Annotated in this window: 47 protein-coding genes and 1 pseudogene (2 of these 48 running past the window's edge); 22 read left to right on the top strand and 26 right to left on the bottom strand. The window is 70.6% G+C overall.

The features are described from left to right. Positions 1 to 173, bottom strand: the beginning of a protein-coding gene (locus BKA14_RS42985) for a CAP domain-containing protein (RefSeq protein ID WP_184956446.1). Its footprint begins 574 nt before the window's first position; the window shows 173 of its 747 coding nt (coding positions 1-173); it begins with the start codon at positions 171 to 173; its stop codon lies beyond the left edge, outside the window. Positions 174 to 355: 182 nt separating this feature from the next. Between BKA14_RS42985 and BKA14_RS42980 the strand changes: the two genes are divergently transcribed. Then, positions 356 to 1147: an SAM-dependent methyltransferase gene (locus BKA14_RS42980; RefSeq protein ID WP_184956445.1), complete on the top strand. Its 792-nt coding sequence runs from the start codon at positions 356 to 358 to the stop codon at positions 1145 to 1147. A 10-nt stretch (positions 1148 to 1157) separates the two neighbouring features. Here BKA14_RS42980 and BKA14_RS42975 read toward each other — a convergent pair whose 3' ends face one another. Continuing rightward, the gene (locus tag BKA14_RS42975; RefSeq protein ID WP_239092612.1) at positions 1158 to 2063 is read right to left on the bottom strand and encodes a MerR family transcriptional regulator; all 906 of its coding nucleotides are present in this window, start codon (positions 2061 to 2063) and stop codon (positions 1158 to 1160) included. Positions 2064 to 2132: 69 nt separating this feature from the next. Between BKA14_RS42975 and BKA14_RS44825 the strand changes: the two genes are divergently transcribed. Both BKA14_RS44825 and BKA14_RS42965 read left to right on the top strand, forming a co-directional pair. Continuing rightward, positions 2133 to 2747, top strand: coding sequence for a DNA-3-methyladenine glycosylase (locus BKA14_RS44825; RefSeq protein ID WP_239092613.1), 615 nt, complete (start codon positions 2133 to 2135; stop codon positions 2745 to 2747). A 28-nt stretch (positions 2748 to 2775) separates the two neighbouring features. Then, positions 2776 to 3306 (top strand): hypothetical protein, encoded by a 531-nt coding sequence (locus BKA14_RS42965; protein ID WP_184956442.1) that lies wholly within the window; start codon positions 2776 to 2778, stop codon positions 3304 to 3306. A 4-nt stretch (positions 3307 to 3310) separates the two neighbouring features. On the opposite strand, the gene BKA14_RS42960 is transcribed toward BKA14_RS42965, so the two are convergent. The 6 genes from BKA14_RS42960 to BKA14_RS42935 form a co-directional block, all read right to left on the bottom strand. Further along, positions 3311 to 4273, bottom strand: a complete 963-nt coding sequence (locus BKA14_RS42960; protein ID WP_221477444.1) for a hypothetical protein — start codon at positions 4271 to 4273, stop codon at positions 3311 to 3313. A gap of 5 nt (positions 4274 to 4278) precedes the next feature. Further along, positions 4279 to 4869: a GNAT family N-acetyltransferase gene (locus BKA14_RS42955; protein ID WP_184956440.1), complete on the bottom strand. Its 591-nt coding sequence runs from the start codon at positions 4867 to 4869 to the stop codon at positions 4279 to 4281. Positions 4870 to 5124: 255 nt separating this feature from the next. Continuing rightward, positions 5125 to 6105 carry a permease prefix domain 1-containing protein gene (locus BKA14_RS42950; protein ID WP_184956439.1) on the bottom strand — a complete coding sequence of 327 codons (981 nt, stop codon included), beginning with the start codon at positions 6103 to 6105 and terminating at the stop codon, positions 5125 to 5127. A 5-nt stretch (positions 6106 to 6110) separates the two neighbouring features. Further along, entirely contained in the window at positions 6111 to 6455 is a 345-nt protein-coding gene (locus BKA14_RS42945) for a PadR family transcriptional regulator (protein WP_184956438.1), read from the bottom strand. A 126-nt stretch (positions 6456 to 6581) separates the two neighbouring features. Continuing rightward, the gene (locus BKA14_RS42940) at positions 6582 to 8735 is read right to left on the bottom strand and encodes an elongation factor G (protein WP_184956437.1); all 2154 of its coding nucleotides are present in this window, start codon (positions 8733 to 8735) and stop codon (positions 6582 to 6584) included. A gap of 743 nt (positions 8736 to 9478) precedes the next feature. Further along, positions 9479 to 11002, bottom strand: coding sequence for an MDR family MFS transporter (locus BKA14_RS42935; protein ID WP_239092614.1), 1524 nt, complete (start codon positions 11000 to 11002; stop codon positions 9479 to 9481). Between the two features lie 240 nt (positions 11003 to 11242). Between BKA14_RS42935 and BKA14_RS42930 the strand changes: the two genes are divergently transcribed. Further along, positions 11243 to 13228, top strand: a complete 1986-nt coding sequence (locus tag BKA14_RS42930; RefSeq protein ID WP_184956436.1) for an ATP-binding protein — start codon at positions 11243 to 11245, stop codon at positions 13226 to 13228. A gap of 47 nt (positions 13229 to 13275) precedes the next feature. On the opposite strand, the gene BKA14_RS42925 is transcribed toward BKA14_RS42930, so the two are convergent. The 4 genes from BKA14_RS42925 to BKA14_RS42910 all read right to left on the bottom strand — a co-directional run bounded on the left by BKA14_RS42925 (position 13276) and on the right by BKA14_RS42910 (position 17289). Then, positions 13276 to 14781: an MFS transporter gene (locus tag BKA14_RS42925; protein WP_184956435.1), complete on the bottom strand. Its 1506-nt coding sequence runs from the start codon at positions 14779 to 14781 to the stop codon at positions 13276 to 13278. 73 nt (positions 14782 to 14854) lie between these two features. Further along, positions 14855 to 15454, bottom strand: a complete 600-nt coding sequence (locus BKA14_RS42920; protein WP_184956434.1) for a TetR/AcrR family transcriptional regulator — start codon at positions 15452 to 15454, stop codon at positions 14855 to 14857. A 256-nt stretch (positions 15455 to 15710) separates the two neighbouring features. Then, on the bottom strand, positions 15711 to 16544 hold the full coding sequence (locus tag BKA14_RS42915) for an NAD(P)H-hydrate dehydratase (protein WP_184956433.1): 834 nt from the start codon (positions 16542 to 16544) through the stop codon (positions 15711 to 15713). After that, a complete protein-coding gene (locus BKA14_RS42910; protein ID WP_239092615.1) occupies positions 16528 to 17289 on the bottom strand; it encodes a histidine phosphatase family protein in 762 nt (253 codons plus the stop codon). The genes BKA14_RS42915 and BKA14_RS42910 overlap by 17 nt, the downstream gene beginning before the upstream one ends. 92 nt (positions 17290 to 17381) lie before the next feature. Here BKA14_RS42910 and BKA14_RS42905 point away from each other — a divergent pair, with 92 nt between their 5' ends. Further along, positions 17382 to 19778 (top strand): putative bifunctional diguanylate cyclase/phosphodiesterase, encoded by a 2397-nt coding sequence (locus tag BKA14_RS42905; RefSeq protein WP_184956432.1) that lies wholly within the window; start codon positions 17382 to 17384, stop codon positions 19776 to 19778. Here the strand turns inward: BKA14_RS42905 and pulA are convergent. Genes pulA through BKA14_RS42880 form a run of 5 tightly spaced genes read right to left on the bottom strand, consistent with a single transcriptional unit; the run spans position 19775 to position 30559 of the window. Then, positions 19775 to 25099, bottom strand: coding sequence for a pullulanase-type alpha-1,6-glucosidase (pulA, locus tag BKA14_RS42900; RefSeq protein WP_184956431.1), 5325 nt, complete (start codon positions 25097 to 25099; stop codon positions 19775 to 19777). The two genes, BKA14_RS42905 and pulA, sit on opposite strands and share 4 nt — an antisense overlap. Positions 25100 to 25110: 11 nt before the next feature. Beyond that, entirely contained in the window at positions 25111 to 26871 is a 1761-nt protein-coding gene (locus tag BKA14_RS42895; protein WP_184956430.1) for a glycoside hydrolase family 13 protein, read from the bottom strand. Continuing rightward, positions 26868 to 27710, bottom strand: a complete 843-nt coding sequence (locus BKA14_RS42890) for a sugar ABC transporter permease (protein WP_184956429.1) — start codon at positions 27708 to 27710, stop codon at positions 26868 to 26870. Before BKA14_RS42890 ends, BKA14_RS42895 begins: the two co-directional genes overlap by 4 nt. Next, a complete protein-coding gene (locus BKA14_RS42885; protein ID WP_184956428.1) occupies positions 27707 to 29290 on the bottom strand; it encodes an ABC transporter permease subunit in 1584 nt (527 codons plus the stop codon). The genes BKA14_RS42890 and BKA14_RS42885 overlap by 4 nt, the downstream gene beginning before the upstream one ends. Beyond that, complete coding sequence (locus BKA14_RS42880) at positions 29291 to 30559, bottom strand: sugar ABC transporter substrate-binding protein (RefSeq protein WP_184956427.1); 1269 nt, start codon at positions 30557 to 30559, stop codon at positions 29291 to 29293. Positions 30560 to 30820: 261 nt separating this feature from the next. Here BKA14_RS42880 and BKA14_RS42875 point away from each other — a divergent pair, with 261 nt between their 5' ends. Continuing rightward, positions 30821 to 31870, top strand: a complete 1050-nt coding sequence (locus BKA14_RS42875) for a LacI family DNA-binding transcriptional regulator (RefSeq protein ID WP_184956426.1) — start codon at positions 30821 to 30823, stop codon at positions 31868 to 31870. A gap of 354 nt (positions 31871 to 32224) precedes the next feature. Here the strand turns inward: BKA14_RS42875 and BKA14_RS42870 are convergent, their stop codons facing one another. Then, the gene (locus BKA14_RS42870; RefSeq protein WP_239092616.1) at positions 32225 to 33214 is read right to left on the bottom strand and encodes a GNAT family N-acetyltransferase; all 990 of its coding nucleotides are present in this window, start codon (positions 33212 to 33214) and stop codon (positions 32225 to 32227) included. Between the two features lie 224 nt (positions 33215 to 33438). On the opposite strand from BKA14_RS42870, the gene BKA14_RS42865 reads away from it, so the two are divergent. The 10 genes from BKA14_RS42865 to BKA14_RS42820 are packed head-to-tail and all read left to right on the top strand — an operon-like array spanning position 33439 to position 45395. Continuing rightward, a complete protein-coding gene (locus BKA14_RS42865; RefSeq protein WP_184956424.1) occupies positions 33439 to 34209 on the top strand; it encodes a polysaccharide deacetylase family protein in 771 nt (256 codons plus the stop codon). Beyond that, entirely contained in the window at positions 34202 to 35344 is a 1143-nt protein-coding gene (locus BKA14_RS42860; RefSeq protein WP_184956423.1) for an aminotransferase class I/II-fold pyridoxal phosphate-dependent enzyme, read from the top strand. The genes BKA14_RS42865 and BKA14_RS42860 overlap by 8 nt, the downstream gene beginning before the upstream one ends. 14 nt (positions 35345 to 35358) lie before the next feature. After that, on the top strand, positions 35359 to 36585 hold the full coding sequence (locus BKA14_RS42855; protein WP_184956422.1) for a glycosyltransferase family 4 protein: 1227 nt from the start codon (positions 35359 to 35361) through the stop codon (positions 36583 to 36585). A 3-nt stretch (positions 36586 to 36588) separates the two neighbouring features. Beyond that, positions 36589 to 38541: a polysaccharide biosynthesis tyrosine autokinase gene (locus BKA14_RS42850; RefSeq protein ID WP_239092617.1), complete on the top strand. Its 1953-nt coding sequence runs from the start codon at positions 36589 to 36591 to the stop codon at positions 38539 to 38541. Then, entirely contained in the window at positions 38534 to 39811 is a 1278-nt protein-coding gene (locus BKA14_RS42845; RefSeq protein WP_239092618.1) for a lipopolysaccharide biosynthesis protein, read from the top strand. Before BKA14_RS42850 ends, BKA14_RS42845 begins: the two co-directional genes overlap by 8 nt. Beyond that, positions 39808 to 41019, top strand: a complete 1212-nt coding sequence (locus BKA14_RS42840; protein WP_184956421.1) for an O-antigen ligase family protein — start codon at positions 39808 to 39810, stop codon at positions 41017 to 41019. The genes BKA14_RS42845 and BKA14_RS42840 overlap by 4 nt, the downstream gene beginning before the upstream one ends. After that, positions 41016 to 42158: a hypothetical protein gene (locus BKA14_RS42835; RefSeq protein WP_239092619.1), complete on the top strand. Its 1143-nt coding sequence runs from the start codon at positions 41016 to 41018 to the stop codon at positions 42156 to 42158. The genes BKA14_RS42840 and BKA14_RS42835 overlap by 4 nt, the downstream gene beginning before the upstream one ends. After that, complete coding sequence (locus BKA14_RS42830) at positions 42155 to 43168, top strand: GNAT family N-acetyltransferase (protein WP_184956420.1); 1014 nt, start codon at positions 42155 to 42157, stop codon at positions 43166 to 43168. Before BKA14_RS42835 ends, BKA14_RS42830 begins: the two co-directional genes overlap by 4 nt. An 8-nt stretch (positions 43169 to 43176) precedes the next feature. Continuing rightward, complete coding sequence (locus tag BKA14_RS42825) at positions 43177 to 44388, top strand: FAD-dependent monooxygenase (RefSeq protein ID WP_184956419.1); 1212 nt, start codon at positions 43177 to 43179, stop codon at positions 44386 to 44388. Between the two features lie 2 nt (positions 44389 to 44390). Beyond that, a complete protein-coding gene (locus BKA14_RS42820; protein ID WP_184956418.1) occupies positions 44391 to 45395 on the top strand; it encodes a GNAT family N-acetyltransferase in 1005 nt (334 codons plus the stop codon). A gap of 54 nt (positions 45396 to 45449) precedes the next feature. Here the strand turns inward: BKA14_RS42820 and BKA14_RS42815 are convergent, their stop codons facing one another. After that, positions 45450 to 46031 carry a hypothetical protein gene (locus BKA14_RS42815; RefSeq protein ID WP_184956417.1) on the bottom strand — a complete coding sequence of 194 codons (582 nt, stop codon included), beginning with the start codon at positions 46029 to 46031 and terminating at the stop codon, positions 45450 to 45452. A gap of 117 nt (positions 46032 to 46148) precedes the next feature. Here BKA14_RS42815 and BKA14_RS42810 point away from each other — a divergent pair, with 117 nt between their 5' ends. Next, positions 46149 to 46418: a hypothetical protein gene (locus BKA14_RS42810; protein ID WP_184956416.1), complete on the top strand. Its 270-nt coding sequence runs from the start codon at positions 46149 to 46151 to the stop codon at positions 46416 to 46418. Positions 46419 to 46535: 117 nt separating this feature from the next. Here BKA14_RS42810 and BKA14_RS45785 read toward each other — a convergent pair. Beyond that, positions 46536 to 46626 (bottom strand): annotated as a pseudogene (locus BKA14_RS45785) (IS5/IS1182 family transposase); the annotation flags it as partial. A 394-nt stretch (positions 46627 to 47020) separates the two neighbouring features. Between BKA14_RS45785 and BKA14_RS42800 the strand changes: the two are divergent. The 4 genes from BKA14_RS42800 to BKA14_RS42785 all read left to right on the top strand — a co-directional run bounded on the left by BKA14_RS42800 (position 47021) and on the right by BKA14_RS42785 (position 50421). Further along, positions 47021 to 47623 (top strand): DUF5317 family protein, encoded by a 603-nt coding sequence (locus tag BKA14_RS42800; RefSeq protein ID WP_184956415.1) that lies wholly within the window; start codon positions 47021 to 47023, stop codon positions 47621 to 47623. A 1339-nt stretch (positions 47624 to 48962) separates the two neighbouring features. Further along, entirely contained in the window at positions 48963 to 49295 is a 333-nt protein-coding gene (locus BKA14_RS42795; RefSeq protein ID WP_184956414.1) for an ArsR/SmtB family transcription factor, read from the top strand. Further along, complete coding sequence (locus BKA14_RS42790; protein WP_184956413.1) at positions 49292 to 49756, top strand: SRPBCC family protein; 465 nt, start codon at positions 49292 to 49294, stop codon at positions 49754 to 49756. The genes BKA14_RS42795 and BKA14_RS42790 overlap by 4 nt, the downstream gene beginning before the upstream one ends. After that, positions 49756 to 50421 (top strand): dihydrofolate reductase family protein, encoded by a 666-nt coding sequence (locus BKA14_RS42785; RefSeq protein WP_184956412.1) that lies wholly within the window; start codon positions 49756 to 49758, stop codon positions 50419 to 50421. Before BKA14_RS42790 ends, BKA14_RS42785 begins: the two co-directional genes overlap by 1 nt. Here the strand turns inward: BKA14_RS42785 and BKA14_RS42780 are convergent. Genes BKA14_RS42780 through BKA14_RS42765 form a run of 4 tightly spaced genes read right to left on the bottom strand, consistent with a single transcriptional unit; the run spans position 50418 to position 55271 of the window. Next, the gene (locus tag BKA14_RS42780; RefSeq protein WP_239092620.1) at positions 50418 to 51467 is read right to left on the bottom strand and encodes a hypothetical protein; all 1050 of its coding nucleotides are present in this window, start codon (positions 51465 to 51467) and stop codon (positions 50418 to 50420) included. The genes BKA14_RS42785 and BKA14_RS42780 overlap by 4 nt on opposite strands. Beyond that, entirely contained in the window at positions 51457 to 52116 is a 660-nt protein-coding gene (locus BKA14_RS42775; protein ID WP_239092621.1) for a sugar transferase, read from the bottom strand. The genes BKA14_RS42780 and BKA14_RS42775 overlap by 11 nt, the downstream gene beginning before the upstream one ends. Beyond that, positions 52113 to 53369, bottom strand: coding sequence for a nucleotide sugar dehydrogenase (locus BKA14_RS42770; RefSeq protein WP_184956411.1), 1257 nt, complete (start codon positions 53367 to 53369; stop codon positions 52113 to 52115). The genes BKA14_RS42775 and BKA14_RS42770 overlap by 4 nt, the downstream gene beginning before the upstream one ends. A gap of 9 nt (positions 53370 to 53378) precedes the next feature. Then, positions 53379 to 55271: a nucleoside-diphosphate sugar epimerase/dehydratase gene (locus tag BKA14_RS42765; RefSeq protein WP_184956410.1), complete on the bottom strand. Its 1893-nt coding sequence runs from the start codon at positions 55269 to 55271 to the stop codon at positions 53379 to 53381. Between the two features lie 374 nt (positions 55272 to 55645). Between BKA14_RS42765 and BKA14_RS42760 the strand changes: the two genes are divergently transcribed. After that, positions 55646 to 56710: a glycosyltransferase gene (locus tag BKA14_RS42760; RefSeq protein WP_184956409.1), complete on the top strand. Its 1065-nt coding sequence runs from the start codon at positions 55646 to 55648 to the stop codon at positions 56708 to 56710. Here the strand turns inward: BKA14_RS42760 and BKA14_RS42755 are convergent. Further along, on the bottom strand, positions 56683 to 57246 hold the full coding sequence (locus BKA14_RS42755) for a VanZ family protein (RefSeq protein ID WP_184956408.1): 564 nt from the start codon (positions 57244 to 57246) through the stop codon (positions 56683 to 56685). The genes BKA14_RS42760 and BKA14_RS42755 overlap by 28 nt on opposite strands. 17 nt (positions 57247 to 57263) lie before the next feature. After that, positions 57264 to 57275: the final stretch of a response regulator transcription factor gene (locus BKA14_RS42750; protein WP_184956407.1), read on the bottom strand. 594 nt of this gene lie beyond the right edge of the window; 12 of the gene's 606 nt are visible here — the last part of the coding sequence; the start codon falls outside the window, past its right edge — the gene reads right to left on this strand; the stop codon is at positions 57264 to 57266.

Raw genomic sequence — 57275 nt, 5'->3', positions numbered from 1 at the left:
GGAGCGGGGTCCGCCGCCGGCAGGGTCCGCTGCTCGGAAGCGGCCTGGCTGACCGCGGTGCCGGCCCCGGCGTCGCGGGTGAGCCCGACGAACGTGAAGCCGCTCCCGATCACGACGGCGGTGGCGCCGGCCACCACGGTGTAACGGAAACGAGCGGCGGCGGACAGCGGCACGGGACAGGTCACCTCGGGTTCAGGGGGACAACGCGGCCTCACTATGGGTCACACATCCACCCTGAGCGGCCGCCCTAAGCATTCCTTAAAGTTCGGATCAGCAAGATCTAAAGATCGAGGTCGAACTCGCCGTCACGGACGGGCGATTCCCCTCTTGACAAGATCCAATTAGGATCGTCGGCATGACTGAGGGGTTCGACACGGGCGTGGCGCATCCGGCTCGCCGCTACAACTACTGGCTCGGCGGCAAGGACAACTTCGCCGCCGACCGCGAGTCCGGTGACCTGCTGGCCAAGTCCTACCCCGCAGCCCGCATCGCGGCCCGGGCCAACCGTGACTTCCTGCGGCGGGCGGTGCGGTACGTGGCCGCCGAGGCCGGCGTGCGCCAGTTCCTCGACATCGGCACCGGGCTGCCCACCGCCGACAACACGCACGAGGTCGCGCAGCGGGTCGCGCCCGAGTCGCGGATCGTCTACGTCGACAACGACCCGATGGTGATGGCCCACGCACGGGCCCTGCTGACCAGCACCCCCGAGGGCGAGACGACGTACCTGGAGGAGGACCTGCGCCACCCGGAACGGATCCTCGCCGCGGCCGGGATCCTCGACTTCACCCGGCCGATCGGGCTCATCCTGGTCGCCGTCGTGCACTTCCTGCCCGACCAGCAGGAGTCCCGGCGGATCGTGCGCACCCTGGTCGACGCCCTGCCATCGGGCAGCCACCTGGTGATGTCGCTGGCGACCACCGACCTGCTGACCCCCGAGCTGAAGGCGGCGTGGGACGAGTCCCTGCGTACGGGCCGATCCGACGTGCACCCCCGGACGAAGGAGGAAGTCGGCTCGTTCCTCGACGGGCTCGAGCCGGTGCCGCCGGGGATCACCCCGGTCGGTGACTGGCGGCCCGACCCCGGCGCCACCGAGCACCCGACGCCGGTCGAGGCCTCGATCTTCGGCGTGGTGGCCCGCAAGCCCTGAGGCACCGGCCCTACCGGCGGGCGCGCACCCGGGTGACGATGTCGCGTGCGGTGGCGACGAGCAGGGTCGACTGGGCACAGACGGCCTCGGCCCGGTCGAGCATCGCCTGATAGGGGTGCGGCGGCCGCTGGGGCGGGACCACCGGGCGCGGAACGTCCGCCTCCACCAGGGCGGCTCGCAGGCGGCGCACGGCCGGGTTGCCCGCCGGGGTGACGTAACCGAGCCGCACGGCCAGCTGCTCCAGCGTGACCAGGCCCAGCTTGTATTCGTTCACCGCGGCCGGGTCGAGCGGTGGGCGGCTGCGGCTCCCGCTCGGTCGCCGATCGATGCCGTATTCCACGAGCAGTTCCCGGACGGCCTCGGCGCTCACCCCGGCCTCGCGGGCGATCTGCGGGCAGCTCAGCGCCTGCTCCTCATAGAGCTCGACCAGCTTCTCGCGGGTCAGCCGGCGGCGCAGGCGGGGTGCCGGGCCGGGGCGGCCGGTCGACAGCCGGTAGCGGTCGAGCCGATAGCGCACCTGGCGGGGCGTGGTGCCGGTCAGTGTGGCGACCTGAGTCGCGGTGAACCCCTCGCGCACCACCCAGTCGCGCAGCAGATGCTCGGGCAGCGGGTCCTCCGGCGAGCCGACCACGTAGTAGCTGCGATCGGGGACCAGCACGGCCGCGGTCACCAGGCGCTCACGGACGGCGTCGGGCGCGATGCCGGTCTCAGTGGCGATCCGCGAGGCCAGCATGCCCGCGCGCCACAACCCGATCAGGCGATCCTGCGGCAAGTAAGTCCCGCCGGGGGCCACGCCGTAGCGGCGCAGCCAGCCGTAGACCGCGGCCCGGCTGAGACCCAGCCGGTTGCCGATCTCGGCCGCCGGCATGCGGTCGTGCAACACCCACTGCTGGAGCTGGTCCGGATCGGGACGCATCCCCCATCACCCCCACCTGTTCATCATCGCGGAGAACGGTGTGAATTCCGGGTGTGCTTGGCTGTCCGGGTGGAGGAAAATTGGCTCGACCTGCCCGCCGGTGAGGTCGACTTGGCTGCCCGGCGGCTGCTCGGGTGGCGGCTCACGGCGAATCAGGTCACCGTTCGGCTCACCGAGGTGGAGGCGTACAGCGGGCTCGGGGAGGATCCGGCCTCGCACGCGCACCGCGGGATGACCAACCGCAACGCGGTGATGTTCGGGCCGGCCGGGCACCTGTACGTCTACCAGATCTACGGCATGCACTTCTGCGCCAACATCGTCTGCGGTGAGGTGGGGCGAGCCGCGGCGGTGCTCCTGCGCGCGGGCGAGGTCGTCGAGGGTCTCCCGTACGCCCGGGAACGCCGCGCGGCCGCGCGCAACGACGCGGACCTGGCCGCCGGACCGGCCAAGCTCATGCAGGTGCTGGCGCTCGACCGCGGCGCCAACGGGTCGTCGGTGATCGACGGCACCGGCCCGCTGACCCTGTCGCCGCCCACGGCCGCCGTGGCGGAGTCGTTGATCGAGGCCGGGCCGCGGGTCGGGGTGACCGCGGCCCACGACATGGCCTGGCGTTTCTGGATCAAGGGGGACCCGACGGTGAGCGCGTACCGCCGGGCCCCGCTGCGTCCGAAACGGCCACGCTGAGCCGTACGGGCCGCTAGCGTTTACCCTGATGATTCCGCAGCGGTGGTTGGTCGTGTCCAGCGCGATGTGCTCCGCCGGCCTGATCTGGTCGGCCGTGCTCGTCGCCGCTCTGCTGGCCGGGGTGCGGCTCGTGCCGACCGCCGTGGCCGTGGCGGTGGCGGCCGTGCTGTCCGTGCCCGGTGTGATCGCCGGGGTCATCGGCAACCGCTGGCTCTATCGGACCACCCGGCCCCGGATGCGCTGGAACCTGACCTCCTGGGTGCCGCCGCACGTGCCGCACTGGGCCGGGATGCTGGCCGGGGTTCTGTTCTTCGGCTTCTGGCTGACCGTGGTGGTGGCCTTCGCCGGCCTGGACAGCGACGTCGACAAGCGTGACGGCCGTCCGAGCACCGTCTCCCCGGCCGACGCCGACCGGCAGCGGAACCTCGAGCAGCAGATCTCACTGGGTGTCCTGGGCGCGGTGGCCGTGGGCGGGGTGTTCCTGACCGGCGCGATCCTGACCCACCACGCGGCCCCGCAGCCCACCGAGACCCAGTCGGCGGGCCAAGCTCTGGCCTGACGGGTCAGACCGTGCCGCAGTACTTCAGCGCCCAGCCGATGGGGGTGTCGCCGGTCGGCACGGTGATCTGGTAGATCGTGAAGTAGATCCAGCGCTCGCGCAGCCCGGGCAGGTCGAGGGTCCGCGGGAGCGGCGTGCCGTACCGGTAGAACAGCCCGTCGGTGCCGAACCCGCCGTTGGTCACGGTGCAGTCGCGCGGCGGCGGAAGCTGGTTGCCGTCGTTGAGCGTCTTGCCCGTGCACGCCGTCTTGATGCGTTGATGCGGGTCGACGGTGATCGAGCACCCGGACTCGAAGGTGCTGCGCTGCCCCCCGTTGTAGGCGTACTCGTCGGACGTGGGGAAGCCGACCGGGCCGTTCTCCCAGTCCCGCATCGCCCAGCGGCTGCGGATCCACCCGCGCACCGAGTGCGCGCCGGTCGCCGGCGAGTAGTAGACCGAGCCGTGCTGGAAATGCATGCCGCGGCCCCGGCCCCCACCCGCCGCGAAGTCGCCCGAGATCGGCAGCCCGAGCAGGGCGGACTGCTCCCGGTACTTGGCCAGGATGGGTCCGCACAGCAGCGACCCGTTGACCGTGGCGCAGGCGTTGGTGGCCCAGACCGCCACGTTGCCGGGCGCGTAGACCACGAGGTTGCCGTCGTCCTGCAGCCGCAGCACGGAGCCGTTACGGCCGGCCGTGCCGGTGGACCAGAGCGCGACGTGCCCGGGCCCGTAGACGACCAGGTTGCCGTCACCCTGCATCTCCAGCGTCGAGCCGGCCGCCATCCGCAGGTTGACGGCCTGCCAGACGGGCTCGACACCGGCCCGGACCTCCTTGAGGGCGCCGTCGCCCTGCATCGTCAGGCGGAACTGCCCGTTCGGGGAGATCAGGCTCTGGCCGGGGTTCAGGCGTTCACCCCCGGTGAGCAGCGACTGCCCGGCGGCGGCCCGGGCCGGCGCGGCCACGGTCAGGAGTGAAACGATCAGCATCAGACTTATGAGGATTCTCCGCATACCTGGTGCTGGCGGACGGCTGAGGCTCGGTCGGCAACCTGACGCCGAGGCTCTTCCCGCAGGTCGATCCAGTAGCGCCGGACCGGGCCGTTCTCGGTCGGCCAGATCTCTTCGAGGACCCCACCCCGGCTCTCGATGGTGCGCGCCGAGGCGACGTTGTCATCGAGGCACGGGATGAGCACCCGGTCGGCCCCGAGCGCCGCCCGCGCCTCCTGCAGCATCTCCCCCAGCGCCCAGCCGGCGATCCCGCGCCGCCGGGCCGAGGCACGGACCCCGTACCCGATGTGGCCGAGCTGGTTGTCGAACTTGTGCCGCAACGCGATCCCGCCGAGCACCTTTCCGTCCTCGACGATCCAGCGCATTGTTGCGTGTTTCCCCGGCGGGCAGGGCGTGCCGGTCGGGTGCGCCCCGCGCAGGATCCGTGCCACCCAGGTCGCGAAACCCTGCGGCGAGCGGACGTCGTCGTCCTCCCCCAGCCCGAAGCCGTCCTCGTGCAGACCCGGCCCCCACTCGTCGTAACAGTCGAGGAAGGCCGCATGCATCCGGGTGGTCGGTTCGATCAGCTCAGGCATGCCCACAACGTAGGCCGTTCCGCCCCGCTCGCCTCCGGCCGCGACCCGCGCAGAGCCGCTCGCACCTCGACCGGAACCGCTCCCCTGCAGGGGAGCACACCGCCTCGCGCAAACGGCGTCCTGCTTACGTTCATCCGCTTTACCGGCCCCCTGTTCACCAGTGGTGCGACCGCCGCGGTGTTGCCTTGCCCACAGGTGTCCGCCCGCTCACGGAGAAGCGCCCCCCGGCGGACCGAGGGGCGCTTCCGTACGGGATCAGCTGGCGGTGTAGGTGTTGCCGGTGCCCGGGATCCTGATGCCGAGGCCCTTGCGAGCCTGCTCGGCTTTGCGGGCCACGTCGAAGATGTCGTACAGGATGCTCAGACCGGTCGTGATCATCACTACCACCGAGATCCAGCCTTCGAGGTCGACGTCCGCGCCGGCGAAACCGGTGAACGCCGGGTTGAAGAAGTTGTCACTGGCGAGCAGGTAGAGGATCACGCCGCCGATCGCCAGGCCGTGCACGGCGTTGACCACCGCGACCGCCCGGGTCCAGGTGCCGAGGCGGTAGACCCAGAACACCCACATCCCCTTGAGCACGATCAGGGCGATCAGCACGGGCCACCAGGTGTTCCAGTTCGCCGGGTCGAGCAGCGGCTCGTCCGTGAACGTGAACTGCTGCAGCACCAGCGCCACGATGAGCGCGGCCGGCCAGACCAGGTTCGCGGCGAATTGCACGCGGGTGAGCGCTCCCGGCTCGTACCGGGGAAGGTCCTTGGGTGTCCACGGCCGGTTGATGTCGTCCTTGCCCGCGCCGGTGCGCTCGACGATCCAGAAGCCGAGCGTGGTCCAGAAGAACATGTGCGCACCGACGGTGATGATCGTGCCGACCGACGAGCCGATCACGTCACCGAAGCCGGCGTCGTTCGCCAGCACCTGCACGATCGCGTTGACCACGACGATGATCGGCAGAACGATCGTGATCAGCATCGTCATCGAGCGCCGCCAGACCGGAAACAGCTCCGGGCCGATCAGGTAGTTGGGTCTGTCGGCGTAACTGTCGGCCAATCGATCAGGGTCGCCCAGCTCTTGCAGCGTGGTCTCGACCGCGGCCTCGCGTTCCTCACCGGCCTCGACGCGGGCGTCCACCGCGTCCTCGATGGAAGCGCGCAACTCGCGGTCGATGTCGGCGCGCTGCTGCTCGGGCACGCGGCGCAGGGCGGTGAAAACGTAACGGTCGACGAGGTTCGCAGACATGATGATCATTCCTTAACGGGGGTGGTGGAGAGGTCGGTGATGGCCTCGTCGAGGCGGGCCCATTCGGTGCGCAGGGCGTCGGCGATCGCGTTGCCCTGCGGGGTCGTTGTGTAGAACTTGCGCGGCCGGGCCTCGTCCGTGTTCCACGAACTGGTGAGCAGCCCCTGGGTCTCGAGCCGGCGCAGCAGGGGGTAGAGCGTGTTGGCCTCGACCTCGAAGCCGGACTCGCTCAACGTCTCGAGCAGTGAATAGCCGTAGCCCGGCGTCCGCAGCACGGTGAGGCTGGCGACGACCACCGTGCCGCGGCGCAACTCCTGCAAGTGGCTGGCTAACGTCGCGTCCGTTGTCATGCTCAAAACAATACTGTGTCTCACACACTATGGCAACGGCTTACACCAACGTGCCCGCAAGAACATTGTCGAGAACCGGGCCCGTACGGGTCCTGGTCACGCACAACCGCAGGTCAGGCCGTCGCGTCAGAGGCGCAGGCGACGCTCCACCCGCAGCAGGTACTCGCGGCGGTCGAGCGGGTTGTCGTCCCAGCGTTCACGGGTCGGGTAAGGCGGCGCCACCGGCCGGTAACTGTCGAACGTGGTCTCCAGAACACCCTCGCCGTGGGTCAGCCCCGGCACGGCTGTCTCCAGGGAACGCAGGCGCGCCGCCGGGACCCGTCCCTCGATCACGAAGGTGGGCCCGTCCACCAGGGACGACTCCAGGTAACGGCCGAACACTGCGAGCACCGCGCTGAGAGTGCCGGCCGGCCCGTCCAGCCGGAACCGGTGCACAGGTTCGCACACGACAGTGCCCGCTTCGACCAACGCGGACATCACCACGAGCGGGAGCAGCTTCCGGTAGTCACCGGCCCCCGTCTCGGGCGCGGTGAACCCGGTGCGCACCACCCGCACCCGGACACCGATCACGGGCCAGCCATGAAGCCCCTGCACCAACGTACGGCGCAGGGTCTCCTCAAGGGCCTCGCTGAAGAAAGCCTCCGTCTTGAACAGGTGAATCGGCACCTGCTCGATGGGCACGTCGAGCTCGAAGGCGACCTCCGAGCCCGGCTCCCCCGGCTCGACGACCAGCTCCAAGGTGGCCAGGTACGGGTGGCTGCCCTGGCCCAGGATCTCGATCGCCCGCCCCGTCCCCACGGGCCGCTCGACGTGCAGCACACTGCTCTCCCGAAACTCGACCGCGATGCCGTACTCCTCGGCCAAGGTCGTCTCGAGCACTTCCTTCTGCACTTCGCCGTAGAGCGAGACGACCAGCTCACCCCGTCGTTCGTCCCGCCGCAGATCAATCAACGGATCCTGCTCGGCCATCTCGGTCAACGCCGCGTGCAAAGCCCGCCGCTGCGAGTCCCGCCCAGCAACAACGACAGTCTCCAAGGTGGGCGGGGCGAACAACCCGCCGTCGCCGGCCGCTCGGCCGTCCCCGATCACATCCCCGATCCGCACAGTGCGCAGCCCGTGCACCTTGGCGATCTCCCCGGCAGCAACCGCGACCCCACGGGGTCGCCCACTCTCGGTCGACCGGCCACCCCCGCTCGACCGGCCAACCCCGTCGGACCGCGCAGCCCTCTTCAACGGGCCGGCCCCACCCGATCGCGCAGGGCCGCCCGAACGCGCAACTTCGCCCAGCCCAGCGTCGGTCGGGTGGGTGCTCGTCGGATGCGCGCTAGTGAACGGAGTTGCGCGATCCCGGCTGGGGTTGGCGGCTGTGGGCGGTTGGGTGGAGATGGGTTCGATGGCGGTGACTACGCCGTGCGGTAGGTGGTCGCGGACGTGCAGGGTGCCGTTGAACATTCGGACGTACGCGACGCGTGATCCTGCGCGGTCACGCTCGATCTTGAACACTGTGCCGGACAAGGGGCCGTCTGGGTCGCCGGTGGCGGGCGGAAGCAGGTCGGTCAGGCCGTGCAGCAACGTGTCGACGCCGGCACCGGTGACCGCCGAACCGAAGAAGACTGGGGAGATCTCTGCTTTGCGGGTGCACGAACGTAGGACATCGCGCAGGGTCGCGTACGGGATCGCGGTTTCGTCTTGCAACCACCGGGCGAGCAGCTCGGGGTCGTCGGCCAGGTCGATCAGGCGGGCGGTGAATGTCGGGTCGGTGTGGTGCAGCGGGTGGGCCGAGGCCTGCGGCGTGCCCAGGTTGCGGGCTCCGCTGACCGGCACGATGCCGGGGGTCAGGCGTCTGGCGATCTCGTCGAGGACGTCGTCGTAGCGGGCGCCGGCTCGATCGATCTTGTTGACGAAGATCAGAGTGGGCACGCGTAAACGGCGAAGAGTGCGCAGGAGTACGCGGGTCTGGGCCTGGACGCCTTCGACGGCCGATATGACGAGGACGGCGCCGTCGAGCACGCGGAGGGCCCGCTCCACCTCGGCGATGAAGTCGGGGTGACCGGGCGTGTCGATCAGGTTGACGATGCGGTCGCCGAGCGGGAACGAGGCGACGGCGGTCTTGATGGTGATGCCGCGGCGGCGTTCCAGGTCGAGCGAATCGGTGCGGGTGGTGCCGGCGTCCACGCTGCCGACGGCGTCGATCACGCCACCGGCGTAGAGGAGGCGCTCGGTCAGGCTGGTCTTACCGGCGTCGACATGGGCGACGATCCCGAGATTGAGAAAGGGCACGCGGAGTCAGATCCTTCGAGGAGACGGCTTCCAACAGGCGGGGCGGGAAACCGTTTCGCATTGCTCCTCCTCCGGTAACGGGATCTGACTTTCGGACGTTAGCGCTCCGCGCCGCAGCCCACCTCCCATTTACGGCGCCTCCGCCGCCCCCCGAGACGGCGAGAGGGTGCGCGTGGCCGGCGGGCAGCGGCGCGAGGCACAGCGAGACCGCGGCGCGGAGGCGGCGGCGCGGGGCACGGCGGGAACGCGGCGCGGGGGCGGCGGCGCAGGGCACAGCGAGACCGCGGCGCAGGGCACAACGGGAACGCGACTTAGTGCATGGCGGGAGTGCGGCGGTTGCGGGCGGCACGGCGGGCTCGGCACGCTGGGCGGCTCGACGGAGGAGGGCGTGAGCGGAGGACGGCGTGAGCAGACGACAGCGTGAGCGGAGAACGCCGTAAGCGGGAAGAACGGGCGGCCCACGACGTGCTGGGAGGCACTCCGCGGAGGACAGCGTGAGCGGAGAACGACGTGAGCAGACGACAGCGTGCGCGGAGAACGCCGTAAGCGGGAAGAACGAGCGGCCAACGACGTGCTGGGAGGCACTCGACGGAGGACAGCGCGAGCGGAGAACGACGTGAGCAGACGACAGCGTGCGCGGAGAACGCCGTAAGCGGGAAGAACGAGCGGCCAGCGACGTGCTGGGAGGCACTCGGCGGAGGACAGCGCGAGCGGGAGGGCTGCACGCCGGGAAGGTGGGCGGGTCAGTGAGTGGATGAAGGGGTGGGGTCGTCGGTGACTGGGGTGGTGCTCGGGTGGGCGGGTTCGCGCTCGTCGGGGGTGGTGCCGGCTTCGGCGGTTGTTGTGATGGCGTCGGCTGACTTGGGGATCAGGGCGGCCAGGATGAGCATGGCCACGGCGACCAGGACCATGCCGATGAAGATGCGGTGGACGGCCGTCGTGAGGCGGGCCGGGTCGACGGTGTCGTTGCCGATGATGGCGTTGGCGATCGCGCCGAAGACTGCGGCGCCGAGGGCGCTGCCCAGGGAACGCAGGAAGATGTTGTTGGCGGTTACTACGCCTCGGTCGGACCAGCCGACGCTGGACTGGGCGGCGATCAACGTGGGGGCCGCTGTCAGGCCCATGCCGAGGCCGATGAACAAGCAGAACGCGCCGACCGTGAGGACCGACGACTCGGCGTCCAGCAGGAGCAGCAGGGACGTGCCGATCAGGACGAGGAAGGTACCGATCAGCGCGCAGACACGGAAACCGACCCGCAGGTAGACGCGGCCGGCCTGGCTGGCCGAGATGGGCCAGCCCAGGGTGAGCGCGGCCAGGGCGAAGCCGGCCACGAGGGGGCCGTGGCCGAGGACGTCCTGGACGAAGATCGGGATGTACGCGCTCAGGGCCAGCAGGATGACGCCGACGCCGATGGCGATCTGGCCGCTGGTGACGAGCAGGCGGCGGCGGAACACCCAGAGCGGCAGTACGGGGGCGGGCGCCGAGCGTTCGACGAAGCCGAAGACCACCAGCAGGGCCAGGCCGCCGCCGAGCACGATCAGGCTGGTGGGTGATGTCCACGCCCACGCCTGGCCGCCTTCGAGCACGCCCAGGATGACCAGCGTCAGACCGGCGGTGAGCAGTGCGGCGCCGGTGTAGTCGATGACCGGGCGGCCGCGTTCCATCTTCTCGTGGAACCGTCGCATGATCATGGCGCCGGCCAGCAGGCAGAGCGGGATGTTGACGAAGAAGATCCAGCGCCAGTCGATCCATTCGCTGAAGACGCCGCCCAGCGTCGGGCCGACCACCGACGAGATGCCCCAGACGCTGGCCACGTAGCCCTGGACCTTGGCCCGTTCGCGCACCGAGTAGAGATCGCCGACGATCGTGATCGTGGTCGGCATGATCGCGCCGGCGCCGAGGCCCTGGACGACCCGGAAGATGATCAGGGAGAGCATGTTCCAGGCGGCGCCGCACAGGATCGACCCGAGCAGGAACAGCCCGATGCCCCAGAGGATCACCGGTTTGCGGCCGAACAGGTCGTTGAGCTTGCCGTAGATCGGCACCGACACGGCCTGGGCCAGCAGGTAGATCGAGAACAGCCACGGGAACTCGGTGAAGCCGCCGATGTCCTTGACGATCGAGGGCACCGCGGTGGCGATGATCGTGGAGTCGATGGCGATCAGAGCGGTCGACAGCATCACCGCGGCCAGCACCGGGCCACGTTCGGATCTCAGCCCCACCTTGTTGTCCGTCACTTGTTCGGCGTACTCCAGTCGCTCGCCCACCGCACGACGGGGCACCCGGAAGAGGGCGAGATCACCCCGACACGCCCACGTGGGAGGGGGTGGGCGCGGCGGGTCACCCCGGAGCGCCAGTGGAGAGGACGGAACCAGGTTGGCGGGCCTGCGGCGTAAGGGGGCAGGTGGGAGGGGGTGGGGCGATACGGAATGGTGGGGATCACTCCGTGGGGGAATGATGGGGGAAAGCGGCTTGGTACGGACGAGGGCGGTTTTAGCCTGGCCCATGTGGCGTGCGTGGTGGTGGCCGAGGACAACCTTGATCATCAACGAGTGATCGCGGAGGTGATACGCCGGCTCGGGCACGAGGTGATTGTTACCGGTGACGGGCAGGCGGCGCTCAAGGCGATCCGTGAGTATCGGCCCGCGCTCGTCGTTGCGGATGTCGACATGCCGCACCTGGACGGGCTGCAGCTCTGCGTGGCCATCCGGCACGATCCGGAGATCGCGGGGACGCCGGTGGTGCTGGTCACGGCGTATCTGTTGCCGGGTGATCCGCGGCTGGCCGATACGGGGGCGCTGGCCGTGCTGGGCAAGCCGTTCGGTGTGCCCGAGCTGACCGAGGCCCTGCGCGGGTATCTGCCGTCCGAGCCGCCGGTGGTGGCCGGGCCGCCGATCGGCACGCCCTCGCCCGCGAATCCGGCGTTCTTCGACGCGCTGCTCGATTGTCTGGACGCCGGGGTTGCCGCGTGTGACGCCGAGGGCCGGGTGGTGCTGGCCAACCGGACCATGCGCGAGTTCATCGGGCCGGGGATCGGTGGTGTTCCGATCGCCGACGCCACCCGCAAGTTCGTTCTGCTGCACCCGGACGGAACCCCCCTCCGTACGCACGAATTGGCTCTTTCCCGGGCCTTGGCCGGCGAGAACGTGGAGCACGCCGAACTGCTGGCCCACGACGAGCTGAACCGCCCGCGCTGGTTCGCCGTGAATGCCCGCCCCGTGCGGGACGCGTCGGGCGCGGTGACCGGGGCCGTGGCCGCCCTGCACGACGTGACCAGCCAGCACCGCAATCGGCAGTTTCAGCACTGCGAGAACGAAGTGCTCAAGGTCATCGCTGATCATCCGCACGCGGCCGACGCCACGGACCGGATCCTGGCCGCCATCGGGTCGACGCTGAGCTGGCCGTATCTGCGGTTGTGGCTGGTCGACGAGGTGACCGATCTGCTCCGCCCGGCCGGGGTCTACACCGCGCCGCAGGAGCGTCCGCTGCCCGTGCCGGTGAGCATGGCCCGCGGCACCGGGCTGGCCGGCACGTGCTGGCAGCGGGCCGACCTGATCTGGGTGCCGGATCTGCACGCGGCCGATTCGCTCGTGCTGCCCAGCATTTCCGCTGGCGCCGATTTCCGGGCGGCCGGCGCGGTGCCGGTTCGCAGCGGTGAGCGCATCGTCGGGGTCCTGACCTTTTTCTCGTACGAGCGGCAGGAGCCCGATTCCGCGCTCGGTGTGCTGCTGACGGGGCTGGCCGGGCTGATCGGCGCGTTCCTGGAGCAGCGCCGTTCGGAGGTGCTGGCTCTGCACCTGGCCGCGGCCACCGACGAATACATCGCGCTCGTCGGGCATGAACTGCGTACGCCGTTGACGTCGATCGGGGCGTACGTGGACCTGATCGCCGAGAGCCCTGACGACCTGCCCCTGGGTGAGGTGCGCGAACTGCTCGACGTGGTGCAGCGCAACAATGCCCGGCTGCGCGACCTGGTCGAGAAGCTGCTCGATCTGGCCGCCTTGGAGTCGGGGCACGCCAAGCTGACGATCCGGCCGGTCGACCTGACCGACGTGGTGGCGGCCGCGGTCGACGCGGTCGCCCCGGCCGCGGCCGGGCGGGGCATCACGGTGGAGGCGAACCTGCCGGACGAGCTGACCGTGCCCGGCGACGCCGAGCGGCTGCGCCAGATGACCGACGCGCTGATCGAGAACGCGGTCAAGTTCAGCCGGGCCGACTCCAAGGTCACCGTGGCGCTGACCGACGAGGTAGGCGAGGTGGCAGTGCTCACGGTGGCCGACAACGGAACGGGCGTGGCCCCGGCCGAGCAACCCCGCCTGTTCCGTCGTCTGTATCGGGCCGGCAATGCCCGCCACACCGGGATTCCGGGTACGGGTCTGGGCTTGGCCCTGTGCCGGGTGGTTGTGGAACGCCATCACGGGTCGATCACCCTGGCGTCCCACGAGTCCACCGGCACCACCGTCACCGTGCGGCTGCCGAGACTCGAGGTGTAGCGCGGCCTCGCGCAAGAGGAACGCGAGGCCGCGCGGCGGACGAGGGGTCAGATCGCTACGGGAGCGCCTTCGTGGGCGGTGACCTCGTCACGGCCGGCCCGGACCAGGATCACCGCGACCAGAGCGGCCACGCCGATCAGGGCGGCGCTGACCCAGAAGGCGACCGTGTAGCTGTGCACCGTCGCCACCGCCTGGAGGGCGGGCGCCTGGTCGGGGCTGGTGATCTCGGCCCGGTGGTCGGCCAGGTAGCCGGCCACGGCCGAGGTGAAGATGGTGTTCAGCAGGGCCGTGCCCAGCGAGCCGCCGATCTGCTGGGCGGTGTTGATCAGCGCGCTGGCCACTCCGGCGTCGTGGCCGGCCACGCCGACCAGGGCCGTGTTCGACATCGGGCCGAAGGTGACGCCCATGCCGAAGCTGAGCACCACCTCGGCCGGGAAGACGTGGGTCCAGAAGCCGGTGTCGACACCGATCTGGGTCAGCATGACCATGCCGATCGCGGCCAGCAGCAGACCGCCGAACATCAGCACGCGTGGGCCGACCCGGGTCTGCAACTGGGCCGAGAACCCGGCGCCGGCGATGATGCCCAGCGTGAACGGCAGGAACGCGACGCCGGTCATCAGGGCCGAGTAGCCGAGGGTCAGCTGCAGGTAGAAGGTCAGGAACAGGAACATGCCGAACAGACCGGAGCCGATCAACAGCGCCGAGATGTACGCTCCCCCGCGGTTGCGGTCGAGGATGACGCGCATCGGCAGCAGGGGGTGCGAGCTGCGCAGTTCGATGACGACGAAGGCCACCAGCAGCACGGCCGCCGCGATCAGCCAGCCGACGGTGACGGCCGAGCCCCAGCCGTCCTCGCTGGCCTTGGTGAAGCCGTAAACGAGCGCGACCAGGCCGGCCGTCGAGGTGAACGCCCCGGGCAGGTCGTAGCGGGTGTTGCCCTCGGCCCGGCTCTCGTCGACGAACCGGACGGCGGCCAGCGCGGCCACGATGGCGATCGGGGTGCCGACCAGCAGGGTCCAGCGCCACGAGGCGTACTCGGTGAGCACGCCGCCCAGCAGCAGGCCGATGGCGCCGCCACCACCGGCGATGGCGCCGTAGACGCCGAAGGCCCGAGCCCGTTCCTTGGCCTCGGTGAACGTGACCGTGAGCAGCGACAACGCCGCCGGGGCCATGAGCGCGCCGAACGCGCCCTGCAGCGCACGGGCTGCGAACAGCGTCTCGGCGTTGGTGGCCAGGCCGCCCAGCGCCGACGCGCCCGCGAAGCCGAGCAGGCCGATGATGAACGCCCGCTTGCGGCCGGTGAAGTCGGCGATCCGGCCGCCGAGCAGCAGCAGGCCGCCGAAGGCCAGCGCGTACGCCGTGATCATCCACTGCCGGTCGGCGTCGCTGATGTTCAGGTCGACCTGGGCGGTCGGCAGGGCGATGTTGACGATCGTGGCGTCGAGCACGATCAGCAGCTGGGAGACAGCGATGACGGCCAGCGCGAGCCACCGATTTCGTGGCTTGGGCGATATATCCGGCGGAGTGGCGGCGTCAGAGGTCGAGATGGACATGGAGGGTCCCCCTTAGAAGGGCATGCGGAGATCCACCGGCGTCAGGGACGCGGGTGCTGATGGAGGGAAGAGGTCAGCGTTTGAGCAGGGGCAGGATGATGTCGTCGACGAGATGGTCGAGGAACGGCTGGTCGATCGGCTCGCCCAGGGCGAAGCCGCGCATGAAGACCACCGCCGGCACGATCTCGTCGATCAGCCGGGCCTCGTAACCGGGGCGCAGTTCGCCGCGAGCCTCGGCCCGCCCGCAGATGGTTTCCGCGAGCGGAAGCTTGGACTCGCGCATCTGACGCAGATGCTGGGCGAGTTCCGGATCGGTGTGCAAGGCCATGAACAGGCCGGCGAGGAGGGGCCCCTCATCGCTTCTGATCATGCAGGCGATGTCGTCGAACCACGCCAGCAGGTCGCCGCGGAGCGACCCGGTGTCGGGCAGCGGGGCATCGGCCGCCTTGCAGGCACGGACGGCGTCGATGACCAGCTCGGCCTTGGTGGGCCAGTGCCGATACAGCGTCGCCTTGCTCGCCTGGGCCCGGGCGGCCACCGCGTCCACCCGCAGACCCTGATAGCCGGTTTCGGCCAGCAAATCGTAGGCGGCGCGCAGGATCGCCTGCTCACGCTCGCCGTCGAGACGCCGGGACCGCCCGGCCGGCGAGACGGTTCGCGCCTGCTCAGCCATGACAACCCCCGATCCGGCACGCCTTGCGAAACGAAACTGTTTCGTACACTACGCCTCCCGCTCCACCCTGACGATCTCCGCGCCCAATTGTGACGCAGAACGCGGTGCCCTCCCCACCGCGAAGGAGGGCGCGGGCGGACAGAAGAGGGCGCCGGGGGCGGGGCAGAAGGCGGGGGCAGCGGGAGGGCTTTGTGGGCGGGCAGAGAACGCGGCGCCCCCCTCCAGGCGGAGGAGGGCGCCGCGGGCGTAGGCGTGGTCAGACTGTGGCGATCGTGCCGGCTACCTCGTCGACGAGTTCGCGGGCCAGGAAGCCGGTGCGGCCGTGGCGCCGCATCAGGCGTTGGCCGCTCACCGCGTGGGCGTAAGCCCCCCAGCAGGCGGCCTGGGCGGGCTCGGCGCCGCGGCCGAGCAAGCCGGCCACGATGCCGGCCAGCGTGTCGCCGCTGCCTGAGGTGCCCAGTCCGGCGTCGCCGCTCTGTTCCACCCAGCGCCGGCCGTCCGGCGCGGCGACGTGGCTGAACAGCGAGACCACGGCCTGGTAGCGCTCGGCCAGTTCGGCCGCGGTGTCGCTGGGGTCGTCGCCGGGCGGGCGCCCGAGCAGGTGCTCGGCCTCGGTGAAGTTCGGGGTCAGCACGGCGCGGCGCTGGCGCAGCAGGCCGGCGTCCTTGCTCAGGGCGCCGAGGGCGTAGGCGTCGAGCACCACCGAGGTGCCTTCGCCGGCCGCTTCGAGCACCGTACGCATCAGTTTCGTGGTGGTGTCGATGTCGTCGAGGCCCGGCCCGAGCGCGATCACATCGGCCGCCTGGGCCAGCCGGGCCAGTTCGTCGGCGTCGGGCAGCCCGATGACTTTGGCCTCGGGCACCGCGATGCTCATCGCGACCGCGGTCTCCTCGGCCACGGCCAGTTGCAGCCGACCGGAGCCGGCCCGCAGCGCGGCCTCACCGGCCAGCAGCACCGCGCCCGGGTTGTATTTGGAGCCGCCGACGACCAGCACCGTCCCCCGTGATTGTTTGCCACCGCTCGGGTCGGGCAGCGGCCAGTCCCGCAGCACGGCCGGGGTGATGACTGTCGGGTCAGTTCGGTTCGGCATCCACGTCCTCCTGTTTGGTGTGCGGCGTGCCCTCGCGGTGCAGGTGCTCGACCGCGTTGAACAGCTCGGGGCGCAGCTCGCCGTCGTGCCGCCGCCAGCTGCTGATCGAGCAGTTCGCGACGGCGGTCTCGTGCGCGATCCCCATCAGCTCGGCCTCGCTCAGCCCCTCGGCCAGGTAGCGGACGAGCAGCACGACCGCCTCGTGGCCGAACAGCACCACCCGGCCGTCCGGGTGGTCCTCGCGGAGCTCCCGCAGCAGGGCGCGCAGGCGCAGCAGCACGTCGGCCCAGGACTCGCCGCCGGGCGGCCGGTAGTAGAACTTGCCCAGCCGGGCCCGCCGGCGCGCCTCGCCGGGCAAGCGTTGCTGCACGCCGCGGGCGGTCAGGAGGTCGAGGATGCCCAGCTCGCGGTCGCGTAAACGTTCGTCGACGACCATCCGGACACCGGTGCCGGCCAGCGCCAGTTCGGCGGTCTGGCGGGTTCGCAGGTAGGGCGAGACGATCGCGATCTCGGGCCGTTCGTCACCGGGCAGCTCGGCGAGGAAGGTGCCGACCGCCTCGGCCTGTTCCCGGCCGAGGTCGGACAGCGGCACGTCGGCGTCGCGCTCGGGGATGTCTATCTCCTCGGCGCCGCCGGTCTCGGCGTCCTGGGCGGTGACGTTTCCGGTGCTCTGGCCGTGCCTGATCACGGCGAGCCACTGCAGCTGCTCCATGAGCCAGACGTACCCCGGGGTGAACAGGTCCACCCATCGGAGATGGCCACGATGCTTACGCCGGAGCCCTCGTTGCCGAACAGGGGAGAGAGGGATCTGCATCGGGCGGAATGGGACAGGGCGGCATGAACGTACGGCAGAAGCTGCTCGGCGGCTTCCTCACGGTGGCCGCCATGGTCGCAGTGACCGGTGCCGTCGTGCTGCGCGCGGACGCTCAGACCAACCGTCAGGCCGCGATCACCGAGGCCGAGCAGGTGGCCCGGGGCATCGCCAAGGACGTGGCGTTCGGGCTGGCCGCCGACACCGAGGGCGAGCAGCCGCCCGCGCTGATCGAGCGCCCGGCCGCTCTGGCCGCGTATCTGGGCCGGCTGCACGACCTGCAGGATCGCGACATCGTCGTGGTGGACCTGGGGAAACGGATCCTGGCCGACGCCGTGCCGGCGAACGTGGGCGCCACCTTCGACCACGACCCCGCGGACGAGGTCCGCCGGACGATCGCCGACGGCCGGTCGCGGGTGTTCGTCGAGCAGAGCGCCGACTATCCCGACGGCATCCAGCAGGTGGTCGTGCCCGTGCTGGGCGCGGGCGACGTCACACTGGGCGCCGTCATCCTCGAGTACACCCCGCTCTACGAGCAGATGGAGGCGGTCACCGGGCAGACCGAGACGATCGTGCTGATCGCCGGGACTCTCTGCATCGCGCTCGTGCTGGTGCTCGGGGTGGCCACTGCCGAGTCGATCGTCCGGCGGATCCGGCGGCTGACCCGGGCGGTCGAGAGCATCCGCGACGGCGACTACTCCCAGCGGGTGACGCTGGGCCGGCGTGACGAGATCTCCCGTCTGGGCGACGCGTTCAATGACATGGCCGGGCGTCTCGACCAGTCGGCCCGAGAGATCCTGGACCGGGAGTACACCGACCGGATCCTGGCCAACGCGGGCGAGGGCATCTGCGGCGTCGACGCGGAGGGCCGGATCACGTTCGCCAACGAGGCCGCGGGGCGCATCACCGGCCTCGGCGTCGACGGACTGCTCGACAAGGAGGCGGCCGACCTGCTGCCCGACGTGGAGCGGGCCGAGGTCACCATCGACCGGCCGGACGGCACGTCGGTGCGGGTGGCCTACACGGTCAGCCCGATCGAGAAGGACGGCCGCAACATGGGTGGCGTGGTGGTGCTGCGCGACGTCAGCCGGCAGCGCGCCCTCGAGCACGACCTGCGCCACCAGGCCCTGCACGACGGGCTGACCGGCCTGCCCAACCGCAAGCTCTTCCACGACCGGGTCGAGCACGCGATGACCAGGATCCGTACGGGACGGGCCGAGGGCGGCGGCGGTCTGGCCGTGCTCTATCTCGACCTGGACGGCTTCAAGAAGGTCAACGACAGCCTGGGTCACAACGCGGGTGACGCCCTGCTGCGCACCGCGGCCGAGCGGCTGACCAGCGCGCTGCGCAAGCACGACACCGTGGCCCGGCTCGGCGGTGACGAGTTCGCGGTGTTGCTGGAGGACGCGGAGGACCCCGAACACTGGGCCCAGGCCTGCGTCGACGCCCTGGACAAGCCGTTCCAGATGCAGCACCACAAGGCGACGATCAGCGTGAGCGTCGGGGTCGTGCCGGCCGCCGAACGCTACGCCGACGCCGACGAGGTGCTGCGCAACGCCGACGTCGCCATGTACGCCGCGAAGGCCCGGGGCAAGGCCTGCTATCAGGTCTTCGAGCCGCGGATGCACGAACTGCTGCTGGACCGGCTCGATCAGGAGGCCCGGCTGCGCGAGGCCGTGCACCGCGGCGAGTTGCGCCTGCACCTGCAGCCGGTGGTGGACGTGACCAACCGCGAGGTCCGCGGTGTCGAGGCGCTGGTGCGCTGGGAGGACCCGGAGCGGGGACTGCAGCAGCCGGGCTCGTTCATCCCGCTGGCCGAGGAGACCGGGCTGATCACCGAGATCGACCGGTGGGTGCTGATCGAGGCGTGCCGCACGATGCGGGAGTGGCAGGAGTCGTCACCAGCGACCGCGCCCGCCTGGGTCAGCGTGAACCTGTCGGCCCCCAACCTGGAGATGGCGGACCTGACCGACCGGGTGGCCTACGCCCTGGCCAGCACCGGCATCACCCCGGACGCGCTGGTGCTGGAGCTGACCGAGACCGTGCTGATGCGCGACATCGCGGTCACCGCGGGCCGCCTGGAGGAGCTGCGCGAGCTGGGCGTGAACATCGCCATCGACGACTTCGGCACCGGTTACTCGTCGCTGGGCTACCTGCGGGACATCCCGGTCGACGTGCTCAAGGTGGACCGTTCGTTCATCACCGAGCTGGTCGCGCACCGGCGTCAGCAGGAGCTGGTCAGCGCGATCCTGCAGCTCGGCAACACGCTCGGGCTCAAGGTGGTGGTCGAGGGCGTGGAGACCGAGGAGCAGCTCGACCTGCTGATCGCGCTGGGCGGCCGGTTCGCCCAGGGTTATCACCTGGGCCGGCCGGAGCCGGTCGAGAGCCTGCGGACCCGGCTCTCGACCGTCCCCGTCACCTAGTTCTCGACGAACACGGCGACCGTACGGGCCGGGACCGTGAACGTGCCGGTCGCCTTGGCGAACGCGGCCGTGCGAACCAGCGGGTCGGCGGAGGTCCGCTGGATCGGGTGGAGAGCGATCGTCTTGCCGGCCAGCGGCTTGACGGTCTGGGTGGTGGCCGCCGAGGTGCCGTTGAAGACCACCGTCACCGACTTCCAGGTGCGGTCGATTCCCCGTCCGTCCAGGGTCATCGTGACGACCCCCGGGGTCTCGGCCGCTCCGGAGAGCGGGAACGACAGCCTCTTCTGCACCTCGGCGGCGGTCGGTAGGCCGAAGACCGGCGACGAGCCGCGGATCTTCAGCAGTTCCTGATAACGGGCGTCGGACAGCGCCACGGCATCACAGCCCGGCACCAGGGCGGGGTCGGCCAGGAGCGGACGCCCGAAATCCCACTTGTCCGCATTGTCAGCGGCGGGCGGCAATCCGCGGCCGAAGCCGTTTCCGTCAGCGCAGTCCCAGATGATCTGGTTGAACCAGTCCCCCGAGTTGTACGAGTTGCGATCCAGCGACTTCGACCGCAGCCGCTCCGAACCGGTCGTGACGAACCCGGCCCCCTGCCCGAGGGCCGTGGTGGCCAGGGCGACGGACTGCGCGCGAGCCCGGTCGAGCGCCGGTGTGGAAGCGGGCAGCTTGAACGCCATCGCGTCGTACAGGATCTCGTTGTCGTGCGCGTCGACATAGGTGATGGCCTCGCCCGGCGCCGCCGTGTAACCGGCCGGCGAGCCGTTGTAGTCGACCTGGGCCCCGGTCACCGTCGTCCCGGCGGAGTTCACGAACCGGTACGACGCCAGGTTCCCGCTCAACCCCACCTTGATCAGATCCTGGTAGTGCAGCAGCCGGGCCTTCTGTGCAGCCGGGTCGCCGTTCACCGTGTCCCCGTTGGGTGCGCTGAACAATCCGGTGGCGAAGCCCTGCACGCGCGGGCTCTCGTCGAACGGGCCACCACCCCGTACGGCATCGCGCAGCCGGTCGTTGAACGTCGCGATCCCCGTGCCGGCCATGTTGGCCTGCGTGGCCTGCTCGAAGCGCGCGTCCCCGGCCACCTCACCGAAGTCCCATCCCTCGCCGTACAGGTTGATGCTCTTGCCGTCGACGCCGTCCTTGCGCACCGACAGCCGATCCAGAGCCGCCCGTACGGCCAAGATGTTCGCTTTGGGGTGATGGCCCATCAGGTCGAAGCGGAAGCCGTCCACCTTGTACTCCCGCGCCCACGTGACGATCGAGTCGACCACGAGTTTGCCCATCATCGCGTTCTCCGGCGCGGTGTTGGCGCAGCAGGTGGAGCTGGCGACCGTGCCGTCGGCCAGCAGCCGCTGGTAGTAGCCGGGCACGATCTGGTCGAGCACGGACTTGGGATCGGTGCCCGCGGCCGACGTGTGGTTGTAGACGACGTCCATCACCACGCGCAGCCCGGCCCGGTTGACCCCGGCCACCATCTGCCGGAACTCCTTCGTCCGGGCGTCTGGGTCAACCGCGTACCCACCCTCGGGCACCGTGTAGTGCAGCGGGTCGTAACCCCAGTTGTAGCCGTCGTCCGCAGCCACCGCGGTCACGCATTTCTGCTGCTCCTCGGAGTCCGGCGGGAGCAGGGGCAGGTCACACGCCGGCGTCTTCTGATCCGCGCGCTTCTCCGGAATCGTCGCGAAGTCGAACGCCGGCAGCAGGTGCAGGTGCGTCACCCCGGCGCCGGCCAGCGTGGCCAGATGCTTCATGCCGGTGCTCGACGGATTCGTGAAGGCGGCATACGTGCCGCGCTGAGCCGCGGGCACCGACTTGTCGGCCATCGAGAAATCCCGTACGGAGAGCTCCGAGATCTGGATCTTCGCGCTGGGCCCGGCGGGCGGCTTGCGCAGCGCCGACCAGCCGGTGGGGGCGAGCGCCGGGTCGGCCAGGTCGACGATCCGGCTCAGCGTCGAGTCGGTGGACAGACCCAGCGCGTACGGGTCGGTGACCGCCGCCGTGACGACCTTGTTCGCCGCGGGCTGCCACGCCGTGACCCGGTACGTGTAGTACTTGCCGCGCCACGACGCCGGGCCGCGGACGGACCAGATGCCCGTACGGTCGTCGCGGCGCATCGCCACCGTCGCGGGCTGGGCGGTCGCCGTGTCGTACAGCTGCAGGTCGACCTTCTGCGCGGTGGGCGCCCACACGGAAAGCGTGGTGCCGACCGGCCCCAATGCCGCGTCCGCAGCCGCGGCCGCGTAGACGTTGTCGAGCACGCCCGCGGTCTGCACGCCGGTGGCCGCGAGCAGCTTGCCGGTCGCGTCCCGCTCGGTGAACACGACCTGCCCGCGCAGCACGTCCTTGACGTTCACGCCGCGCGGCAGATCGAACGCGTCGTACTGCCACAGGTGCGGGAAGCGGGCGCGCTGGGCATCGGTGAGAGCACGAGCTGTGAGCCGCACCGACCGGAAGTCGCCGGTCACCTCGTTGGTGATGCCGCCCGGCGCGTACACCAGGTCGTAGACCTTGCCGTCGGTCGAGCCCGCGGGTTTGAAGGCGACCGTGCCGCGGTCGAGCCAGACGGCCGACGACTTGGTCACGTCGATGACGCCACCCGACCCGGTCTTCTTGACCACTGGCGCCACCCGCGGCGAGACCCCGGCCAGCAGCCAGATCTCGCGGCCGCCCGCGGCGAACGTGAGCTGCTGATCGTCCGGCAGATCCTTCTCGTCGCCCTTGTGGATGATGTATTTCAGTGCGGTCGCGCCGGCCGCGAGCGGCACCTTCCAGTACGGGCCGAACGAGTCGGTGCCGGTCGGCGGCAGCGGCGAGGCCCAGTCGGTCGGGTTCGCCGCGCCGTCCCAGACGTGCAGCCCCCACCCTTCCGCGTCGGCCCGGCGATAGTGGATCGTCGCCGTGCCGGGATCCTGCTCGACGGCGGGTGGCGTGGTGACGACGCCCGCGTCGCCCTGCTTGAGCCAGATCTCGCCGTGGTGCGAGGGGTCGAAGAACCGGTCGGCGCCGACGTCCTTGACCCCGTCCTCGCCGACCACGATGAAGCCCACGTTCTTGGCGTTCGGGGCCAGCTTGACCAAGGCGAATTTCCCGTACGCGTCCTCGCCGACGAACGGCTGCCCCGCGGGGTACGTGGTCGTCATCGACGGGTCGACGTCACCGAACACGTAGAGCCCGTAGTCGTCGTAGTCCCCGGCCGGCCGCTGATAGTGCACGACGGCGTAGCCGGGGCTGGTCGTGGTGGCCGGCGTGCCGACCTTGATCGACGTGGTCGCCGACGCCAGCCGGCCCTTGCCGTCGCGCACGACCGCCTTGTAGCGCACGGTCGTGCCGCCCGCGAGGCCGGTCAGATCGTGGTAGGCCGCGTTCGTGCCCGAGCCGACCAGCCGCCACGGGCCGTCGCCGACCTGCGCCGCGAAGGTGACCCGGGCCAGGGGATCACCGGTGGTCTCTACGGCCAGTTTCGTGCGAGTCGGCACCAGCGCGTCGGCCGGGGACGTGAACGTGACCGTGGGCGCGGACGATGCGCTGACCGATTTGTCCGCGCGCAGGGCGACAGCCGACAGCGGCGGCACGGTGATCGTCACCTTGCCGTCGGCGGCGGTCTGCGGAGCCGCGGTGGAGCCGTAGATGCCGCGGAACGTGGTCGACGGCGTCCACGTGTCCACGGTGACGGTCTTCGCGGTGGTCGAACTGTTCGCCGCCACCACGTACTCGACCCGCTGCGCCCGGTCGACCCGCGACGCCGCGAAGACACCGCCGGCCGCGTGCCGGGTGACCTGGACTCCTCCGCGCAGCGCCGGGTGCGCCTGGCGCAGCGCGCCCAGCGCGGCGACCGTACGGTAGATCGGGTGTGCGGTGTCGTAGTTGTCGACGGCGTGCGTGCGCTCGGTGCCGATCAGGTCGTCGTCGAGGTAGTCGGCGGTCTTGGAGGCGAACATGTCCTGCCGCGCGTCCTTGTCGCCGCCCGGGCCGGTGAAGCCCTGCTCGTCGCCGGAGTAGACGACCGGCTGCCCGCGGGTCAGGAACATCAGCTCGTGCGCCAGCTGGTCACGGCGCAGCACGTCGTCGCCCTTCAGAAAGGATCCGATCCGGCCCATGTCGTGGTTGCCCAGGAAGGTCGGCAGGCGACCGGCGTTCGTGTCCCGCGCGGTGTAGAGGTCGTCCTTGGCGTACAGATCGGCCAGGGCCTGGGCCGAGCCGTCGCCGGCCACGAAGTTCTTGGCCGCTTCCTGGAACGAGAAGTCCAGCGTGGCGGGCAGGCCGCCGCGGCGCACGTAGGTGGATTCGATCTCCTGGTCGGCGCTGTAGACCTCGCCGAACATGAAGAAGTCCTGCTTGCCGGCCCGCTGCGCGGCCTTCTCGATGCCCGCGCTGAACTGCGGCCAGAAGTCGAGGTCGACGTGTTTGACGGTGTCGAGCCGGTAGCCGTCGATGCCGGTGGCGGCGATCCAGTACGCGTAGATGTCGGTCATCCCGCGGACGACCTCGGGCCGCTCGGTCCACAGGTCGTCGAGGCCGTAGAAGTCGCCGTACTCGCTGTTCTCGCCGGCGAAGGTCGAGTTGCCGCGGTTGTGGTACATCGTCGGGTCGTTGAGCCAGGCCGGCTTCTTCACGGTCTTGTCGGCCGCGGCCGGGAACACCGGCGTGTACGGGAACGACTGCGCCGACACCCTGGGGAACTCACCCTTGCGGTCGTCGAACGGGCGGCCCTGCGCATCCTTGTAGGGCGACGTGGCCTTGTCGATGTAGTCGTATTCATTTTCGGCGTAGCGGATCACGTCGGCCGTGTGGTTGGCGATGATGTCGAGGAACACCTTCATGCCCCGCCGGTGGGCCGAGTCGACCAGCTTCTTGAGCTCGGCGTTGCTGCCGAAGTGCGGGTCGACCTGGGTGAAGTCGGTGATCCAGTAGCCGTGGTAGCCGGCCGAGACGTCGGCGCCGCTGCCCTGCACGGGCCGGTTCTTGAAGACGGGGGCCAGCCAGATCGCGGTGGTGCCGAGACCCTGGATGTAGTCCAGCTTGTCGATCACGCCGGCCAGGTCACCGCCGTGGTAGAAGCCCTTGTCGGTGGGGTCGAAGCCGGTGGCCGGCCGGTCGCCGGTCAGGCCGCCCTTGTCGTTGGCCTTGGTGCCGTTGGCGAAGCGGTCGGGCAGCACGAAGTAGTACTGCTCGTTATCGGCCGGCTGGTCGGTGCCCCACCGGGCGATGACAGCATCGGCCGGAGCTGCGGGCGCGGCCTGCGCTTCGGACGGCAGCACCGCGAGCAACGGCAGCGTCAGGGTTATGGCAGCGGCCAGGAGCCGCCGACTTCGAGAGACCACTATGTCCCCTTCTACGGGATGACCCAGACCTGAACGGCCGGACCTGCGATATCGATGACTGCGGAACCATCGGTTTCGATGTGCAGCGGCGGGGCGCCGCCGTACAGGTTTTCCAGGGTGGTGCCGGGCGGCAGACCGGTGAGCTTGAGCCGGTCGGCGGACGCGCGCGCCGCGAGCACCAGTACGCTCTGGGACCTGCTCTCGCGCAGGAACATCAGAACGTCGCCGTCGGCGTGGACCCAGCGCAGCCCGCCGCGGGTGAGGGCGGGCGAACCCCTCCGCAGCGCGATGAGGTCGCGATAACGCCCCAGCGTCTTGGTGTCCCAGCTGTCCGGCGTGTCCCACGGCATCGGCGCGCGGGCCGACTCGTTGCCCCCGCCGGTCAGCCCGAGCTCGTCCCCCGCGAACACCATCGGCGTGCCGGGCAGCGTGAACAACAGGCCGGCCGCCACATGCTGCCGCTCCGCGTCGCCCACTACCGTACGGATCCGGGCCGTGTCGTGGGAACCGAGAAGTGACCAGGACGCCTCCCACGAGCGCCACGACATCTGCGCCGCGAACGCCGACATGGTGGCGACCAGTGCGCTCGCCTCGCGTACGGGAAGCTCCTCGGGGTTGCCCAGACCGTCGAAGAGGGCGGTCTCGGCGCGCAACCAGCTCCACACCGGACGGGTGAAACCGGCGTAGTTCATCGTGCCGTGCCAGCCGTCGCGGTCGAGGTCGCCGGTCGCGTCGTGGCCGTGCTCGGCGATCAGCAGGCCGTCGGCCCGGGCCTCGTGCACCGCCGCCCGCAGCAGCGCGGCCACCTCGTGGTTCCGGTCGTCGGCGCCGAGCCGCGCCGTCATGTTCGCTACGTCGATCCGCCAGCCCGACAGCCCGTACGGCGGGGAGAGCCACCGCCGCACGACGGCGCGGAACTCCTCGCGCAGCTCGGCGCTCGCCCAGTTCAGCTTGGGCAGGCTGGGCACACCGAGCCAGGACACGCCGGGGTAGTAGAAGTCCGGCCGCGACGTGAACCACGGATGCGCGTCGCCGGTGTGGTTGGTGGTGAGGTCGCCGATCAGCCGCACGCCGCGGTCGCGGGCCGCCGCCGCCAGCCGTTCGAGCGCGCGGTCGCCGCCGAGCAGCGGGTCGACCCGGTCGAAACCCGAGGCGTCGTACCGGTGGTTGGAGCGGGCCGGGAAGAACGGGGTGAGGTAGATCGTGTCGGCCCCGAGCGCGGTCACGTGGTCGAGCCGCCGCGCGACGCCGTCCAGGTCGCCGCCGTGGAGCACGCGGACGGCGTCGGGGCCGGGCACGACCGGCTCGTCCCAGGACCGCGCGCGGATCGCCCAGTCGGGAGTCTCGCGCCGGTCGGCGGCGGGCGAGCGGGCATAGCGGTCGGGGAAGATCTGATAGATGACGGCGTCGCGCGCCCACTGCGGGGCGGGCGGCTGCGCGACCAGCCGGAAGTCCGTGCTGTCGGGCACGTCGTGGTTCGTGACCCCGTACGCGGTCAGCCAGCGCACGCCGCTCGTCGTGCCGAGCAGGAAGCGGTAGCGGGTGATCGGGTTGTGCGCTGTTATCTCAGCTCGCCACCACGTGTCGGTGCCCCGTCGATGATCAACTTTCAGCGAGGTGAAGATCGGCTCGCCGTCGCGCACCCAGCGCATGTGCACACGCGACACCCCGGTCCCGCGCGGCACCCGCACGAACACGGTGACCGTGTCGCCGAGCGCGGGCGCGGGATCGCTGACGTACAGCTCGCTGCCGTCATGGTGCGGCCGGCTCATCCCTTGACCGCCCCGGCCGTCAGCCCGTCGGTGATGTAGCGCTGCAGCAGCTGGAACACCAGCACGGTGGGAATCGCGGTGAGCAGCGTGCCCGCGCAGAACATACCGAAGTTGGCGTTGCGTTCCCCGGCCACGAGGCCGACCAGCCCCACCGGCAGGGTCTTGGCGCCGGTGTCGGTCAGGAACACGTTGGCGATCAGGAACTCGTTGATGGTGCCGATGAAGGCCAGCAGCGCGGTGACGGCCAGGATCGGCGCCACCAGCGGCAGCAGGATGCGGAAGAACACCTGTGGGTGGCCGGCGCCGTCCATCGTGGCCGACTCGTCGAGCTCGCGCGGCACGGTGTCGAAGAAACCCTTCATCAGCCAGGTGTTCACACCGAGCGCGCCTCCCAGGTAGAGCAGGATCAGACCCCACCACGTGTTGAAGCCGAGCGCGGGCCAGTAATCGGTGACCGCCGAGAAGATCAGGAAGATCGCGACGATCGCCAGGAACTGCGGGAACATCTGGATCAGCAGGACCGCCAGCAGGCCCACCCGGCGGCCGCGGAACCGGCGGCGGCTGAACGCGTACGCGGCCAGGGCCGAGATGAACACCGAGGCCGCCGACGAAAGCCCGGCGATCAGAAGGGAGTTCAGGAACCAGGAGCCGAATTCGGTGTCGGCGAACAGCCGGGAGAAGTTGCCGCCCGAGGCCCCGGTCGGCACGATCTCGCTAGACGACAACGTGCCGAGCGGGTTGACCGCGGCCGAGACGACGAACAGGATCGGCGCCAGCGCGAAGACGAGCATGAACAGGCCGACCACATGGCGCCAGCCCACTTGCTTGACCCAGGTCATGAGTGGACCTCCTCGAGATGGCGGGTGCGCCGGAAGCTGATCGCCGACACGACGGCCACGATCAGGAAGATGAAGATCGAGATGGCCGCGGCGTAGCCGTACTGGGCGCCGCCCCCGCCGAACGCGATCCGGTAGGTGTAGGTGATCAGCAGGTCGGTGGCGCCGTTGGCCGGATTGTCGGCCGGGAACGGCGCGCCCTCGGTGGTCAGGTAGACCGCGTTGAAGTTGTTGAAGTTGAACGCGAACGACGAGATCAGCAGCGGGGTCAGCGCGACCATGAGCAGCGGCAGGGTGATCCGCCGGAAACCGCCCCACGCGCTCGCGCCGTCGATCCGCGACGCCTCGGCCAGCTCGCGCGGGATGGCCTGCAACGCGCCGGTGGCGACCAGGAACATGTACGGATAGCCGAGCCACAGCTGTACGAGGATCACCGCCAGCCGGGCCGAGGCGCTGCCCCCGAACCAGTCCACGTCCAGCCCGAACAGGTTGTTGATCAACCCGAAGTCGGTGTTGAACATGTCGCGCCAGACCAGCAGCATGGCGAACGACGGCATCGCGTACGGGAGCACGAGCAGGACGCGATACGCCGTACGGCCGCGGACCCGGGGCGAGTGCAGGGCGATCGCCAGCAGCAGCCCGAGCACGAACGTGCCGCCGGTCGACGCGACGGCGAAAGCGAAGTTCCAGACCAGCGTACGGAGGAAGGGGCCCGCAATCGCCGGCTCCGTGAGCACTCGCGTGAAGTTGCTGAACCCCACGCCGACCTTCCAGCCCTGCGCGAGCCGTTCGCCGTTGCCGTCCACGAACGCGCCGGCCTGCTCGTCCGCGGTCCACGTCCGGCCCGTGGCCGTGTCGCGGATGCAGTCGCAGCCCACGTCGTAGGCCCGGCCGGCCCTTCCCTCGTACGCCCGGGACAGCCCGGACGACCGGATGGCGCCGCCCGCGGTGGGCACGGCGAGCGCGGTGATCTCGGCGCTGCGCGTGCCGGCCTGGCCGGCCGTGAGCAGCGTGTAGCCGTCGGCCGCGGTGACCCGGCCCGCGCTGTTCACGGTGGCGTCGATCGGTTCGAGGCCGTCGGCGTCGCCGGCCGAGACCTGCCTCGTGGCCGGGTCGGTGATCAGGAAGACCAGCGGACCGGTGGCCGGGTCGCCGGTGGTCGCGACCGTGAGGGCGTACTGCTGGGAACCGGGCACCTGAGTGACCGACGCGGTCTGGATGGCCGTGACGGCCTCCTGCTTGCTGCCGCGGTGGCCGTCGCCGAAGTTCGTGAACGCCGTACTGGCCGTGTAGAGCACCGGGAAGACCTGGAACAGGATCAGCAGGATCGTGCCGGGGGCCAGATATTTGAGCGGGACGTGACGCGGGGTCAGGTAGAGATACAGCAGACCGGCCGTGGTCGCGGCGAGGATCGCGAGACCGGTCCAGGCCCCGTTGTCGATCAGCGGAAAGGCGGCCCAGATCGCGATGGCTGTGGTGAGGCCCAAGATCGGGATCTTGATCAGGTGGCCCCTGCGGTCGGGCCTCTCCTCCGGGGCCGGGCGGGCCTGGACGACAGGCCCGCCGAGCTTCGTCGCCGTCATCTACTTGATCGCGGCCGAGATCGTCTTACCCGCGGCCGTGATCGTCCGGGCCGGATCGGCCCCGCCCACCACCGCGGCCTCGGCCTTGCCGAACGGATCCCAGATGGCCGCCATCTCGGGCACCGCGGGCAGCGGCTGACCGTCCTTACCGGCCTCGACGAACTTCTCGAGATCGGCGTCCTTACCCTTGACCTGGTCGAACGCGGCGGTCAGGGCCGGCGGGCGGGGCTCGGCCTCGTACAGCGCGACGGCCAGGTCCGGCGTGGTGACGTAGTTGGTGACGAACTCCTGCGCGAGCGCCTTGTTCTTGCCCTTCGACGCGACGTAGAAGCTCTGCACCCCCAGGAACGGCCGCGCGGGCTGCCCGCCGGCGAAACCGGGAACGGCGCTGATGTCGTACGGCAGCTTGGCCTTCTTGACGTCGGTGATCGCCCACGGGCCGCTGACCAGGAAGGCGCACTTCTTGCCGGTGAACGTGGCGATCGAGTTCTCCGGGGTGATCGACCGCTTGAGGGCGCCCGACCCCTTCTCACCCAGCGTGGCGATCTTCTTGAACGCCGCGACCCCCTCCGGCTTGCCCACGCCCAGGTCCTTGGGGTCGTAGTCGCCGTTGGCGCTCGTGCCGAACAGGTAGCCGCCGGCGCTCGAATACAGCGGGTACAGGTGGTAGGCGTCGCCGTTCTGCCCGACCTGCAGGCACAGCGTCTCCGAGACCTTCTTGGCCGCCTTGAGCTCATCGGCCTTCTTGACCAGCGCCTCGATGGTTGCGGGGGCCTCCGGGGCCAACTCGGTGTTGCGGATCAAGGCGAGGTTTTCCATCGCGTACGGGACCCCGTACGTCTGGCCGTTGAAGGTGACCGCCTTGAGCGCGTTCCGGTTGAGGCCACTCGTCTGCTCAGCGGCCAGCTGCACGGGGTCGATCGCGCCGTTCTGCACCAGGTTGCCGATCCAGTCGTGCGCGCCGACCATCACGTCGGGGCCGCTGCCCTGCTGGGAAGCGGTGACGAAGGTGGTCTGCTGATCCTTGGAGATCGCCTGGACCTTGACGGTGACGCCGTTCTCGCTGCCGAACTTGTCGGCGAACGGCTTGAGGGCGGCCGAGCGCTTGTCGTCGGCCCAGATGACGAGCTCACCCTGCCGGCCTGCCGCATTCGCGGACGGGTTGCCGGCGGGACTGTTCCCATCGTCGCCCCCACCGCAGGCGGCAAGGGCGAGAGCGCAGGTCAGGGCGGCGGCAACACCCGCTGCACCCGAGGGACGGATGCGCATGTGCGTCTCCTGTCGTATCGCGAGGATCATGATGTGGCATCTCTTGCTGAAACTTTCAACAGCCGCTGGCTCCGCTTGCGGGCTTGCGGGCTGAGTAGGGAGTGCGATTCCATAGCCACACTCGAATAAGCGCAGCTAGCGGCTCGGCCACCGGACATCGGCCTGTGTCGCTGTTGTTGCGGCGACGTTAGCAAGAGCTTGCATACAATGGAAGAGCTTGCAGGCTCTCCCCGGAAAAGCAGCAGCACTAGAGTTGTCGCTATGCGTGCACGGATGGCCGACATCGCCCGTCAGGCCCAGGTCAGTGAGGCGACGGTCTCGCGTGTCATCAACGACCGCCCCGGGGTCTCCCAGGAGACGCGCCAGGCGGTGCTCACCGCCCTCGACGTCCTCGGCTACGAACGGCCCGAACGGCTGCGCAAACGCAGCGCCGGCCTGGTCGGGCTGGTCGTGCCCGAACTCGACAACCCGATCTTCCCCGCCTTCGCCCAGGTGATCGAATCGACGCTGGCCCAGCAGGGCTACACCCCGGTCCTGTGCACCCAGTCCCCCGGCGGCGTCACCGAGGACGAATACGTCGAGATGCTGCTCGACCGGCAAGTCTCCGGCATCATCTTCGTCGCCGGCCTGTCCGCCGACACGACCGCCGACCACGCGCGCTACCAGCGGTTGCTCGACCGCCCCCTGCCGATCGTGTTGATGAACGGCTACACCGAAGGCATCGAAGCCCCGTTCGTCTCCTGCGACGAACGCCTGGCCGGCGACCTGGCCGTGACCCACCTGGTCGCGCTGGGCCACAAACGCATCGGCATGATCTCGGGGCCGAACCGCTTCATCGCCGTGCAACGCAAACTGGCCGGCTACCGGCAGGCCATGAAACGCGAACTCGGCATCGCCGACGCCCACCTGGACGACTACGTGTCACTGACACTGTTCGGCGTCGAAGGCGGCGAGGTTGCGGCCGACCGCCTCCTGGCCATGGGCGCGACGGCCCTGGTGTGCGGCTCCGACCTGATGGCCCTGGGCGCGATCCGGGCCGCCCGCCGGCGCGGCCTCTCCGTCCCCTCCGACGTTTCGGTGATCGGCTTCGACGATTCCCCGTTGATCGCCTTCACCGATCCCCCGCTGACCACGCTGCGCCAGCCGGTGACCGCGATGGCCGTTGCCGCCGTGCGGTCCCTGATGGACGAGATCAACGGGCACGGGGCGCCGCACTCGGAGTATCTCTTCCGTCCCGAGCTGGTCGTCCGCGACTCCACCGCCAAGGCTCCGGCCCATCGCGACCGCCCGGTCTCCTCGTCGGCCGCCTGAGCCTTTTTGCTCTCCTTCGTGGCCGGACGAATCTGCTCAGCCTCGGCCCTGTCAGCCGGTGTCTCTGTTCCCTCGTCTCGCTTGCGCTGGGACTGGTGTACGGCGCGATGCCGACCACCAGCGGCGGTCCCTCGTGTTACTTGCGCTGGGACGGCCGGGGGAAGGGGCCGAGCCTCCGTCAGACCGAAGACGTGGCCGAGCGCAGCGACGAGGCGCGAAGCGTCGGAGCGCAAGGCACGGTGCGGTTGCACGACCCACCACTCAGGTCCGCCCGGGTGAGAGACAGACGCCGGCTTCGTCCACGACGCGGAAGCCAGCCGTCCCAGAGAGCAACCAACAAGAGGAAACCCGAACTCAGCGAGCAGCGGTCAACCTTGCAACCGCCCGCTGTTTGAGGGCAAACCCCTGAGCAGCAGCATCACGCAGGTTGGCGACAAGAGGAGACCGAGACCGGCGGGCCCAAGGCACAGAAACAGAAACAGTCCCGTACTTGGACTTGTAGGCGTTACCCCCCACGAAGTCGAACTCGGTGATCCCCCGCGACCGGGCCCACCGCAGAGCGTGCCAGATCAGGGTCTCATTGGGCCGCAGATGCTGCGACGAGCGATAGCTGGCCCCGCCCCAGAAATACATCGTCCGGTGATACCAGGGAAGCACCGCGGTGGCGATGCACCGCCCCGACGAGTCGCGGGCCCGCAGCAGGAGGAGCTGACCCGCCGGGGCCAGGTGGCGGATCAAGGCGTGGACGCGCGAGATCGGATACGTGGGGACGAGGTTTTGTTTGGCGAATACGTCGCGTAACTGGTCGTAGAAATCGTCGGCGAATGTCGGATCAGCGACAACTTCCTCGACAGTTACTCCGCTGCGTTCTGCCTTGCGGATATTGCGCCGGCACGCACTGGCCATCGCCGCGAAGAGGGCTTCCTCGGACGGTTCCAACGAGATCACCGCGGTCGGGGCCTCAGCCCAGCGCAACCGCAGCCCGCCGAGGTCGGCCACGGTGGTGAAGCGGTCGCGGATCTCGAGGTGGGCGCAGCCCAGTTCGTCGAAGGCGAACGGCATCAACGCTTGCAGCGCGGCCCGCCGCGGCACGCCGGGCGCAAGGTTGAAGCCCCCGTAGGAGGTGGTCCAGCCGGCCATGGGGCTGCCGAGTATGCGCAGGCCGAAGCGTTTGGTGACCAGTCCGGTGAAGTGGCCGACCGGGTCGGCGCCGTCTTTGACGAGGGCCAGCACGGGTTCGGCCCGCTGGGCTTCGGCCACGAAGCCGACCCAGGGTTCGGTGTGGAAGATCAGCCGGTCGTCGTAGGTGGCGCGGTCGGCCCAGTTGTCGGCGGTCGGGGTCACCCGGTGCAGTCGCAGCATGCGTCACCTTCCGCGAAAAGACGCACGAATACCCGTGGCTCCGAGGCTATTCACAAAGGCGAGGGAAGGACAGGCCGGGCACGTCATAAATGATGTGAAACATCCTCACGTACCTTATGACAATTGCTACTGACGCCACCCGGGCGCCCTTTGCGAGGGTCGATACGGCGACGGTCGATACGGACCGCGGAAGCCGGAGGGTGCCGATGCAGTCCCCGACCTTGATCAAGCGACGCCTCAACGAGCTCGGGCTGCGCAGCAAGCTCCGGGCGCGACCCCGTGTGCAGGGCCGGATTCTGGCGCCGGCCGGGGCTTTCCGGCGGCTGCCCGAGACCGGGGGCCTGTTTTTCCCCTTCTATCACGACGTCCTGCCGGAGTACGCGGACGATCTGCGCCGCCATCTGCTCGCCTTCCGCAGGCGCGGCCGGCTGGTGAGCTGGAGCGAAGCGCTGACCATCTTGGACGGTGACACCGCGCTGCACGGTCCGGTGTTCTGTCTGTCGTTCGACGACGGGCACGCGAGCTGGCGCGACGTCGTCGTCCCGGTGCTGCGCGAGCTCGGCGTCCCTGCGATGTTCTTCCTGACCACCGGGCTGGTCGGGCAGCCCGGCAACCTCACCTGGGACGACTGCCGCGCGATCGCGGCCGCCGGATTCGACTTCGGTTCGCACACCGTGACGCATCAGCGGCTGGCCGACCAGTCCGACGACGAGGCGCGGCACGAGATCGCCGGTTCCAAGCGCGAGATCGAGGACGAGCTCGGCCTGGAGGTCAGGGACTTCGCGGCCCCGTACGGGCATCCCGCCGTCGATTTCGGCCGGCGCGACGTCGCCGTGGCCCGCGAGGCCGGCTTCACCAGTTTCGCCAGCACGCTGCGCCCCGCGATGCAGCCGGGCGACTCCCCGCTGATGATCCACCGCCAGGGCCTGCACCCGGCCTGGCCGCTGTGGGCTGTGAGGACGAGAGTCCATGACTGAGACACGCATCTGGTTGTCCCCGCCCGACGTCGGCGAGCTCGAGCGCAAGCTGCTGCTCGAGGCGTTCGACTCCAACTGGGTGGCGCCGGTCGGGCCCGATCTCGACGCGTTCGAGGCGCAGGTGGCCGAGATCGTCGGGGTGCGGCACGCGGTCGCCCTCAGCAGCGGCACCGCCGCGCTGCATCTGGCCCTGGTGGCGGCCGGGGTGCGGCGGGGCGACACCGTGCTGGTCCCGTCGTTCACGTTCGCCGCGACCGCGAACGCCGTGATGTATCTGGGCGCCCGCCCGGTCTTCCTGGACAGCACGACCGCGAGCTGGAACGTCGACCCGGCCCTGGTGGTCGAGGAGCTGAAGCGGCGCTGCGCCAAGGGCCGGCCGCCGCGCGCGGTCATCGCCGTCGACATGTACGGCCAGTGCGCCGACTACGGGCCGCTCGTCGACGCGTGCGACCGGTACGGCGTGGCGCTGATCGAGGACGCGGCCGAGGCGCTCGGTGCCTCGTACGCCGGGAAGCCGGCCGGCTCGTTCGGGCTGGCCGGGGTGCTGTCGTTCAACGGCAACAAAATCATCACCACCGGCGGGGGCGGCATGCTCGTCACCGACGACGACGGGGTGGCCCGCCGCGCCCGGCACCTGTCGACCCAGGCCCGCGAGCCGTTCCCGCATTACGAGCACCGGTCGGTCGGCTACAACTACCGGCTCAGCAACCTGCTCGCCGCCGTCGGCCGGGGCCAGTTGCAGCGGCTGGACTCGATGATCGCCGCGCGCCGGGAGACGGGTCACTTCTACCGCGCCGCGCTGGGCGACCTGCCCGGCGTGACGTTCATGCCGATCGCCGAGTACGGCCGGGCCAACTACTGGCTGACCTGCCTGCTGATCGACCCCGAGCGGTTCGGCGCCAGCCGCGACCGGGTGCTCGAGCGGCTGGCCGCGCACGCCATCGAGGCGCGGCCCACCTGGAAGCCGATGCATCTGCAGCCGGTCTTCCGCGACTGCGTGATGCGCGGCGGCGACGTGTGCGCCGACCTGTTCCGCCGGGGGCTGTGCCTGCCCAGCGGTTCCGCACTCACCGAGCACGACCGGGAACGAGTCGCCACCGCCGTCCGCGCGGTGGCCGCCGAGGCCAACGCGTAAGGGGTCAGCCGGGCATGCACATCGTCTACATCCACCAGTACTACTGCAATCCCGGCATGGCGGGCGGCATCCGCTCCTACGAGCAGGCCCGTCGCCTGGTCGCGCGGGGCCACACCGTCGACGTCATCACCACCGACATCACCGGCACGAACCCCAAGCTGGGCTGGCGGCGGACCGAGGACGACGGCGTACGGGTGCACTGGTTCTCGATCCCCTACAACAACTCGATGTCCTACGCCCGCCGGATCCGCGCGTTCTTCCAGTTCATGGCGGTGGCCACGGCCAAGGCGGCGTCGCTGAGGGCCGACCTGGTCTTCGCCACCAGCACCCCGCTCACCGTCGCCGTGCCCGGCGTGCTGGCGGCCAAGGTGCGCCGGGTGCCGTTCGTGTTCGAGGTGCGCGACCTGTGGCCCGAGGTGCCGATCGAGATGGGCGCCCTGCGTAACCCCTTGGCCCGTAGAGCGGCCGGCGCCCTGGCCACCTTCGCCTACCGCAACGCGAAGGAGGTTGTCGCGCTCTCTCCCGGCATGGCGGCCGGCGTCAGGAAGAGAAGACCGGCCACCCGTACGACCGTGATCCCGAACGCGGCCGACATGGAGATGTTCGCCGTCGCGGACGAGAAAGTAGCCGAGTTCCGTTCCCGGCACGAATGGCTCGGCGACCGGCCACTGATCGTCTACACCGGAGCGTTGGGTGCGGTGAACGGCGTCGACTACCTCGTGCGCGCGGCCAAGCGGATGCGCGACATCGACCCCGAGATCCGCGTGCTGATCGTGGGACACGGCAAGGAATGGGAGCCCACGAAGCGGCTCGCCGCCGACCTCGGTCTGCTCGGCGACACCGTACGGATGTGGGAAAAGGTACCCAAGAGCGAGCTGCCGGTGATTGTGGGCGCGGCCACGATGTCGACCAGTTTCGTGCGGCCCATCCGCGCGTTGTGGGAGAACTCGGCCAACAAGTTCTTCGACGCGCTGGCCGCGGGCCGCCCGATCGCCATCAACTACGGCGGGTGGCAGGCCGAGCTGCTCGACGAGACGGGCGCCGGGCTGGTGCTCGACCCCACCGACACCGACGCGGCGGGCGACCAGTTCGCGCGCTACTGCCGCGACGAGTCGTGGCTGGCCCAGGCCCGGATCGCCGCGCACAAGCTCGCGGTCGAGCAGTTCTCCCGCGACCTGCTCTTCGACCAGTTCGCCGCGGTGCTCGACCGGGCGGCGACCACCGCGGGCAGAGGGGCATAGGGCGTGGAACTGCGCGAATACGTACGGGCGGCCCGGCGTCGATGGGCCTGGATCGTCGTGCCGGTGGTGCTGGCGGCCGGGATCGCGGCCGGGTTGTCGCTCACGCAGGAACCGGCGTACCGGTCGTCGATGGTGTTGTTCGTGAGCACCGGAGCGGGTGACCCGGACGCCAAGGCGAGCCGCCTCAACTCGTACATCGCCCTGCTCACCGGGCCCCGGGTGGCGCAGACCGTGTCGGCCCGGCTGAACCCGCCGGCGCCCGCCGACCAGGTGCGCGAAAGCCTGTCGGCCGAGGTCCAGGCGGGCACCGACCTGCTGGTGGTGTCGGCCAAGGACCCGTCGGCCGAGCGCAGCCGCACGATGGTTACCAACGCCACGGCGGCGCTGGTGGCGCTGGCCAAGAAGCTCGACCCGCCGGGCACCGCGGCCGACAGCGGGCCGCCGCCGCAGATCACCGTGGCCCAGGACGCGGTGACCGTGCAGGAGCCGGGCCACCTGGCCCGCAACATCGGCTTCTCGGCCGTGCTCGGACTCCTCGTGGGTGGGGTCGGCGTGGCGGCGCGCGAGGCCGGCCGCAAGACGGTCACCGAGGAGGACGACCTGCGCCGCCTCGGCATCGGCACCGTGGGCGTCATCTCGCTCAGCGGGCGCTGGGCCCGGTCCGGGCAGGCCGACTCCGCGCTGGCCGAGGCCTTCCGCCGGCTGCGCAGCCTGCTCCCGGCCGATCTGGTGCGTGGCCACGGCACCGCCCTGATGATCACCGCGGCCGGTCCGAAGGAGGGCACCACTGCGGTGTCGTGCGGGCTGGCCATAGCGATGGCCGAGACCGGGGCGCGGGTGCTGCTCGTCGACGCCAACCTGCGCTCCCCCGGCGTGGGCCGCTACCTGTCGATGGGCGGCGGGCCCGGGCTGGCCGACGTGCTCGACGGGCGGGCCCGCCTCAACGACGTGCTGCGCGACCCGCTCGCCGGGCGGCTCACCGTGCTGCCACCGGGCGAGAAGCGGGCCGATCCGGGCGAGGTGCTGGCGTCGCCCCGGCTGGCCGCGACGGTGAACGAGCTGACCTCGCGGTTCGACATCGTCATCGTGGACGCGCCGCCGCTGCACGGGGTGGCCGACGCGGCAGTGCTGGGCAAGGTGACCGACGGCGCGCTGCTGGTGGTCCGGGCCAACCGCACCCGTACGGCCGACGTGCAACGCTCGACCGACCTGCTCGAACGGGTCGGCGCCAAGCTGGTCGGCGCGGTGCTCAACGCCCTGCCGCGCAAGCTGCCCGACACGTCGGCCGGCGCTCAACCGACCGTCCCGGCCCCGATGGACAGCCCGGGACTGATCACCACGCTGCTGGGCGCGCCCGGCGAACGGGACGAGCCGATGCCCCCGCCCAACCCGGTCAGCGGGCGGGCCCGGGTGGCCAAGACCGAGATCACCACGGCCGACGTCTCCCATGCCGTCATCACCCCACGCCGCCCGCCCGACGGCCCGGCCCCGCAGCGGCCGTACGACGGCTCGGTCACGCAGCGACTTCAGGGCGGCTCGGTTTCCCGGCGACCGGACGACAAGTCCGCCCCACGGACGCCCGGCAACGGCTCGACCCCACGGACGCCGGACGACGGCTCGACGGCGCAACGGATCGTGCCGCCCAAGCCGCGCCCGGTGCGGGAGGACGAGGCTTCGCAGACGCAGGCGATCATCCCGCCGGGGCGGGCGGTGAAGGTCGCGGCCGAGTCGGTCTCGCTCAACGGACACGGTAAGGCCGTCGTGCGGGGGCAGGCCATGGTGGCCGAGAAGGACCCGGCGGCGGAAGAAACGACCGAGGAGCGACCGGCTGTGGACAGGCCGGCTGTGGAGAAGCCGACGGCGGGCAACCCGACGCCAGGACGGTCCCCGAAGCCGGACGAGCAGGACCCGGACGAGGAGACGCAGCAGCACGAACCGAGGCCCGAGGATGAGTGAGCTGCAGGCCGAGCGCCCGGCGGCCGAGGTTGCGCCGGCGCGGCGGCCCGGCCCCGCGGCCTGGGCCGGCGCGCAGTTGCGGGAATCGTACGTGCAGCTTTTCGCCTCGCAGTTGCTCACCGGGGGCGTGGCCTTCGTGGCCAACATCCTCATGGTGCGCGCCCTGGCCCCGGCCCACCGCGGCGAGGTCGCGCTGATGTTGCAGGTGGTCTACCTGTCGACGCAGTTCATGCTGCTGGGCACGGAACGCAGCTTCGTGGCCACCTATCACGAGGCCACGCCGGGGGCGGCCGTCAAGGCGTACGGGAAGCTCCTGATCGTGCCCTGCGCGGCCGGGCTGCTGCTGGCCGCGGGCTTCGAGGTGCTCGCGCCGGATCGCTACAACCCGGGGCTGCTGGTGATCGGGTTGATCGCGGCGTACACGCTGGTCGAGGTGGCCGGGCTGGCCACGCGGTCGATCGCGATCGCGGCCGGACGGGTCGGCGACTTCCTGATCTGCCGGGTCGTCGAGGCGTTCCTGCTGCTGGGGCTGCTGGTCGTGCTGTATCGGGCGAACACCACCACGCCCGCCCTGTGGATCGTGGCCTACCTGATCGCGGGTCTGCTGCCGACGGTCGTCTACATCGTCCTGTGGCTGCGTGGCCCGAGCGCGCCGATGGCTGATCGCAACCGGGCCGTACGGCGGGAAGGGTTGTCGCTTTTCCCGGCGGCCATCTCGAACATGGCCATGCTGCGCTCGGACCGTCTGGCCCTGCCCGCGCTGGCGTCGACGTCGGCGCTCGGCGTCTACGCCGCCGTGGCCACGATGACCGAGCTGCTGGCGTGGCCGGTCCGCGCGTACGCGGACGCCAAGCTCGGCAAGTGGCGCAAGGAGCACAACGACGGCGGGCTGCCGACCCGGCCGATCCTGCTCGCGGTGGCCGTCTACTGCCTGGTCGTCGCCCCGATCGCGGCGGGTGGGCTCTACCTGTTCATCGTGCCGGTCTTCGGCCACGAGTACGCCGGGGCCCAAGCGGTGGTGGTGCCGCTGGTGGCCGCGGCCGGCCTGTACGCGATCTCGCGCGTCACGCTGGGCCTGCTGATCGCCAAGGGCCGCGGCAGCCTGGTGTCGGCGGCCGAGATCACCGGGTTCGTGGTCAGCTTCGCCGCGTACCTGCTGCTGATCCCGCCGTTCGGCATCCTCGGGGCGGCCTACGGCTCGCTGATCGGCTACGGCTCCTGCCTGCTGTTCGCCCTGATCGCCAACCGGCTGAGCGGTGACCGCGAATGACGTGGTTGCGCACCCCGCGCGTCTTCCTGGCCCCCGGCGTGGTGTTGATCCTGGTGGCGATCGGCGGGCGGTTCACGCTCGACCGGGCCGGCTACACCGATCTGGCCTGGGTCGACCTGCGGGTGATCGGCCTGCTGGTGGCGCTGGCCGTGCTGATCGTCGACATCGCGCGCCGGCCCTCCGTGCCTGTCGCGGGGCCGCGGCGGGAGGGCTGGCTCGTCGCGACCGTGCTGTTCTTCCTGTTCCAGATCGCCTCCGGGCTGTGGGCGCCGGCGGCCTCGCGGGTCGGGCCGCAGACGGTCGACCTGGTGCTGATGGGGGCGCTGGTCGTCGCCTTCTACCTGTACGCGGTGGGTGACCCCGAGACGGTTCTGCGTACGGCGTTCCTGCTGTTCTACCTGGCCGCGCTGGTGTTCGCGCTGGCCGCCCTGTTCGTCAACGGCCCCGGAGAGCAGGGCCGCTACTCGGCGTTCGGCGGCGGCCCCAACGTGTTCGTCCGCATCGAGATCCTCGGCATCATCAGCGCGATCGCCCTGGCCCTGTTCCGCCGGCGCCTGTGGCCACTGCTCGCCACCCCGCTGTTCGGCCTGGCCGCGGTGCTGTCCGGCTCGCGGGCGGGACTGCTCGCGGGGGCGGCCGTGGGAGCCGTCGCGCTGTTCAAGATCCGTCGGCGGCTGCACCCGGGGGCGATCGCGGGCGCGCTGGCCTTCGTCGCGGCCGCGGTCGTCACGATCACGGTGTTCGCGCCACCCGCCTTCACCAGCCTGTTCCAGGAACGCTTCGTCGAGCAGACGGTGCAGCAGCGCTACCTCTCCGACCGTACGGACATCTGGGCCGCGGCCTGGCAACTCGCGGTCGACCACCCGATCGCCGGGGCCGGGCTGGACGGCTTCTACGGGCTGATCGGCGTGAACCAGTTCGTCGAATACCCGCACAACTACGTGCTCGGCGTGGCGGCCGAGGGCGGGCTGATCGGCATCGGCCTGCTCACCGCGTCGGTGCTGCTGTGGGCCACGACCGTACGTCGCGGCGGTCATCGTCCCCGGCTCACCGGCCTGGCCGTCGCGGCCGCCGTCTTCGTCGGGCTGAGCAGTCTGTTCTCCGGCGACTACTACGACTCCCGGCTGGCCTGGCTGTTCGCCGCGATGGCGGCCGCGGCCGCGGTGGTGCCGGTCCCCGCCGGAAGACTCGAGGAGGTGCCGGCGTGAGCGCCCGTATCGGCCGCCGGGCCGTGCTGCTGGCCGCGTTCGGTTCCGTCGCCGCCGCCTGCGGCGCCGAGGAGGACGACGTGACCGGTGCGCTGAGCCCGATGCCGGCCCGGCCCGACGGCCCGCCGGTGGCCGCGGCGGCGCTCAAGCCGGTCAGCTACTGGGCCGGCATCTTCCTGCGGGCCTGGAACTACCAGGCCGAGACGGCCCTGCCGCTGACCCGCTCGGCCGACAGCTGGGACCATTACAACGTCTCGTACACGGTGGACGCCTTGGTCGCGATGTTCCGGGCCACCGGGGAACGCCGCTACCTCGACCGGGCCCTGCAGTTCACCGAGAACGTGGTGGCCACGGCCGTCCCCCGCCGCGGCGGCTACCTGGGCTGGGTGTCGGCGCAGGAGGACGGCGACGAGGTGCCGCTCTACGAGAGCTACTTCTGGCGCTACGGCACCGCGCTGCTCCTGGCCCTGCGGGAAGATCCTTCCGCGTACGCCGACTCCCGTTACCGGGCGCGCTACGACCGGCTGCTGGCGTTCGCCGAGAAGCACGTCTTCGAGAAATGGCACATGCGCGGGCCCGAGGAGACGATCTACCGCGAACGTACGCACATGACCGCGCACTGGGGGCTGATCGCCACCAACCTGGCCCGCTGCACGATCGACAGCGCCCGCCGGGCCCGCTACGCCGCCGTGATCGCCGACGTCGACCAGCACGTGCCCGGTTACGGCGGCGGGCTCAAGCAGCAGATGCGCCGCAACCCGGCCGAGGCCACCGCGTACTTCTGGAGCGACGTGTGGGGTTCCGGCCGGCGGCCCGGGCAGGACGTCAGCCACGGCAACGGCGTCCTGGCGTACGTGGTGGAAGCACGCGATCGCGGCACCACGTGGACCGAGGCCGACATGACAGCCTTCTCCCGGCTGCTGACCGGGGTCGTCTGGCCCGGGGGCACCACCTATCGGGCCTATGTGGACGGCACCGGAGCCGACAACGGCTGGTTCTCCGACGGTTTCGTCAAACTCGGCCGCTACGACGCTGCGGTGCAGCAGCGGCTCGAAAGTCACCAGGTCGTCAACGACCAGTTCGCCGCCAACATGGCGCTCAACGCTCGGATCTTGCGCGGTAAGGAGAACGGAACATGACCGCAGCGCTCGTGGGACCGGCCGCCCGGGAATGGAAGGAGGCCCTGCACCGCACCCGGCACGACACCTACCACCTGCCCGGCTACGTCACCCTGGACGCGGCGCTGTGCTCCGGCACCCCGGCCGCCTTCTGGTACACCGACGGCAGCCGCCAGTTCCTGCTGCCCCTGATCCTGCGCGAGATCACCGGCACCGGCCTGAAAGACGCCCTCTCCCCGTACGGGTATCCCGGCCCGGTCAGCGACGCCATGCCCGGCGACCGCGACTTCTGGGAACGGGCCTGCACGGCGATGCTCGGGACACTGCGCGGCGAAGGCGTGGTGACCGCGTTCGTCCGCATGCACCCGTTGCTGCCCGCGCCGCTCGACCTGCTGCGCCGCTTCGGCCCGATGGTGCATCACGGCGAGACCGTCTCGATGGACCTCACCGTCAGCCTGGACGAGATGTGGAAACAGACCCGCAGCGACCACCGCAACCACATCAACCGGGCCCGGCGGGCCGGCACCGAGGTGGTCTTCGACGACTGGGACCGGCTCGGCGAATGGGTCGACGTCTACCACGACAACATGCGCCGGGTCGGGGCGTCCGACTACTACTTCTTCACCCGCGAACACCTGGCCGCCATGCACGACGCGATGGGCGACCGGATGCACCTGGCCGTCGCGTTGGAGGACGGCGAAGTGGTCGGGGGCAACACGTTCTTCGAGCACGACGGCATCGCTACCGGTTACGTCTCGTCCACTCGGCGGGCCCCCCGGCGCTACGCCGACGAGATGCTCTACGACGAGGTCCGGCGCTGGTGCAAAGCGCGCGGCGACACCATGTTCCACCTGGGCGGGGGCAAAGGCGGAGCGCGGGACTCCCTCTTCTCGTACAAGGCCGGGTTCTCGCCGCGCGAACACCCGTTCCACACCTGGCGGATCGTCGCCGACCGGCCCGCGTACGAGGAACTGGTCCTCGCCCTCGGCCGGGAAACCGACGAGACCGGCACCTTCCCGCCCTACCGTTAGGAGACGCCATGCGGATCACCTGTGCCGGCGGCGGGCCCGCCGGACTCTACTTCGCCGTGCTGGCCAAGCTGGCCGACCCCGCGCACGAGGTCACGGTGCTGGAACGCAACCCGCCCGGCGTCACCTACGGCTGGGGCGTGGTCTTCTGGGACGACCTGCTGGACGACCTCTTCGCGTACGACCCGGTGAGCGCACGCCGCATCTGGTCCGCGGCCTGCCAGTGGGACGAGTACGAGGTGCGCGCCACCGGCAAGGAGGTCACGCACCTGGCCGGTTACGGCTTCAGCCTGGGCCGCCACAAACTGCTCGGCATCCTCGCCGAACGGGCCGTGGAACTCGGCGTGGACGTCCGCTACTCGTCGGATCTCTCGGACATACCGCCGTCCGACCTGGTCGTGGCGTGCGACGGTGCGGGCAGCCGGCTGCGCAACGCCGACGCCGAGCACTTCGGCACCGAGGTCGAGACCGGCGCCAACAAGTACATCTGGCTCGGCACGCCGCACGTCTTCCGCACGTTCACGTTCGGCTTCGAGAAGACGCACGCGGGCTGGATCTGGTATCACGCCTACCCGTTCGACGACGAGACCAGCACGTTCATCGTCGAATGCACCCCCGCCGTCTGGTCGGCCCTCGAACTCGACCGGCTCGACGCGGCGGCCGGCTGCGCGCGGCTCGAAACCATTTTCGCCGCGCACCTGGGCGGGCAGCGGCTGATCGACCACCGGGCCGACGCGGGCGGCACCGGCTGGATGAACTTCCGCCGCGTCACCAACCAGCGCTGGGACAACGGCAACGTGGTGCTGATGGGCGACGCCGCGCACACCACGCACTTCGCGATCGGCTCCGGCACCAAACTGGCCATGCAGGACGCGATGGCGCTGGCCGACAGCCTGGCCGCCGGTGGCCCGCTGGCCCCCGCGCTGGAACGCTACGAACACCGCCGCCGGGCCGCGCTGGCCCCGCTGCAACGGGCCGCCCGGGCCAGCAGTGAATGGTTCGAGCGGATGCCCGAATACGCGGATCTGCCGTCGGCCCGCTTCTCGTACGCGCTGTCCGACCGGCGTGGCGAGTATCCATCGTGGCGGTACCTGCTGCACTTGAGCACCCAGCGCGCGGTGCCGAGAGCGATGTTGCGATCGGCCCTGGGCGTCCGCCGACGGAGCCGGGCCCGGCGCCGCCCCGCTGCCGAGCCGAGAGTTCCCCAACTCACAGGAGGTTGACTATGGCCGATGCCGCACTGCTGTCACCCCGGGACCCGGCCTGGACGGAGGCACTCGACCGGGTCCGGCACGACATCTACCACATCCCCGAGTACGTGCGGCTCGACGCCGGCCTGACCGGCGCAACACCGGTGGCCTACCGGTACGACGAGGCGGGACGCGTCTTCCTGCTCCCCTTGCTGCTGCGGCCGGTGCCCGGCACCGACCTGCAGGACGCTATTTCCCCGTACGGGTATCCGGGCCCGGTCGGCAGCGCGGACGCGGCCTTCTGGTCGCGCGCGACCGCCACGATGACCGAGGTGCTCTGCACCGAGGGGGTGGTCACCGCGTTCGCGCGGCTCCATCCGCTGCTCCCCGGCTGCCGGGAGGTCCTGGCCGGATCGGGCACGGTGGTGCAGCACGGCGAGACGGTCTCCATCGACCTGACGCTCGGCCCGGACGAGCTCTGGTCCCAGACGCACCGCAGCCACCGCAACCAGATCAACAAGGCCAAACGGGCCGGCGTCGAGATCGTCTTCGACGACTGGGACCTGTTCGACGACTGGATCGGCACCTACCACGCGACCATGCGCAGAGTCGGGGCGACCGACTTCTACTTCTTCGGCGCCGACCATTTCCACCGCCTGCGCGCCGCCGTCGACAAGCACGTCCACCTCGCCGTAGCGACTCTCGACGGCCAGGTTCTCGGCGGCAACCTGTTCTTCGAGTACGCCGGCATGATGCACACCCATCTGCAGTCCACCGCCGACGGCCCGATCCACTACGCCGACAAACTGCTCTACCACGAGGTCCGTATGTGGGGCCGCGCCCGCAACAACCACATCTACCACCTGGGCGGCGGTGTGGGCGGCACCGCCGACTCCCTGTTCCGCTACAAGTCCCAGTTCGCCGCCGGCCGCCAGCGGTTCCACACGTGGCGGGTCATCACCGACCGGGGCAACTACGAGAAACTGTCCGGCCCGCCCACGCCGGAGTCGATGACCGGCCGCTTCCCGCCCTACCGCTAGCCCGTACGCCGCGCGCTGTGCCCGCCGGCCACCCCCGGCGAGCACAGCCCCGGCTCAGCACCCACCGTCGGTGCCGTCCCGCGTCACGACGAGGGAGGCCACCGCCTCATGGGGCGGCAAAGTCTTCGAGACCCAGTAATGATCGGGCGCAACCACGCCTTGCAGATAGCCGGACCAGTCGTGGCGGACCAGAACCGCCGTGATCTCCACGGTGAAGCCCGCCCGCGTGTCCCGCCCGATCTCCTGCCGCGGCCCCTTCCACACGCCGTCCGCAAGCTTCTCCGCGAGGCCGTCGAGGTAGTAGGCGCCCGTCCCCACCTTTTCCCGATCGTCCCAAGGGCGGTTGAAGACCAGCAGATCGAAGTCGGCCGGACTCCAGTCGCCGGTGCCGTCGAAGACGTTGCACAGCCCCACCGGACGGTCAACGGAATCGAACCTGAGCTGCGTTCTCTTCCCGGCCGGCGGCGACGGCGCGGGAACCGGCTTCTCGGTCGTCCGGGGCTTCGCGATCAAAGCGCCGCCGAGGGTGACCGCACCGCCGATCACCGCCACCACGACGGCACCCCAGAAACCGATCTTCGCGGTCTTGTGGGCCAGTTGTTTGTCGGCGCTGGCATCGTCGACCGGCTTGGCCATGAATGCTCCCTCCGCGCGCTGCTGCCGCTCCGAGTAACGATCAGCCTTGCCGGGCGGACACCCCCTTCAGCCTGAAGTGGTCACTCGTGGGGTGCGTGCTCGCACTATGCTCCGGGCGTGCCCGTCATCGACCTCGACTCCCGAGCCCCCGTCAGCCCGACGACCCGCGGCCGCCATCCCCGTCTGCTGATCATCGTGGCGGCGTTCGTGGTCCTGCTCGGCGTGCCCGGCGAGGCCGGCCACCTGCCGAGCGTCTTCGACGACTTCTGCGGCTACCTCGCCGCGACGGGCCAGTCCGGCCGCAAGAGCGTCGTCCTGATCGACACTGTCTCGGGCGAGATCACCCAGCAGACGACCGTCACGGGCGCCTGTCCCACCGGCCCTTAGGACTGCCAACCCGGGCCGGAGCCGTGCTCGGTGCCGCGGCGGGCGATCCGGGGTGCTGCCGAGTCAGCGGACCAGTGCTCGGTACTTGTCGTGGTCGGCGTAGCTTGGGCGCCCGGCTGCGGGGCCGTCCGCGTTTGCCGCGTATCGGTGGCATGGCTCGCAGCAGTGGGACGAGTTGGGTGACGTCGCTGCGGTTGCCGCGGGTCAGCAGCACCGCAAGCGACCGGCCATCGCCCGGGACACGTCCAGCTCCCCAGCGGCCCGCCGCTCGGCGCTTTTCATGTCACCGGCAACGGCCGGCCCGAAGATCAAAGTCCTCATGACGACGTGAGCACCGGCTGATCAGCATGTCCAGGCGGACACGGGTCAGCGACCCCTTGGCGGCAGCCCGATCCGTGCCGTCGCCGCTGAGCACCAACGCTCGCCGCCGGTTGACCTGCCGGGTCCGCGTCGTGGCGAAGTCATCACGCAGGGTACTCGTCCTGGAGCAGCGGCGATCCGTTGTGTCCGAAGCGGAGGGATGTCGACTCGGCGACAGAGGCCCGGCTCGCGGCGGACTAGAAACGAAGGCACTGATCGTCGATTCGATCCGGGGAGGTGCCATGTCGTTCAGCTTCCTACTGCTCACCGTCACGCCGCCCGTGGCCGGGGTGCTGCTGGGTTATCTGTGCGGCGGGCGCCTGTCCGGGTTGCGTGCCGTACGGATCCGGGCGCTCTGGCTGATCTGGCTCGCGGCGGCCGTACAGTTCGCGCAGTATTCCGCGCCCGATGTGCGGCACCTCGTCGAGGACGTGGCCGGCGTTCCGATGCTGGCGCTGGTCTTCGGCATCGTCTTCGGCTGGCTGACCGTCAACCTGGGCCACTGGCCCGCCGCGATCCGCTGGGCCGGTGCCGTGATCGTCCTCGGCGCGGCCATGAACGCTCTGGTCATCGGACTGAACGGCCGGATGCCGTACGACTCGGCCGCGGCCACCGCGGCCGGAAGCACGCCCGGTCTCGAAGGCCCGAAGAACGCGCCCGCCGATGCCGGCACCCGATTGGCCCCGCTCGGCGACATCATCCCCGTGCCGTTGATCAACAAAGTAGCGAGCCCCGGCGACGTCCTGATCAGCGGCGGCACCGTAGCCCTGGTCGCCCTGGCGATGCGCCGGCCCCGCCGCGACCCCGCAGCCCCAGCACCGGCCGTCGTGCCCGCCACCGTCTGAACACACCGCGACCCCCGCCGCCCCAGCACCAGCCGACCTGCCCGCCACCGTCCGAACACACCGCGACCCCCCCGCCCCAGCACCAGCCGACCTGCCCGCCACCGTCTGAAGGAGAAACTCATGACCACCCAGCGCACCTGGCGACGCCTGGCCGCAGCCGCCTGCACCCTGACCAGCCTGGCCCTCCTGCTCTACACCGTCGGCGCCCCGCACCTCAGCATCGGCTGACCGCCAAGCCGTCCATTGTGTTAGGAGAACCGCGATGACTCGCACATCCTCGTGGTCCCGCCTGGCGGTCGCCGCCACCACGGTGGCCAGTCTGGCTCTGCTGCTCTACACCGTCGGCGCCCCGCACATCAGCACCGGCTGACGGAATACGAAGCGGCGCGTCGCACGAAATCGACGCGCCGCTGAGGTCGGCCGGGACATGCGCGAACATCTGACGCCCCGAACTCGCGTGTCGGAGAAAGCCCCGCCGGGCCCAGACCGGGCCCGGCGGGGCGTTACCGCCAACGGCGCCGATAGTCGCGGCGGGCCGAGCGGGACCACTGACGGCGCAGGGCGGCTCGCGCCTCACCGGCCTTCCTGAAGTCTCGGCTCCAGATGCGATAGCGGGGTGCGGGGACAGGCCGGGGCTCGGGGAAGTCGAAAGCCGTCCGGCGCAGAGTCCACGCGCCGTCCCAGCCGAGCCTTGGTGTCTCGATATTGATCAACGCTGAGGTACCTATCTGCTGCGACAGTTCCGTTGCTCGCGAAAAGGTCCGCGCACGGCGTGCGGGCGAGTGGCGAGCCGCGTGTCATGGCGGCGCGCCGCACTCGGCCGGCCGGTGCGGGACGTCGGTGCGCCGGGTGGCCGGCGCGGCACGGTGGAAGGTCTCAGCGCAGATACAACGGCTCGTCCCCTCTTCGGAAGCTGAACACCGAGGCTACCGCCCGGCAGGGGTCGGCTCCAACGGTTAACCGCCGCCGTCCAAAGGCCTGCCGGCCCGAAGGGCGCGCGATGGCCCGGACGGCCGACGCGGCTCCGCGCGGGCGGCGCGCTCCGGACAGGCGGCGCGGGCGGCGCGGGCGGCGCGGTCCGCGGGGGCGGCGCGGGCGGCGGGTGGCGCGGGCAGGGGATGCGGCCCGCGGGGGTGGCGCGGGCAGGGGGTGCGGTCCGCGGTGGCGGCGCGGACAGGGGATGCGGTCCGCGTGGGGTGGGTGGCGCGGCGCCGCAGGGGCGGCGGTCCGGACAGTGTTCAGGCGGGCATGGGCGGCGGTGGTGGACCAGTGTGCGGGTGTCGGTTTCACCGCTGCCGAGCGCTTGACGTTTTCCTATATCGGAAAATATGGTGGCGGCATGGCACGAGCGGCGACGACCTCGGACGTGTTCAATGCGATCGCCGAACCGCAGCGGCGAGATGTGCTGGCCCTGCTGAAGGCCGGCGAGTGGCCCGCGACCGGGCTGGCCGAGCGGCTGGGCATGAGCCCGTCGCAGGCCTCCAAGCATCTGCGGGTGCTGCGCGAGGTCGGGCTGGTGCGAGTCCGCGAGGTCGGCAAGCAGCGCCTCTACGAGCTGGACGCGCGCGGGCTGCGCCCGGTCCACGAGTGGGCGGGCGGGTTCGCGCAGTTCTGGAACGAGAGCTTCGACCGGCTCGACACGTACGTACAGGAACTCAAGGAGCAGCAATGAGCATGCCCGACAGCGACCGCGAGATCGTGGTCTCCCGGCTCATCGACGCCCCGCGGGAGCTGGTGTTCGAGGCCTTCACCGAGGTGCGGCACCTGTCCCGCTGGTGGGGTCCGGAGGGGTTCAGCACCACCACGCAGTCGTTCGACTTCCGCGTGGGCGGGGTGTGGGATTTCGTGATGCACGGGCCGGACGGCACCGACTACGCCGAGTGGATCACCTGGCGCGAGATCAGCCCGCCCGAGCGGATCACGCTGCTGCACGGCGAGTCGGCCGACGACCCGAACGCGTTCGAGTCGGTGCTGACGTTCGAGACGGCAGGCGCAGCGACCCGGCTGCGGATGCGCACGCTGTTCCCGACCAAGCAGGTGCGCGACGAGGCGGTCGAGAAGTACCACGCGATCGAGGGCGGCGAGCAGACGCTGAACAACCTGGCCGCGTACGTCACCGGGCGCACCAGCTGATGGCGGGCACGGTGTTCGTCAGCGTGACGATGTCGCTCGACGGTTTCATGGCGCCGGAGGAAGTGTCGGTCCAGGAGGTCTTCTCGCCCGAGGGCCGCAACTCCCCGGCGGCCCGGCGGTGGATGGCGAAGTGGTCGGAGCTGCAGGCGTGGGTCTTCCCGCTGCGGTTCTTCCGCGAGAACACCGGGATCGGCGAGGGCGGTGAGGAGGGACGCGACAACGACATCGCCCGGGCCACGCACGAGCGCATCGGCGCCAACATCATGGGCAAGCGCATGTTCGACGGCGGCGCGCTGGCCTGGCCGGAGAACGCCCCGTTCCATACGCCGGTCTTCGTCGTGACCCACGAGAAGCGGGACCCGTGGGAGCGGCCGGGCGGCACGACGTTCCACTTCGTCAACGACGGCATCGAGGCCGCGCTGGAGCAGGCCCGGGTGGCCGCGGGCGAGCGGGACGTGCGGATCTCGGGCGGCGCCGAGACGATCCTGCAGTTCCTCGACGCGGGCCTGGTCGACGAGCTCTCGATCACGCTGGCGCCCGTGCTGTTCGGCTCGGGGATTCGCCTGTTCGAGGGCGTGGACGACTCCCGCGTCGCGCTGAAGCAGGTGCACGCCGAGCCGTCAGCGACCGTGACTCATCTGACTTATTCGGTGCATCGGCCCTAGACCGCCGCCAGGGCCAGCAGCGCGGCGACCCGGTGCACGTCGGCCGCGGTGCAGCGGTGGTCGGCCGGGACGGTCAGAATGCGTCCGGCCAGCGCGGCCGCCTCGGGGTCGCCGCTCCAGAAGCCGCCGGCCGGCTGCCGCCAGTGGACCGGGGCGTAGATGCCGTGCCCGGCCAGGTGGCGCAGCAGCTCGTCGCGGGCCGGCTCGTCGGGGCAGAGCAGTTGCACCCGGAAGGGGGCCGCGCCGCGCGGGTGGGCGCCGGGGGCCGCGAGCAGCAGCTGGTGGGGCAGCAGCACTTCGAGGGCCCGGGCGTTGCGGGTGGCGGCGGCGCGCAGGCCGGCGATGTCGAGGACGGGCAGCACGGCCGCGGTGAAGGCGCTGGGCGCAGCCTCGCTGCCCAGCAGCGCGTGCTCGCCCTGCTGCTGCAAGGCGCGGAACGCGTCCTTGGCCACCGGGTGACCGGCGAGCCAGGCCGCCTTGAGCACCATGGCCGCCAGTTTGAGGTCACTGCCGGGCGCGGGACCGGCCGAGGGCGCGGGCAGGTCGAGGCCGCGGGGTGACCACAGCAGACCGCCGTCGGGGACGGGCAGGGTCTTGCGGAGCGACGCCACGGCGTACGGGGCAATGCTGGTTCTGGCCCAGGGACCGAAGGGGTCGTGCGAATGGTCCTCGATGACGGTCACGTCGGGATGGGCCGTGATCCAGTCGCGCCAGACGGCACCGTCCTCGCGGCCGAACAGGTTCTGGGCCAGCACCACGTCGCCGGGGCGGGTCCGCAGCGTCTCCAGCGAGGGGCCGCCGGGCAGGTGGCGATACCAGGCGAGCGGCCGGTGCACGCTCAGCGCCTCGGCCACCCCCGGGCAGAAGAACGACGGCACGTGCAACCGGCCGGCCGGGGTCAGCCGGCGGAGCAGCACGGTCAGCGCCCCGCAGCCGGTGGCGTACAGGGAATGACGTGGCGGGAGGTGGCCGTTCTGCGCGACGGTGAGCAGGACGGCCGGATCCCAGTGGAACTCCGAGCCGATCTCCCGGGACTCAGGCAGCACGGCGGGCTTCCGCGGCCGGCTGCGGCGCAGTGTCCTGGGCGCGGGCGATGTTGAGCGTGTCGACGTGCACGGGCGGCTCGCCGCGGCGCAGGTCGGTGACGGTACGCGCGATGATGCGCAGGTCGAGCAGGGGCGACCAGTGGTCGACGTACCAGCGGTCGAGGATGAAGCGTGCCGGCCAGTCGATGTCGTCGCGCCCGTTGACCTGGGCCCAGCCGGTGATGCCGGGTTTGACCTCGAGCCGCCGGGCGTCCAGCGGCGAATAGTTGGCCACCTGCGGCAGCACGTCGGGGCGGGGCCCGACCAGCAGCATCTGCCCGGCCAGCACGTTGATCAGCTGGGGCAGTTCGTCGAGGCTGGTGCGGCGCAGGAACCGGCCGCAGGCGGTGATCCGGGGATCGTTCTCGACCAGGCCGTACGGGTCGCTGATGCCCAGTTGCGTGCTCAGCGCGACCGAGTTGTGCACCATCGAACGGAACTTGAGCATGCGGAACGGCTTGCCGCGCAGGCCCGCGCGGTCCTGCACGAACAGGATGCCGGGACCGTCGGCGATCCGGATCCACAGCGCCACCCCGAGCAGCACCGGGGACAGCAGGATCAGGGCGACGGCGGCGACGAGTTGGTTGACCAGACCCCAGAGCAGTTTCACATCGTCTCCACGTTCTCTCCGGTGAGGCGCCGGCGGGTGTCCAGCACGTACGGGGCGTGTTCGGCGACGAGGCCGAGGTCGAACACGTCGTGGTCGGCCAGCAGCACGACGGCGTCGGCCTCGGCCAGTTGCCCGGCGGTCAGCGAGACCCGGGTGACCCGGCGGTCGACCTGCGCGTCCTCGACGACGTGGGGGTCGGCCGCCCGTACGTCGGCTCCCATGTCGAGCAGCAGCGAGGCGACCCGGCGCGCGGGCGACTCCCGGGCGTCGCCGCTGTTCTTCTTGTAGGCCAGGCCGAGCAGCAGGATGGTGGAGCCGTTGACCGCCTTGCGCCGCTCGTTGAGGGCCGCCACGAGACGCCGTACGACGTAGTCGGGCATGTGGTTGTTGATGTCGTTGGCCAGCTCGACGAAGCGGAAGCTCTGCCCGAGCGTGCGCTGCACCCGCCACGACAGGTAGGACGGGTCGATCGGCAGGCAGTGCCCGCCGACGCCGGGCCCGGGCACGAAGCGCAGATAGCCGAACGGCTTGGAGGACGCGGCGTCGATGGCCTCCCACACGTCGATGCCGAGGGCGTGCGCGAACACGGCCAGTTCGTTGACGAGCGCGATGTTGACGTGCCGGAACGTGTTCTCGAGCAGCTTGGCCAGCTCGGCGGTCCGGCAGTCACCGACCGGTACGGTCTTGGCCACCACCGAGCTGTAGAAGGCGTCGATGCGTTCCAGCGAGGCCGCGTTGATGCCCGAGACCACCTTGGGTGTGGTCTCCAGCGTCCATTCGCGGTTGCCGGGGTCGATCCGCTCGGGGCTGTAGCCGAGATGGAAATCGGCGCCGGCGATCAGCCCGGAGCCCTCCTCGAGCAGCGGGGCGACCAGGTCGGTGGTGGTGCCGGGATAGGTGGTCGACTCGAGCGCCACGGTCGCTCCGGGGCGCAGGTAGCGGGCCAGCGTACGGGCCGATTCCTCGATGTATTTGAGGTCGGGCGTGCCCTCGCGCAGCGGCGTGGGCACGGCGATGACCGCGATGTCGAAGCCCGCGCAGGACCGCGGATCGGCCGAGGGGCTGAACGTTCCGGCGTCGAGCAGCTCACGCAGGTCGGCCGAGGCTACGTCGTCCACGTAGGACTCGCCCGCGGCCAGCCGCTTGATCCGCTCGTCGTCGACGTCGAAGCCGACGACGCTGTGACCGACTTGGGCCGCCCGGACGGCCAGTGGCAGCCCGACGTATCCCTGACCGACGATGACGACCCGCATGTGGGCTCCTTAGCTGGCTTTCAGGTATTGACGGGCGACGGACAGGGCCGGGCTCTCGGCGAGCCAGCGCATGACCGCGATCAGCTCGGACCGGGTGGCCGTGGGGTCGAGCAGCGAGAGGGCGGCGCCGTCGAGCGGGGGCACCGGCACCTGGGAGATGAGCGGATGGTTCGGGCGGCGGTCGCTCTCGTGCTCGCCGAACAGGCTCTCGTGCATCTTCTCGCCGGGCCGCAGTCCGGTGTACACGATGGAGATGGGCCGCTCGGCGGCGTCGGCCAGGCGGCGGGCCACGTCGGCGATGCGGACCGGCTCGCCCATGTCGAGCACCAGCACCTCGCCGCGGCTGTCCAGGGCGCCGGCCTGCACGACCAGCCGTACGGCCTCCTGGACGGTCATGAAGAACCGCGACACCTCGGGGTGCGTGACGGTGATCGGCCCGCCCGCCTCGACCTGCGCCGCGAACGCGGTGAGGACCGAGCCGCGGCTGCCCAGCACGTTGCCGAAGCGGACGCTGCAGTACGTGCCGGACCCGGCCTCGTCGGCGGCGGCGGTGAGCCGTTCGGTGATGCGTTTGGAATAGCCCAGCACGCTGCCCGGCGCGGCCGCCTTGTCGGTGGAGATGTTGACCAGCCGCTCGACGCCGTGCCGGAGCGCGGTCCGCAGGATCTGGTACGTACCCAGGATGTTGGTCTTGAGGGCCTCGGACGGGTGCATCTCGAGCAGCGGCAGGTGCTTGAGCGCGGCGGCGTGGAACACCACCTGCGGCTGGTGCTCGGCGAACACCTCGTCGAGCCGCTGCTGGTCGCGGATGTCGGCCACCACGAGGTTGCGGTCGTCGAGCAGGCCGCGGCCGTCCATCGACAGCTGCACGGCGTGCAGCCCGGACTCGTCCCGGTCGAGCATCACCAGGCTCGCCGGGGCGAAGCGGACGAGCTGGCGGCACAGTTCGGAGCCGATCGAGCCGCCCGCGCCGGTGACGAGCACGCGCTTGCCGGTCAGGTGGCCGGCGATGGCCCGCAGGTCGAGCCCGATCTCACGGCGGCCCAGCAGGTCGGCGTGGCTGACCGGGCGGATGTCGTCCACGCTCACCGTGCGGCCGAACAGCTCGACCACCGGCGGCACGACCTTGACCTCGACGCCCGACGGGAGGGCCAGGTCGGTCAGTTCGCGCACCAGGTCGGCGCCCGCGCTCGGGATGGCGATCAGCACCACGTCGGCCTCGTACCGGCTGATCACCGAGGCCATCGCGTGCCGGTTGCCGGCCACGGGCACGCCCATCACGCGCAGGGTGCGTTTGGCCGGGTCGTCGTCGAGCAAGGCGACCGGCACGTACGGGCTTCCGGGGTTGCGCAGCATGGCCCGCACCACCTGGGCCGCGCCCTCCCCCGCGCCCATCACGACCACGCGGCCGCCGTGCTCGGGTGAGGGTCGCAGGCGCTGGTCGCGAGCCAGCCGTACGGCGTAGCGCACCCCCGCGGCGAGGACGAGGGCGATCAGGCCGGACGCGATGATGGCGGACCGGGGCACCAGCCGGCCGAGCAGCGTGTCCAGGACGAAGAGCACCGGCGTGGTGACCGCCGCCGTCTTGGCCAGCGCCGCGATCTCCTCGAAGCACCCGTACGACCACCGGCCCGTGTAGAGCCCGAAGCGGAGTCCGACGAGCGTGTGCACGACGGCCGCCACCGCTGCCAGCGCCAGCACCTCGTTGAGGTGGGACTCGGCCAGGTCACCGTCGTGACGCAGCACCGTGGCGATGGCCAGCGCCAGGCCGAGGGCCAGCGCGTCGACGGCGGCGCGGGCGGCCCGGCCCGGCAGGATCGCGCCCAGCCGGCGCGAGCCCGGCCATCGACTCCCCGGAGGATCGTCGCCGTCCGCGCGGGGCGCCGCACTGCGTACCTGCATGAATTCCTCCTTGCGCGGACGCCCGGGAGCACCGGTCGGGAAAGCTTCACAAGGCAAGGAAAATGCGCCCGGTAATATCGCTCACCGAGGCCGGAAATATGATCCGCACGCTTTCTTTGCCTGCGTTCCGAGCGTGCCAGGAGGGGCCGGATGAATACAGTAGCAATTGTCATGCGCGATGCGAGTAGCGTTCATGTTTCACGTGACAACCCGCCTGGCCAGGCAAGTCGTGATCGTGCAGCCATTTGCCGAACATGAATATTCTTCTTTTTAGGCATGACATTTGCGACTGTCATTCACGCCGGAGGCTCTGCGAACGTCCATTCTGCGGGCGCAATCAATCTGTCGACAATGCGATAGCGGGGTAACGAGAAATGGCCGTTCGGGTGCTGCACGTGATCAGCGCCCGGGCCGGCGACGGCGCCGAACATCAACTGCGGCTGCTGATCCGCAACCTGCCGCAGGAGAGCGAGGTGGTCACGCTGTCACCGCCCGGACCGGTGCTGGCCCGGATGCGGGCCGACGGCACGGCCGTGCACGAGATCGCCAGCAGCCGCGATCTCGACCCCGCCGCCATCGTGCGGTTGCGGCGGCTGACGCTGCGCGGCGGCTTCGACGTGGTGCACACCCACCTGTTCCGGGCGAGTGTGCAGGGCCGGCTGGCCGCCTGGCTGGCCGGCGTGGCGCAGGTCGTGGCCACGGAGTACCACCTGGACGAGGGGCGGCGGACCGTGCTCGCCCACCGCGGGCGGGGCCGGTTCACCATCGCCGTGTCCGCGTTGATCGCCGAGCGGCTGCGCCGATGGGGCGTGCCCGGCGACCGCGTGACGGTGATCCCCAAGGCGCTCGACACCGGCGAGTTCGGCTTCGACGCGGAGCTGCGCGACCGGACCCGGTCCCGGCTCGGCATCGCGCCCGGCACCCCGGTGATCGGCGGGCTGGGCCGGCTCGAACCCCGCAAGCGGTTCGACGTGCTGATCCGGGCCGTGGCCGAGGTGCCCGGGGCGGTGCTGCTGCTGGTCGGCGACGGCTCGGCCCGGCGTGGGCTGGAACGGCTGGCGGCTATCGAGGGTGTGGCCGACCGGGTGCTGTTCGCCGGGCCGGTGCGGCACGCGCGGGCGATGTTCTGCGCCATGGACGTCTTCGCCTCCCCCGGCCGTGAGACGTTCGGGCTGGTGGTGCTGGAGGCGATCGCGGCCGGGCTGCCTGCCCTGTACGCCACGTGCGAGGCCTTGGCCGACAAGTCGATCTCCGGCGCCGAGCGGCTCACCCCGCACGACCCGGAGTCACTGCCCCGCAAGCTCCGGGCCGAGGTGCTGTGCCTGGCCGAGCGGGCGGGCGGGCGGCTCGCGCCGCGCTCGGCGGGCGACCGTTACGACGCGGAGCGGATGGCGGCCGAGGTGGGTGACCTCTACGAGCGGGTGAGCGGCGCGGGCTGACGGGTCAGGGCCCAGCGGTCGAGCCGGCGGGCCGCGGCCGGACCCTGGATGATCAGCCAGCCCAGCCAGGCGCCGAGCGTGTTGGCCATCAGGTCGTTGACGTCGGCCCAGCGGTTGCCGTGCAGGAAGACGAGGAGCAGGGCCTGGACGGTCTCGATCGACAGGCTGATCAGGAAGCCGGTCAGCACCACCCGGCCGCGGTCACGCACCCCGGCCACCACCCGCAACGCCGCGGCCAGGGGCAGCAGCATGATGATGTTGAGGATGAAGTCGTCGACCCGCATGTCGAGGAACGGCACGAGCAGGAAGCGGAAAAGCTCGGGCGGGCCCGCCTCGGGACCCCAGGCGATGTCGAGCGGCAACAGGGTCGCGCCCAGCACGGCCACCGCCCACCACCCGGCGGCCCAGACCGCGACGAGCCGCCCCGGGGCCAGCGCGCGCCGGCGGCGCAGCACGACGACCGCGGTCACCATGAGCACCGTCCCGAGCGGGATCAGGATCGGAAGCGCGGGGACCTGAAGCTGACCGGACGGCACCGCACCAACGGTACCTATCAGCGGAGCCA

This window comes from Paractinoplanes abujensis (assembly GCF_014204895.1).
GTDB classification, from domain to species: Bacteria; Actinomycetota; Actinomycetes; order Mycobacteriales; family Micromonosporaceae; genus Actinoplanes; species Actinoplanes abujensis.
Note: the sequence above shows the minus strand (reverse complement) of the source record. Positions and strands in the feature narration are given on the sequence as shown.

What these genes read in the sequence shown, in the direction of transcription:
- BKA14_RS42915 (WP_184956433.1), bottom strand. Translation starts at nt 16,544, where the DNA reads ATGCCGAACCGAACTGACCCGACAGTCATCACCCCGGCCGTGCTGCGG.
- BKA14_RS42905 (WP_184956432.1), top strand. Translation starts at nt 17,382, where the DNA reads ATGAACGTACGGCAGAAGCTGCTCGGCGGCTTCCTCACGGTGGCCGCC.
- BKA14_RS42800 (WP_184956415.1), top strand. Translation starts at nt 47,021, where the DNA reads ATGTCGTTCAGCTTCCTACTGCTCACCGTCACGCCGCCCGTGGCCGGG.
- BKA14_RS42980 (WP_184956445.1), top strand. Translation starts at nt 356, where the DNA reads ATGACTGAGGGGTTCGACACGGGCGTGGCGCATCCGGCTCGCCGCTAC.
- BKA14_RS42975 (WP_239092612.1), bottom strand. Translation starts at nt 2,063, where the DNA reads ATGCGTCCCGATCCGGACCAGCTCCAGCAGTGGGTGTTGCACGACCGC.
- BKA14_RS42830 (WP_184956420.1), top strand. Translation starts at nt 42,155, where the DNA reads ATGACCGCAGCGCTCGTGGGACCGGCCGCCCGGGAATGGAAGGAGGCC.
- BKA14_RS42965 (WP_184956442.1), top strand. Translation starts at nt 2,776, where the DNA reads ATGATTCCGCAGCGGTGGTTGGTCGTGTCCAGCGCGATGTGCTCCGCC.
- BKA14_RS42765 (WP_184956410.1), bottom strand. Translation starts at nt 55,271, where the DNA reads ATGCAGGTACGCAGTGCGGCGCCCCGCGCGGACGGCGACGATCCTCCG.
- BKA14_RS42815 (WP_184956417.1), bottom strand. Translation starts at nt 46,031, where the DNA reads ATGGCCAAGCCGGTCGACGATGCCAGCGCCGACAAACAACTGGCCCAC.
- BKA14_RS42920 (WP_184956434.1), bottom strand. Translation starts at nt 15,454, where the DNA reads ATGGCTGAGCAGGCGCGAACCGTCTCGCCGGCCGGGCGGTCCCGGCGT.
- BKA14_RS42895 (WP_184956430.1), bottom strand. Translation starts at nt 26,871, where the DNA reads ATGAGCCGGCCGCACCATGACGGCAGCGAGCTGTACGTCAGCGATCCC.
- BKA14_RS42860 (WP_184956423.1), top strand. Translation starts at nt 34,202, where the DNA reads ATGACTGAGACACGCATCTGGTTGTCCCCGCCCGACGTCGGCGAGCTC.
- BKA14_RS42955 (WP_184956440.1), bottom strand. Translation starts at nt 4,869, where the DNA reads ATGCCTGAGCTGATCGAACCGACCACCCGGATGCATGCGGCCTTCCTC.
- BKA14_RS42840 (WP_184956421.1), top strand. Translation starts at nt 39,808, where the DNA reads ATGACGTGGTTGCGCACCCCGCGCGTCTTCCTGGCCCCCGGCGTGGTG.
- BKA14_RS42785 (WP_184956412.1), top strand. Translation starts at nt 49,756, where the DNA reads ATGGCGGGCACGGTGTTCGTCAGCGTGACGATGTCGCTCGACGGTTTC.
- BKA14_RS42890 (WP_184956429.1), bottom strand. Translation starts at nt 27,710, where the DNA reads ATGACCTGGGTCAAGCAAGTGGGCTGGCGCCATGTGGTCGGCCTGTTC.
- BKA14_RS42875 (WP_184956426.1), top strand. Translation starts at nt 30,821, where the DNA reads ATGCGTGCACGGATGGCCGACATCGCCCGTCAGGCCCAGGTCAGTGAG.
- BKA14_RS42925 (WP_184956435.1), bottom strand. Translation starts at nt 14,781, where the DNA reads ATGTCCATCTCGACCTCTGACGCCGCCACTCCGCCGGATATATCGCCC.
- BKA14_RS42865 (WP_184956424.1), top strand. Translation starts at nt 33,439, where the DNA reads ATGCAGTCCCCGACCTTGATCAAGCGACGCCTCAACGAGCTCGGGCTG.
- BKA14_RS42885 (WP_184956428.1), bottom strand. Translation starts at nt 29,290, where the DNA reads ATGACGGCGACGAAGCTCGGCGGGCCTGTCGTCCAGGCCCGCCCGGCC.
- BKA14_RS42855 (WP_184956422.1), top strand. Translation starts at nt 35,359, where the DNA reads ATGCACATCGTCTACATCCACCAGTACTACTGCAATCCCGGCATGGCG.
- BKA14_RS42880 (WP_184956427.1), bottom strand. Translation starts at nt 30,559, where the DNA reads ATGCGCATCCGTCCCTCGGGTGCAGCGGGTGTTGCCGCCGCCCTGACC.
- BKA14_RS42960 (WP_221477444.1), bottom strand. Translation starts at nt 4,273, where the DNA reads ATGCTGATCGTTTCACTCCTGACCGTGGCCGCGCCGGCCCGGGCCGCC.
- BKA14_RS42820 (WP_184956418.1), top strand. Translation starts at nt 44,391, where the DNA reads ATGGCCGATGCCGCACTGCTGTCACCCCGGGACCCGGCCTGGACGGAG.
- BKA14_RS42950 (WP_184956439.1), bottom strand. Translation starts at nt 6,105, where the DNA reads ATGTCTGCGAACCTCGTCGACCGTTACGTTTTCACCGCCCTGCGCCGC.
- BKA14_RS42760 (WP_184956409.1), top strand. Translation starts at nt 55,646, where the DNA reads ATGGCCGTTCGGGTGCTGCACGTGATCAGCGCCCGGGCCGGCGACGGC.
- BKA14_RS42770 (WP_184956411.1), bottom strand. Translation starts at nt 53,369, where the DNA reads ATGCGGGTCGTCATCGTCGGTCAGGGATACGTCGGGCTGCCACTGGCC.
- BKA14_RS42945 (WP_184956438.1), bottom strand. Translation starts at nt 6,455, where the DNA reads ATGACAACGGACGCGACGTTAGCCAGCCACTTGCAGGAGTTGCGCCGC.
- BKA14_RS42825 (WP_184956419.1), top strand. Translation starts at nt 43,177, where the DNA reads ATGCGGATCACCTGTGCCGGCGGCGGGCCCGCCGGACTCTACTTCGCC.
- BKA14_RS42845 (WP_239092618.1), top strand. Translation starts at nt 38,534, where the DNA reads ATGAGTGAGCTGCAGGCCGAGCGCCCGGCGGCCGAGGTTGCGCCGGCG.
- BKA14_RS42790 (WP_184956413.1), top strand. Translation starts at nt 49,292, where the DNA reads ATGAGCATGCCCGACAGCGACCGCGAGATCGTGGTCTCCCGGCTCATC.
- BKA14_RS42795 (WP_184956414.1), top strand. Translation starts at nt 48,963, where the DNA reads ATGGCACGAGCGGCGACGACCTCGGACGTGTTCAATGCGATCGCCGAA.